This is a genomic window from Psychrobacter sp. 16-MNA-CIBAN-0192 (assembly GCF_040309565.1).
Classification (GTDB): domain Bacteria; phylum Pseudomonadota; class Gammaproteobacteria; order Pseudomonadales; family Moraxellaceae; genus Psychrobacter.
The window spans coordinates 1-57,671 of record NZ_JBEOOX010000008.1 but is presented as its reverse complement, the minus strand read 5'-3'; the positions used below and the strand labels follow the sequence as shown (position 1 = coordinate 57,671).

Genomic DNA, 57,671 nt, shown 5'->3' with positions numbered 1-57,671 from the left:
AAAATCATCGCGCAGCTTTGTGGTTTCGTTATTATCTATTGCCATCTCAAGCGTACGCGCGACGGCATCAGGCTGCTCATATATTTCTTTGAGCATATAATGTCTAAATTCGCCTTTATCGGCATTGTGCTGCTCAGCATCAATTTCATGAATTTTACGGGTTACTTCAATCCCATCAGCATAAACGGTAATGCTGTTGCGCGTTAATTTAGCAATATCACCTTCTTCTAGGTACATAAAGCGGTTGGTTACTGGTAATAATGCCAATTGGTCTGAGGCAATAAAGTTCTCGCCAATACCTACGCCAATTACTAATGGTGAGCCTAGGCGAACGGTTATTAACTCTTCTGGGCTATCCACATGGATAATGCCTAAGGCAAATGCGCCATGCAGCATCGGAATGACAGCGCGCACGGCTTCTAATAAATCAGGTGTGCTTTGATACAAATCATTGATTAAATGAGCGACCACTTCAGTATCAGTTTGTGAAGTAAATTCATAACCTTTAGCAATCAATGCTTCTTTTAACTCGGCATAGTTTTCAACAATACCGTTATGAACCACGGCAATTTTGCCAGATACATGTGGGTGCGCATTACGCTGCGCAGGCTCGCCATGCGTTGCCCAGCGCGTATGAGCAATACCGATATGACCATCAAAAAATTCTGGGTTTATTGCAACCGCATCGACCAATGCTTGAACTTTACCCACTTGGCGCTCACGATGGAGCTCGCCATCACGAATCACGGTCAGACCCGCAGAATCATAACCGCGATATTCAAGGCGCTTTAGCCCTTCAAGTAAGATATTGGCAATATTACGCTCAGCAACGGCGCCGACTATTCCACACATGGTTAATCCTTAATATAAATAAAGTTTATAAATAGCTTATAAAATGTAGGTTATCAAAAGAGGTTATATAATAAATGCGTCAGTACCGATCAAAAAAGACAGACGCATTAATAAGTCAAAGGAGCTCAGGTGACGCGGACTATAAATACCATTAAGCAGCCCCACAAAAAATTGCCGCGCTGCTTAGTATTACTGCTCAGTATTTATTAAGAACGGACGGTTCGCTATGCCTGTCTATTTTTGAGTTTTGGTCGGGCGCACATGGTTGCTTTTAGCGGTTTGTCTGGCGCGTCCAAAAGCGAGAGAGTGCGCATCAACATCTTTGGTGATGACTGAGCCTGCCGCAACCGTTGCCGTATCGCCAATGGTTACCGGCGCAACTAAACTGGAGTTTGAGCCAATAAAAGCATTATCTTTAACGATGGTTTGTGCTTTATTAACCCCATCATAATTACAAGTAATCGTTCCTGCACCAACATTGACGTCAGCACCAATAGTGGCATCACCGATATAGCTCAGATGATTAACCTTACTACCATGCCCAATCGTTGACTTTTTAATCTCAACAAAATTACCTACTTTAATATTATCAGCAAGTACGGTATCCGGGCGTAAATGAGCAAATGGTCCGATATCAACGCCTGCGCCAACCGTCGAGCTATCAATCACGCAATACGGTTTGATATAACAGGCATTGCCAATATGAGAATTTTTAATCACACAACCGGCTTCGATATACACGTTATCGCCAAGAGTACAGTCACCCTCGAACACGACATTAACATCAATAAAGACATCTTGACCCGCGCTTAAGCTGCCGCGAATATCGACGCGCGTCGGATCAGCAAATTGTACGCCCGCTACCTGCAAGTCTGCGACCAGTTTTGTCTGCCATGAACGCTCTAGGCTTGCCAGCTGCTGACGGTTATTAACACCCTCAATCTCAAAGGCATGCTCAGGCTCGATAGCCGCAATAGTAATGCCGTCAGCCACTGCCATTTTGACAATATCAGTCAAATAATATTCTTGCTGGGCATTATCATTAGATAATGTAGGCAAGTATTTATGCAATAACGCATTATCAACGCAATAGATACCGCTATTAATTTCGGTAATTTGTTGCTCAGCACTGCTGGCATCTTTTTGCTCAACAATGGCTTCAATTTCACCATTGGCATTGCGTTTAATACGACCTAAACCGAACGGGTTGCTAACCGTTAAGGTCAGCATTGACATACCTTCGGTATTAGCACTTTGTAACGCGGCTAGTGTCTGACTATTGACCAATGGAACATCGCCGTACAAGATCAAACTTTGACCTTGCTTTGGTAATTGCGCCAGCGCAACTTTTACCGCATGACCCGTACCCAACTGTTCAGTCTGGGCGACCCAAGTGATGGGCAGATGTGCATACTGTTGCCCTATCGTTGCTTGCACTTGATCGCCGCCAAAACCATAAACGACAATGGTATCGTCGACCGTTAATTGCTGACAAGTATCTAGAACATGACCTAAAAGCGGTTTACCTGCCAAAGTCTGTAGCACCTTTGGTTTAGCAGATTGCATACGGGTGCCTTTACCAGCAGCAAGAATAATTACGGATAATGATGAGGTCATAACAGCTCTATAATTAGGGAAATATAATTATTAACAGCTTTAAATCTGAAAAGTCGACTCACTGTTAATTCGTAATAGTAATATAATATGGTTTGGTAATTATAACGCAAATGTTGACAAAAAGCAGAATCAATCGTTGAGTGACAATGGAATAATAATTGGCTCGCCAACTGTAAAATAACTTATCACGGCATACATCATAATTATCCACACTGCCGCTGCCATCATACCGGCGATGATATCATCAAGCATAATACCCAAACCGCCTGCGACTTTTTTATCTGCCCAGCCAATCGGTGGCGGCTTGATAATGTCAAAAAAGCGAAATAGAATAAAAGCGAGAGCAATGGCGAATATAGATAATGGCTGGGAGATGTATTGCCAAAAATCAATTGCCCCAATGCTCATATAAGATAACGGCAATAGGGTAATCCACATGCCCGCCCATTCATCCCACACAATATGCGGATTGTCATGACCGCCCATCAGGGCTGAGGTACGCTCACATATCCAAATACCAATCATACAAGATAAAATCGTTAGGATTAAAAAAGGGATAAAGCCTAGACTCATCAGTGGTATGCCGACAATCAACCCACCAACCGTGCCCCATGTGCCCGGAGCCCGGCGCGGTAAACCACTACCCAAACCAATACCCAGCCAATAAACTAAACGGTCAATGGCGTTGGCTTGCGCTGGTAATGGCGGGCAATCATTGGCTTTACGGATATCGGGCTTGATCAAATTATCAGTCATAATTAGCCTGTAAAATGTTGATAACCCGTGAGTGTGGGTAAGGTGGTGAACGGGGCAGGGTTTTGCGCGGTTACGGCATGATTTTGATAAAATAAAATAGGATGTGAAGTCATCATATCGTCAGTCCCGTTATTAGTCCCACTTCCACAAGCAATCACTTCGCCAATACAAGTAACTTGGGTATAAACAGACGGCAGCTCAATATGAGCTGGCAAGGTAAATGCCAATTCATAATCATCGCCGCCAGTTAGCTGACACAATAAACGCTCAGGTAAATCAACGCGAGATAACGGTTTGCTGGTTGGCAAGTGCTCAAGGTTGAGACGCATACTGACGCCACTTTGCTGGCAGATATGCCCCAAATCTTGGTACAGACCATCTGAGATATCAATCATCGCTGTTGCGCCACTATTTGCTAATGCTGCGCCCAACTGAATACGAGGTGTTGGCATATGTAACCGATGTGCCAGCTCAGTACCAATCGCATTATCCAGATGCTGCAACGCATAAGCGGCATCGCCAATTGTGCCCGACACATAAACTTTATCGCCGATTTGCGCACCTGAACGGTATACCGCGGGCGTGTTTGCAGCTAATAAGCCTTGCGCACTGACACTCAGTATTAACGACTCATTGCGCGTGGTATCACCGCCGATAAGGGTCACGCCAAATAATTGGCAGGCATGAAATAAACCCTTGGCAAATTCGGTGAGCCACTGCTCATTAGCGAGGCGCTCAGGCAATGCCAATGCCAGTAAAATACTATGCGGCACCGCGCCCATTGCTGCCAAATCTGAGACATTAACTGCGACCGCTTTATAACCAATGGCAAATGCCAGTTTATTAATTTCAACCCAATCAGCACTAAAATGCCGACCTTGCACCAAGGTATCAATACAGCTGACCAAGCGTGCGCCTAATGGTAGCGCCATCACCGCCGCATCATCGCCAATACCTTTTTCAATACTGTGCTGATGACCATTGGCGAGGGCGCTATCGACTTGCAGCTTTAAGAATATGTGCTCAATCAGCTCAAATTCAGTCATGGCTAGTCGTTGCTTTGTTGAACATTGTTTTCTTGAATGCTATTTTCTTGAGCATCGCTATCTTGATTACTCGTACCTTTCGCTGCCGCTACCAATTCTTTTATATTGGCATTAGCTTTATTCGGACGATCACGTTTTATCGCCGCATTATTGGCACTAATACGTGGTTTAGTCGATGCCGTTAGCTCGTTATCAAGAGCGTCATTAGCTGTACTATCAGAGATATTGACAGACGTAGTTACTTTAGCAGCGGCAGACTTTGTTGCCGATTTTTGCGAAGTACGTAGGTTAGCTTTGGTATCTGCTTCGACTTCAACCGCACGTAGCTCAATTGCCATTCTATCAAGTACCGCATTAATCAGTTTGTGCGCATCGGTTGCACCAAAGTGATTATTCAACTTCATTGCTTCATCAAGAACGACTTTATAAGGAATCTCTAGACGGTTTTGTAGCTCATACGCGCCAATTAGCAAAATAGCATGCTCAACGGTATCTAACTTATCAACCTCACGATCCAAATGCTGGGCAATCAGCATATCTAGCGCTTCAACTTGCTCTGGAATATCACGCATCATTTCATGATAATAGCCAATATGTACCGTATGCATGGCGTTAGAGGCGCGCGTACGAGCAGCAATATCATTGGGCGCATTATCTTTCCAGCCAAGCTTACCAGTCGTATCAAAACGGCGGTCAGTGACCAACCATTCGTACAAACCTTGCATGGCAAAGCGGCGTGCTTTACGGACAGCGGTGTGACTGGTCTTATAAGAAGACTCACTCATATCGAAGATTTGTTCACCCGCACTGCTGCTTGCAATACCAACAGCATTGGTAGTATCAGAGGTGGTTTGTGCGGTTTTCGCCGCGCTAATGGCGCGCTTGAGTTGGTCAGTCATAGGGGGTCAATACCTGAGTGTCGAAATAATGTTTTTAAATAGTGTTTTAACAAAAGCTGTTAAGGGTAATGCCAGTAATTGCACTATAGATAAAAGCAAAAGAGCATATGAAAATTAAACGGTTAATAAATCCTACTAACCGTTTAGCTCCTAGCTATCTAATAATGCGTAAGCGCTGCCAACATTCGTGACAACGCTTATCTAAAGTTTAAAAGAGTTTGTTTATATAAACAAAGCTTATTCAAATCATATTAACTTAAATAAAATGGCACTAATCAAAATTTAATTAAGCAATATCACTGCTGTCATCGATATCTAATTGCGACAATACCGCAATCATTTCTAGCACAACCATCGCCGCTTCCGAGCCTTTATTACCGGCTTTAGTACCTGCGCGTTCAATCGCTTGTTCAATACTATCGGTAGTTAATACGCCATTCGCTACAGGAATGTTATAGTCAGTCGCGACATTGCTTAAACCTTTAGCAGACTCGCTTGCTACAAAATCAAAGTGCGGTGTGCTGCCACGGATAATCGCGCCTAGCGCCACAATTGCATCAAAACGGTCTGACTCAGCCGCGCGCTGGGCGACTAATGGCAACTCAAAGGCACCCGGTACACGAATAACGGTGATGTTGCTGCCCAATACGCCATGACGAAGTAGCGCATCGATGGCGCCATCAACCAAGGACTCAACGACAAAACCATTAAAACGCGCGACTACGATACCAATACGGGCATCGGCATTTTGATGAAGATTGCCATCGATATGGGTGACGGCACTGCGCTGCTGTTGTAAATTTGACATAAAGATACCTTTGATTCTAAGTAAACATTATCGATTAGAGTAAATAGTTATTTTTTGAATATTATAATAGATAACTGAGTGAAAATAAGTGCTTAGCGCTATGATAACATTTTTTCTAATGCTGTTTTTGTTTTACAAGCGCATCTGAATGCCTTGTGCTGCCATATAGTGTTTGGCTTCCATAATCGTGTGCTCGCCAAAGTGAAAAATACTGGCAGCCAGTACCGCATCCGCGCCACCTTGTAACACACCATCCGCTAAATGTTGCAAATTGCCGACGCCACCTGAGGCAATCACTGGTACATTCACTTGACTGGTAATTTGCTTCATTAGTGGCAAATCATAGCCTTTTTTGGTGCCGTCACCATCCATTGACGTGACCAGTAATTCACCTGCGCCAAGCGCTGCCATTTTGATTGCCCATTCGACCGCATCAATTCCAGTCGGCTTGCGACCGCCATGAGTAAAAATCTCCCAGCGCGGCATAATAATGCCATTCACAGTAATGTCAGCAACGCGCTTGGCATCAATAGCGACAACGATACATTGATTGCCAAATTTTTGCGCGGCTTCACCAACGAATTCTGGGGTAAAAACGGCTGCTGAATTAATCGCCACTTTATCCGCGCCAGCATTAAGCAAGTTACGGATATCATCGATTTTACGGACACCGCCGCCCACTGTTAACGGCACAAATACCGTTTCTGCCATGCGCTCAACCGTATGATAGGTGGTGTCGCGTGCGTCACTGGTTGCGGTAATGTCCAAAAAAGTAATCTCGTCAGCGCCTTGCTCGTTGTAGCGCCTTGCCACTTCGACCGGATCGCCAGCATCTTTAATATCGACAAATTGCACGCCTTTCACCACACGACCGTTATCGACATCCAAACAAGGGATGATACGCTTTGCTAACATAGGGGTTTTCACCTTATAATCAATTCATTCCATAGGCGCAAGTGTAGCAAAATCACCACCATATCAGGCAGCTTTTCGCCAAATTAACGCGCTTTTAGTCAAAGTTCTGGCATTCGCGCTGTATTTGTCGCCATTACCGTCACTATTACCGTTGAAACTTGTTCTGATTACTGTCTATATTTATTCTTATTTACCTTTCCATTTACCTTTTTAATTGTCATAAGTGAGATGTCATGTCTGTTTATACCCAGTTAACCGATGCCCAATTTGCCACCTTTTGCCAACGTTTTGGCGTCTCTTTTGCTCGTGCCACTCCGATTACCCAAGGTATCAAAAATTCTAACTGGTTTATTCAGACGACTGACGATAATGAGGGTGAGCACTCTTATGTGTTCACCTTATTTGAAGAGCGTCCGCCAAGTGATATCGAAAAAATGGCGGTCATTCTTAATCAATTGGTGGGCAAATTACCTGTAGCCGCACCAATGGCATTGGTTGACAGTAACAGTAGCGCTGAAAAAAGCTATGTGATTCATTATGACGATAAAGCCATTACCCTAGTGCCATGTTTGAGTGGCACGCATCCCAAGCAAACCACCGAAACCATGTGTGCGGATATGGGCGCGGCATTAGCCGTACTCCATGAAACCTTGCAAGCATTGCAGCCAAGCGAAGATTATGGCGTGGCGCTGTATCCGTGGAACGAGGTGCGTGACCGCGAAATTCAGTTTATGCCCAGCGATGTAGCCAAGCTCATGCGTGATATTTGGCAATCTTATAGCGATTTGCCGCTTGATACCTTGCCAAAAGGCTTATGTCATCTTGATATGTTCGCTGACAATACGCTATGGAATCTAGAACAAGGCAATGAACAGCTGACCGGATTGCTCGATTTTACCGAAGTCAGTGTCGAGCATTATGTAATGGATATTGCTATTACTATTAATGACTTTTGTACCACGTGGGGCGATGCTGAGCAGGGCGAATCGGTTGATTTTGACCGACGTAAAATGGCAGCATTTTTACAAGGTTATGAATCTAAACGCGCTTTGGGTAACGATGAAAAACAAGCATTACCAATTATGCTTGCAAAAGCGGCAGTGATATTTTGGTTATTGCGTCTCAACGTCATTCATTACAACCGTACCGAAGGGCGCACGGGTGATAATATTATGGTTAAGAATCCTGACCTTATGAAACGTCTGGCTGCTTATCATTGGTCACATGTTGAAAAAGCGTAATATTTATCCAATAAGCTAAACCTTTTTAATAAAACCAGCTTAATAAAATCAGCTCAATGGGTCATCAAATAACAGCAGCAAATGACAACAGTAATGTGGCATATTGTCGTTGCAGATGGCGAGCACTCTATCTCTAAAAGGAATTTACCATGACCGATCAAATCGATAATTGGCATAAGCTGGCGCGTTATGATACCAATATGCAAGGCGAGCTACACGCCAACCTGCTACGCAATAATGATATCAAAGTATCCGTGCAAACATTAAGTAGCCTGCCGGGTATGAATTCAGGCGCTGTATTATGGGTGCAAGATACCGATTTGGCACAAGCCCAGCGTATTTTGGCAAGCATTGATACTAATCTTAATGATGCTGACCTCATCGACAATAATACGATAGTCCTCGATGGCACAGTAAACCGTTCAACGAATGGCGTTTTAACGAATGACGACAATGGTAATACTATTAATAAAGGCGGTAATGCGTAAATGTGTCAACTTTTAGGAATGAACTGTAATACTCCAACCGATATTGGCTTTAGCTTTGCCGGATTTCGTCGTCGCGGCGGCATGACCGACAGCCACGAAGATGGCTTTGGCATTGCGTTTTTTGAGCGCAGCCATTGCCCATCTAGTAATGGCGATGGGGGCAATGAAGATGTTCAAAATGCCTCAACTGGTTTGCGTTTATTCCATGACAACCGCCCCAGCCATTTATCCCCCGTTGCCGATTTGGTCAATAACTATCCTATTAAAGCCATGAATGTCATCGCTCATATCCGTAAAGCAACGCAGGGTCAAAACTGTCTGGCGAACACCCATCCCTTTACCCGCGAAGTGTGGGGCGAGCAGTGGGTATTTGCGCATAATGGACAGATGAACAAAGGCTTTATCGAGCGCTGTCAGCGTTTGCAAGATAATGGCAATGCATCGCACTGTCAGCCTGTTGGCTCAACCGATTCTGAAATGGCGTTTTGTTATCTTATTAATCGCTTAAAAAGCAGCTTTAAAACTCGCCCTGATGACCAAACGTTATTTAATTTTTTAACCACGCAATGTCGATATTTGGCGGCAAATGGCTTGTTTAATTGCTTGATATCTAATGGCACATGGCAATTGGCATACGCCGGCAGCTTATTGTTTTATCTCACCCGCCAAGCGCCGTTTGGTGAAGCAAAACTGGCGGATGATGATTTAGCCATTAACTTTAGCGATGTGACTACGGATAACGATAAAGTGACCATCATCGTCACTGTGCCGCTCACTGAAAATGAAAAATGGCAGCAGCTTGCAGTCAATGAATGCCTGATTTTTCAAGATGGCGAAGTCCTTTATAAAGACAGCCCAAGCCAACGGAAGTTTTTGAGTATTGAGGAAGGCATTGCCATTGCACGAGCGGTTGGGGCGAGTGTTTAGAGTTAAATGACCTTTATAGAAGCTGCCCACAACAACGCTTAAACCTTTCTCCAGACCCACAGATACACGGCTGCTTTTGGCTCACGGTCATGGCAACTGTAGGGTCAAGGAAGTACCAGCGTTCATTTGTCGGACTAGCAAATTTATCGTTTGTTTTTACGAAAGTAGATAGTTCATGATGCGCTTGCAACCCATTTTCAGTATTATAGAACGCTTTAAATTCAACTTGCGCGTGGCGTTTTCCCAGCTTTGACGTATGCTTTACTATTTTTAATCCCGCCCAGTCGGTCTCTTTTGCCCATGATTCTATCGACTGGTTATCAAGCAACTCTTGCTGCGCAGGCAACGTCGTCTTGATAATATAGTCCGGCTTGACCAATACGAAGGCGCTATAACGGCTACGCATCAACCGTTCTGCGCTGTCTGGCTTGATGCCATCTGTTTTATCAATATTGTCATGAAATTCCTGACAGCAGTCTTTATAAGATAACAGTGTGGTTGCCGCGCCTTTTGGATTGATTTGGCAAGGGCAGGTTAGTTGCGTTTTTTTAGTCATAAGTAAGACTCGTTTTTTAAAGTAAAAAATGACGATGTTAGGCGATTAATGGCGCAAACTATTTATGTAAGCTATCTATTCAAATTATCTATTAAAGCAGGCAACACGCCAACCTTAAGCTGTGCCCACGGTGCAGGATCGCGCAGCTGCTCCCAAAACGGTGCAAAAGGCGGTGCAGCGTACACCAATAATCCTAATAGTACATACAACAATAGATACCACTGCTTATCTTTATGTTGATAAAACTTCATTGCGGTACCTGCTGAGCGCTTGAGCGTCATTCCTGATAAATTCACGCTATACATCTCATCAAGCGTCAGATGCACCATTGCCCCACCAAATAAAAATAGCCCATAAAACCAGCTAACCGCTAGCGAGTTATGCAAGCCATAATAGCTTAAATAGGTCAGCCCTAGCCCTAATATTGCCATATACGGCACCGAATGAATCACACCGCGATGCACCGTCATGCTAGTAAATAATCGGAATACCACATAGCGCATAAAACCATAACCGGCAAGCCATAAAGCAATAAGTGCAATCAAGCTCAGCTCACTGCGCCAGTGCATCACCAGCCCAAAGGCAAAGATAAACGAGGCGATATTAAAGCCAAGTTTAATTGGTGTGGAATTATCAGAATCCAAGTCGGGCAGCAAGCCGCCTATCGTGCCAAGGGCTACACACATTAAAAAACCGGCGTCGTTAATCAATCCGGCTTTATACACCGTCAAGCCAATTATGCCACTGACCGCAAATGCGCCATTTAAGTGAGTATTGAAATTTGCCATAAACCATTACCATCGTGAGCTTACTAACTGCTAAAAAAGGACTAAATAGGCGCTAAAAAAGCGCACTATGATACCATGAGCCACCGCGCTAAATTCATAGAGATTTACATCATAAAAATCACAAGACTCGTAGAGATTGTCATCATGACCGATACTGTTCGACCCACCCCATCATTAACCATGCCTAAAGCAGAACTTGATTTAAGCTTTGCTGCTATTGACTGGCAAGCGCCATGGATGGCACATATCAGCCAGTTAAGCTTTCTTAGTGAAAGGGTGCAAAAACTTAGTAAGTCATTAGAGGAAAGCAATCAGATAAAACCTTCGGATGACTATTTTTATACTGAGAATTTGGCGATGCTAAAGGTTGATGAGAAAGTTGATTCTGCATCTAGTTTCGGTGTAAGCAGCACCATTATTGCTGATTTATTAAATACAGCCATGTGCCAAAAAGCCGCCAGCACTCATCATCAATATCAGCCACAAACAAAACCAACAGCAGATAAACAAGCGCATAGCTTAAAATTTGTATCGCAAGATGATTTACTAGAAGGTATAGGTTATGAGCAATTCATCGGCACGACGGGTCAAATTCCTACCCGTGAAAATTTGCACGATTTATTTAATGGTAGTATTTGGCTCACCTTTCCTAAGACCAAAGCCTTACTGAATTATCATCATATGCTTGAAATAGCTGCGCAGAATAAAAGTGCTATTAATAGCCCCAAAAATCCTCGAGGACGCGTACGCGATACGATTACGGTATTTGATGAAAATGGTGCGATATTGGTGACGTGTGAGCCAGAGATTGGCAAAGCATTGATTGATTTTAATTGGCAGGCAAGTTTGGTTACGCCGCGTGCTGATTGGGATAATCCGCTTGCGCCACGTACTGATGCCAAGGCAGCAGTATATATCTTTGGTCACGCGTTGCTTGAGCAACTTGTTGAGCCACGTAAAACCTTGTGCGCGCATAGTGTGGTGCTAAACGTGTCGCCCGATTTCTTTGCTCAAGCCTTGCCAGAACGGATGGCGCAGATAGATACGCTGCTGGCAGAGCACATGCATCTGCTGCTATCGCAAGAAAATGTCACCCCGCGCCAACTTGCCCCTTTACCCATATTAGGCGTACCTCATTTTTGGGCAGATAATGCGAATTCTAATTTTTATGAGGACAGCCGCGTCTTTCGTAGTGGTCGTCGCACGCTTGTATAAGTATCCGAAGCTTTAAAGCGTAGGTTATTGCTTAGGTGCTAAACCTCTGTTTCGTTTACTGTTTTGCCACCATTCATTAAGCAGTTAGGGTTAACAACTGTGCGCTTATTTGCTATGGTAAAAGGGCGCTTGTATCGATTGAAATGGTTTTTTATGGCGCTTATTCGTGCGCTTATAAGTAACGTTGTACAAGGAAACCAATTTCAATAATAACGATTTTCCCTTCTCCAAGCTATTTAGCCACCTGTTATACCGATAGACCTAACCTAATCTATAGCATAAATAAGGAAGCTACCATGAGTGACATTCTTAATGTAAAAGATACCTTAACCGTCGCTGGCAAAGAATATGCCTACTATAGCCTCACTAAACTGGCCACAACTTATCCACATATTGCAGAACTGCCGTTTTGCATGAAAATCGTGTTAGAAAATCTGCTGCGTAATGAAGATGACGGACAGTCGGTCGGTAAAAACCATATCGAAGCGGTCGCCAATTGGGATTCTGGGGCAGAAGCGTCAAAAGAAATTGCTTTTATGCCAGCCCGTGTTGTGCTGCAGGATTTTACTGGGGTACCCTCTGTCGTCGATTTGGCAGCCATGCGTGATGCGGTGGTTGAGCTCGGCGGTCGTGCCGAGCAAATTAATCCCTTTATTCCGAGTGAGTTGGTCGTCGATCACTCAGTACAAGTTGATGCTTACGGTCGTGAAGACGCAATCGACTTGAACGAAAAAATTGAATTTAAGCGCAATAATGAGCGCTATGAGTTCCTACATTGGGGCAAGAATGCCTTTAAAAATTTCGTTGTGGTACCGCCAGCTACCGGCATTGTGCATCAGGTTAATTTAGAGTATTTGGCGCGTGTCGTAATGGCAGCAGAGGTAGATGGCGAGTTGACGGCTTATCCTGATACGGTATTTGGCACGGATAGTCATACGACTATGATCAATGGTATTGGCGTCCTTGGTTGGGGTGTAGGCGGTATCGAAGCGGAAGCGGCAATGCTTGGTCAGCCTTCCTCTATGCTGATTCCACAAGTGGTTGGTTTTGAGCTAAAAGGTAAACTCACTGAAGGCGTCACTGCCACCGACTTAGTATTACGCGTCGTTGAGATGCTACGCGCCCATGGCGTGGTTGGTAAGTTTGTCGAATTCTATGGTGAAGGTCTGCATAGTATGCCGCTAGCCGATCGAGCGACGATTGCCAATATGTCACCAGAATATGGTGCAACCTGTGGTATTTTCCCCATTGACCGAATGGCGATTGATTATCTACGTCTCTCTGGACGTGAAGAAAGCCAGATTGAGTTGGTTGAACAGTATGCCAAGGCGCAAGGCTTATGGCACGATGCAGATACCCCTGCTGCGACTTATTCAAGTAAGCTGGAGCTAGATTTATCATCAGTACAGCCCGCGCTTGCTGGTCCAAATTTGCCACAGCAGCGAATCAATCTGTCTGACATGCACGAAAAATTTGGTGAAACCTTGACGGCGATGACCAAAGACCGTAAAAAAGAAATCGAAGCCAAGGTTCGCTTTGATGAAGAAGGTGGTAAACAAGAACAAGCTAAAACGTTGGCAGCCAAGCCCAAGCCTTTTTGCGCTGAAGGCAGTACTTACTGTACGGTCAAAATTGAAGATGAAGAGTATAGATTGCGTGATGGCTCAGTCGTTATTGCCGCTATTACTTCTTGTACTAATACCTCAAATCCAGCAGTGATGATTGGCGCAGGTCTGGTCGCCAAAAAAGCTGCGGCGAAAGGTCTAACGGCTAAACCATGGGTCAAAACCTCCCTTGCTCCAGGTTCAAAAGTCGTCACTGATTACCTTGAAAAAGCCAAATTGATGGATGAGCTAGAGAAAATCGGCTTTTATTTAGTTGGTTACGGTTGTACGACTTGTATCGGTAACTCAGGACCACTATTAGAGGCAATCGAAGGTGCTATCGAAGAAGGTGATTTGGTTGCCGCTGCTGTACTGTCAGGTAACCGTAACTTTGAAGGTCGTATTCATTCGCATGTCAAAGCCAGCTACTTGGCGTCGCCACCGCTGGTAGTTGCTTATGCGCTGGCAGGTACGGTTGATATTGACTTGACCACGCATCCATTAGGTCAGGATCAAGACGGCAATGATGTTTATCTAAAAGATATCTGGCCAACGTCAGAAGAAATTAATGAGCTAATTGCTAATAATATCGATGCTGATATGTTCCGCAAAAACTATGGTGAAGTGTTTGATGGTAGTGCTGCATGGAACGCTATTAGCTCAGCTGATAGTCAACTGTATCCATGGAGCGAAGAGTCTACTTATATCAAAAACCCACCGTTCTTTGATGGTATGACGATGGAGCCAGAAGGTATTCCCGATATTGAAGGTGCGCGTATTCTAGGTCTATTCGGTGACTCAATCACTACCGACCATATTTCACCAGCTGGTAATATCGATGCGGACTCTCCTGCGGGCAAATACCTGCAAGAGCGCGGTGTCATGGAAGCCGATTTCAATAGCTATGGCTCACGCCGCGGTAATGACGCGGTAATGACGCGCGGTACCTTTGCCAATATCCGTATCAAAAATACTATGATGGCTGGTAAAGAGGGCGGTTATACTTATTACTTCAACGGTGATAGCGCCACGTTACAAGACGGTCAAGAAATGGCTATTTATGATGCGGCGATGAAATATAAAGAAGACAAGCGTCCGCTGGTGGTACTAGGGGGTAGTGAGTATGGCTCTGGCTCAAGTCGTGACTGGGCAGCGAAGGGTACTATTCTACTAGGTGTCAAAGCGGTATTGACCAGCTCATTTGAGCGTATTCACCGTTCAAACTTAGTCGGCATGGGTGTGTTGCCGTTAACCTTTAAAGACGGTGAGAATGCAGCGACCTATAATCTAGATGGTTCTGAGGTACTTAGTATCACTGGTTTAGATAACGGTGAGAGCAAGATGGCAAAAGTCACCGCTACACGTGCTGATGGTTCGTCTGAGAGCTTTGATGTCAACGTCATGCTACAGACGCCAAAAGAGCGCGAGTACGTGCGTCATGGTGGTGTATTGCACTATGTATTGCGTCAATTGGCTTGCGAGAATAAAAACGTAGCTTAATTATTTGTTAGATTGAGTATAAAAAAAGCCCAATCCCAGTCAAAGTAGGGGATTGGGCTTTTTATTGGCTGATATCAGGCTAGAATAAAAAATAAACGATCAAACGTTTGGAAGAAAACTCAGAAGGTAATTCAGTAAAAAAATAAACAATTATCTAGTATATGATTATTGGTTTCTATAACATGAGCAGTATGATTTTTAACATCATAAAGAGCGTCGTCGTGGCTATAAAGCAATGGTTCAGTGCACAGACACCCAAGCAGTTTTTTTATACCAGTGCCATCTATGCTATAGGGGCACCGATACTCGGTATCTTTATTGCTGAACCTTTTATGTCAGCGATGATGATGTTTTTTTTACTGTTGTCTTTATCGTTCACGTCTGCTTACTTAAAAGATGAAATACCGTGGAACTATAATAATTCGTTTTTTATTGGCATGATACCTTTCTTTGCATTGTTTATGTTTTATCTAGGCTCTCCTTTGTCTTATTCTGAGGTAATTGATAATAAAAACCAGCTTGAGCAAGTCAGCGGTATGGTTCCTTCTGAACCATCCATACGCCGCGTGGGAAAAAATCGTTCTTCAGCCTTATTTATTGACGGTATTAGGCTACATTGCCGTTATAGCGACATTAACGACTGTCCCAAAATATATGCGTACGCCAATCAAAACGCCACCGTCCTCTATCAAGCCGATACGTCGATTGGTAGTGTTGCCTATGATATTCGCGTCGGCAATCAGGTGATTTATGATTCTGAGACGCAACATGGCACTTTTAAGGCAGCACAAAACAAGGAACGGCGACAATGGTTTTTTATGTTTGTATTGTTTATTTTACCCGCCTATTGGTTTTATAAGCATAGCAAGCGTCTTACAGAGATCATGCCAAAAATGTCGCGGGCGAAAATAGCTGAGATAAGAAGGCAGCAACAGGAGGTGGCAGACGAGGACGGCTGTGCGATGGCGATTGGTATTTTTATATTTTTTACTGTTGCTTTATGCACGGGATTAACAGGTTTGTTCCATCTTGCACTGCATAAATTTGCTATGGCAGCAATATGTCTGTTCTTCTGCGTTCTCAGCAGTTATGTGATTGTCGTGCTGTCAAAACCAGCGAAATCGTTATAAGCTTATTTCTCTTAATATATCTATTTATGAGTTAATAATGACCCGACGCGACCTCATTACCTTTATTACCCTTGCCTTTATGTGGTCACTCTCTTTTATTTTTTATCGTATCGGTGTGCCTGAGTTTGGCTCATTGGCATTTGCTAGTTTGCGTGTGGTGTTTGCCGGGCTAACCATGCTTATTTTTGTCGTATTTAGCGCGCATAACAGACAAGGTATTCGTGAACAGTGGAAGATACTTACATTGGTAGGTCTATTTTCAGCGGCTATTCCCTTTACGCTGTTTGCATTTTCAGCGCAGACCATTAACGCTGGCGTACTCGCAGTGATTAATGCCTCTGTGCCGATGATGAGCGGCGTTATTGCCAGTATCTTTTTCAAAGATAAACTTTCAAACAAACAAATAATAGGTTTGATTATTGGTGTTGTGGGCGTGGCTATTTTAATGAGTGAGCGTTTATTTGGCGCTGACAGTCATGAGCTTGGAGAGAGTGCAGCGTTAAGCACGAAGCTATTACCTTTAGCGTATGCCTTGTTGGCGTGCGTCGGTTATGCACTTGGCGCCAATATTACCAAAAACTATTTAGAAAATATCTCACCGATTGCCATTACCGCAGGCTCGCTAATGATTGCCAGCATTGTGATGTTACCGATTGCTATTTATGAATTCCCTTATGGTAGAACTATCAGTACAACAGCATGGTTTTCCGTAATTTGCGTTGGAGTATTTTCGACGGCCATTGCTCTTATTTTTATGAATCAGTTGATTAAAAATATAGGCGCGGTTCGGGCAACCAGTATCACCCTTGTTATTCCTATTTTTGCCATTCTATTTGGCTATTTGCTGCTGGGAGAAGCGTTAGATAGTGGTGCTATTATTGGTTCAGTAGTGATATTAATGGGCACTTATTTATCGCTAAACTTATCTTTAAATGTATCTATGAAAAATTTAAAATAGCTAAAGTTGGATGGCATTTGCGTTAATAACTTGCTGCGAGAAATAAATAAGTAAATGACTACCTAATGTTATCAATCTCCCATGAAAAAAGCCCAATTGCTAAGATTGGGCTTTTTATTAATGATTAGTTTGTGATTATTAAGGGCTCTGTAGCACTTATTTAATGTTATCGCCCCAAGTAACAATTGGCTTAGCTAAACGATAATTGGCGGCGGCACCTTTGGCACCCGCAATAGCAGCAATAAAGGTTAATAAGGTACTGATTAACCAAAATAGACCAGTATATAACGCTGCTTTACGCGCCACATCTTCCGCTTGTTGTAATTTTTCATCAGCCGTTTGCTTCGCTTCCGCAATTGCTTTTTCAGTTTTTACTTTATATTCAGTAAATGATTTCTGTACTTCACTGCGTACTTCCATTGCTTGTGGCTCAGTCAATCCTTCTTGTTGCAAGCGGTTGATAAGTGTTGGACCTTTGATTTCATTTTCAATTGCTACCATGCGCTGTTTGGCATAGTCATCAATATGACGCCAGGTATTGATATCGGTAAAGTCCATATTGGCAACTTGACCTTTTGTTTTTTCAAACATACCTTTAATCACTTCACTGGTTGCAGCGATTTGTTGTTGATTTAAGTTTTGCGTGTTTTTAGCAACCATTGCTTGCAAATCTTCTTCGCTAATATCACCTGTCACGCGCTGATACATTTCCTGAGCTTTATTTTGTACGCCATCATTTTGTGCAGCAGATCCAGCAGCAGTAGCGCCCACAGTGGCAGTTGTTGCTGCCGTTTTAGCCACAGTACTAACCGTTGCACCCACAGCATTACCAGCTGAGGCTAAAATACCAGTGGCGCTACTGAGAGTAAAAAATGTGGTGAGTAAGACGATTAGCGCAGCAGTCAGCATGCCAGTTAAGGTCGCATCTTTTTGATCAATGTCGGTGCCATCACCAAATAATGCTTCAGGCGCAGAATATTTAATCGCGAAGTGACCGGCAACATAAGCACTGACCAATGCGGTAACTGCTGCATAAATACCAGCCGCAATGCTGGTGCCCTTTAAATCAAATGGTAATATTGAGCTTAAGACTAGAGCGAGGGCAATCATCGCCATGACAACCAGCAGTCCCATTATCAGACCGGCTAGCACGCCACGCCATGAGGGACGCCGTTGGGGAGCATAAGTATGTAACATAGTCGTTCCTTATAAGGTATTGTTTTAATAATTATTTTTTAGCGTTATATCTACCGTGATTAAATACTTATAAATAAAGTATATAAATCTACTTATTAATATAACGATTACAATAGAAGTATAAGTAACAAGGAAAGTGTTTAGTAACCTATTTACGTAGAAAAAAACTAGCATTGTGTATAAAGGCGTAACACTATGTCAAAAAAAGGCGCGGATGTAATTTTGCGTAAGTTTTACAGTCAATTTTGCCATGTATAGGCAGTTGGTAAAGTGTCTATTAGCACCACTTCTCTTAAGTAAGCACCATGAGAAATGAGTACTTAAAACAAATACCAAAAAGCAAACAACAAAAAGCCCAACCATATAAATATGATTGGGCTTTTTGTTGTTGTATTAAATAGTCTCATCTAATGCAAAGCAAAAGTGCTATTCAATGACGCCATATAGTGGCGTCCCCACGGGGGTTCGAACCCCGGTTACCGCCGTGAAAGGGCAGTGTCCTAGGCCACTAGACGATGGGGACGCATAGGGTTGTTATAAAACATCTATAACGATTACAACATCAGATTGCTTAAAAAGCGGTGCCTAGACTGATGCTCTACAATTAGCAAGTATTTTATCATAAACAGTAGAGACTTATCATAAATAGTATGGTGGAGCTAAACGGAGTCGAACCGTTGACCCCTTGCATGCCATGCAAGTGCTCTACCAACTGAGCTATAGCCCCTCGCTAAGAGTGAGCACATTTTAGGGAAGTAAGGGGGGGTTGTCAACAGCTATTTTAAATAAATCGCAATAAATATCTTAAAAACTGAATTTAATACGATTTTATCTGAGTTATCCGTATAAATTATCGTGGATTTTGCTGACTAGCAATTTCTTTAAGGGCTTTATCGGTTGTAAATTCTGCTTGTGTGCCATCAGCAAACAGAACGGCACAACATTCAGTCGGAACATATCTGCCACTATTTTGGATGACTGCCATGACGCCTTTAACACCAATAATGTCCGTATCTTTTAATCGAGCTACTTGATGGTTGGTATAACTACAGTAAGTGGTATATATCCACTTTAAATCTTCAAAGTCCTGTCCAGCAGACAGTGTAAGGTCGGTATGATAAAGCTCTTCGACGACTTTACGATAATAGTGCTGTGCTTCTTTTAACGTTGGAAATACAACGTCTTGGCTCTCTATTGTGACGGTTTTAGCTGCCATAGTTATGTCCACTTGAGATGTTTAGTAAAATATTAGTTTTAAAAAGGATGGGGCAGACTTTCACTGACCCGTCCTCTTTAAATTAAAACACTATTCAGCAGCCAAGAAATCTGGCAATTCAGCAGCTTGTTTCTCTAATTTTTTCAATTTCTTTTTACCCAAGCCGCCAAGCACTTCTACGCCATGACGTAAGCGATTGAGCGTCATATCCGCGCCAATAATTGCCATCGAATTCATCACTGGTGTCGATGAGGTGCTACCGGCAATCGCCACAAAGAACGGTGCCATAAAGTCACGCATCTTAATATCAAGGGCGGCTGACAGTCCTTTCATGGTGGCAAAGATATTTTCTTCTGACCAAGTTGGTAAGGTCTCTAGCTGCCAAATAGACAGTTGTAGCATTTCGATGATTTGCTCATCTGATAGAGACTTGTGGCTAAAGCTTTCAGCGGTGATTTTCGGTAGGTTTTGGAAGTAGAATCCGCCCCAATTAACAGCGTCAGAAAGCAACTCGATACGGGGTTGAATGGCAGCAGCAATAGCCGTTAATTTGTCGCTATTATTCGCCCAGTCGAGGATTTTGTTTTTTAATTCTTCAGGGGTTAGGGCACGTAACCATTCTGCGTTTAGCCAATTGAGTTTTTCAATATCGAAAATAGGACCGCCAAGCGAGACACGCTGAATATCAAAGCTGGCAATCATTTGCTCTAAGGTGAATTGTTCGGCATCATCTGGCATCGAGTAGCCCATACGTCCAAGATAGTTGAGCAAGGCTTCTGGTAAGACACCCGCATCACGATAATAGGTGATTGAGGTTGGATTTTTACGTTTAGACAGTTTTGATTTGTCAGGGTTACGCAGTAATGGCATATGGCATAAAACCGGCATTTCCCAACCGAAGTACTCATATAATAATTGATGTTTAGGCGCCGAATTAAGCCATTCTTCACCGCGCAATACGTGGCTAATGTCCATCAAATGGTCATCGACGACATTGGCGAGATGATAGGTTGGTAAGCCGTCGGTTTTGAGCAGGACTTGCATATCTACTTGCGCCCATGGAATCTCAACCGTACCGCGCAGCATGTCTTCAATACGGCAGACGCCTTCGGTTGGTACGCGCATACGAATGACAAAGGGCATGCCATCGGCAACCATTTTATCGGATTCTTCACGGGATAAATTGGCATAGCGCCCGTCATAGCGCGGGGTTTCGCCGTTTGCCATTTGGGCTGCGCGCATGGCGTCAAGCTCTTCTGAAGTACAAAAACAGCGGAAGGCATGACCGCTATCGAGCAATTGCTGGGCATGTTGCTTGTAGATATCCGCGCGCTCACTTTGGCGATAAGGCGCATGTGGACCACCAACGTCAGGACCTTCTGCCCAGTCGAGACCAACCCAGCGTAAGGCATCCAAAATCATTTTTTCAGATTGCTCGGTTGAGCGCACTTGGTCAGTATCTTCAATACGCAAAATAAACTCGCCGCCGTGGGCTTTGGCAAATGCTAAGTTAAACAGAGCAATATAAGCGGTGCCGACATGGGGAAAGCCAGTTGGAGAAGGGGCAATGCGGGTGCGGACAGGGCGACTGTTAGACGTTTGGGCAGGCGCAATAGAGGTGGCTTGGGTCATAGAAATCTCAAAATATTAGGGTCTTGGAGCGAATAGACGTTAAAAAAGAAGGTAAAATGGCGTAAAATGTAGCGCTATTATAACAGGGATGACGACTATTTTTGTCGAAAACCCCAGTTGGCGCTTGACTACAGATATATCCTTGCGATAATAACGCATGACAAGTCATAACTTGTTTATTTTCATCTGATTTTTCACTATTACTGACCACATTGGTCGTCATTTATTGAGTTATTTGTGTCCTCATCTGATTGTAAAGATTTGCCTTTATCCGCTGACGCCTCATTAGCGTGCCTTGATGTGCCTCAAACTGAATCTAACCCAGCCGTAGATGCTGCACTCGACTTTAGCCATGATGCAGTATTGCTAGAGGAAACCGTGGCAGCGGTGCTTGGTATCAAGTCGCTACCTAAGCGTAAAGAGAGTAGCAAAGAAAGTAATGAAAATGATCAGCCAAAAGCCAGTGGCATCTATGTAGATGCAACCTTTGGGCGCGGTGGGCATAGTCGTTTATTACTCTCTCAGCTTGCGGATGACGCGAAGCTTATTGTCTTTGATAAAGACCCGACCGCGATTAGCGTCGCGCGCGAATTGGCAGCGACAGACCACCGAGTAACCGTGGTTCATGAAAGTTTTGCCACCCTAACTGACAGCTTGGCGGCAATGGGTATCTCCCAAGTCGATGGCTTGATGGCAGATTTGGGCGTATCGTCACCACAAATCGATGATGGCAGTCGCGGCTTTAGCTTTATGCGTGATGGCGCGATTGATATGCGTATGGATACCAGTCGCGGCGAGTCGGTTGCCCAGTGGCTGAGCTATGTTGATGAAGAGACGCTTGCCAATGTGCTGTATGACTTTGGCGAAGAGCGTCACAGTCGCCGTATTGCGCGTGCCATTAAAGCGATGGACAGTTTTAATTCTACTTTAGCCTTGGCTGAAGTGATTAAAGTGGCGCATCCAAAATGGCAAAAAGGCAAACATCCAGCAACCCAAAGCTTTCAGGCGATGCGTATCTTTATTAACAATGAGTTGGGTGATGTCGATAGCTTTCTAGAACAAAGTATCCCTATTATTAAAGCCGGTGGTCAACTGGCGGTAATTAGTTTTCATTCATTAGAAGACCGTCGTATTAAGCAGTTTTTGCAACGCCACAGTAAAGGGCAATATCCGGAAGATGAAAATCTGCCGATGGCCCCCAATCGCCCGCGTTATTTTGGCAAGCCCAAGCGTATCGCGCCAAGTGCTACTGAAGTCAAACATAATCCAAGAGCTAGAAGTGCGTGGTTACGGGCAGCAGTGCGTACGGATACCGCGTATCAAGAAGATACTAAGTAAATATAAACTTTTAACTGGCTATGTTATTTTAAAATAGCTACGCGTCTGTTAAAAAGCCGTAAATATTAGCTGCTACGCTAACAGGTTGCTTTTTATAGGACGTTTTGCATTTAATGGTTGTTATCTTGCGTGGTTCATTATCTTGCGTACAAGCTTGTTTTGCATAAGTGGATATTAGTAGGCAGGTTTTAGTGGGTGCTAGCAGCTGACGTTATTCCGCGTGAGCTGTATTCGTTTTTTTATCATTGAGTTTATTTTTTGAGACCGTCATGGCAATAACTGGCAGATCCACAACCCGTCATCGTGCTAAATCCATGCCTAATACTGATATTGGCGAATTGTTCGTGCAGCGTTTTAGTATCGTGCGAGTCTATGTGGCAATATTGCTGTTGTTAGCAGCGGCTATTGTATGGAGCGGTATCAAAACTGCCGAATCGATTCAGCAATATCATCAGGATTATAAAGCTTTACAAGATATGAAAAAACAAGAGCGCACGCTACAAATTGAGCATCAGCGCCTGTTGATTGAGCAGCAAACCTTTAGCGCCACCCCGCAAATTGCCAGCCGTGCGGTTGCCGAACTGGGGATGTATACCCCAACTTTTAAAGACAAGCTTATTATCCAGCCGGGGGCTGCCGTTGCCATACCTGAAGCGGTAAGCACAGCTAGCGTGGAGGCAGAATAATGAGTGACAATAAAAACACTACTGACCCTAAAGTCGTTAAAAAGCCGAGAGCTGCTGCTACTAAAAAATCAGCCAGTGGTAAAGTGACCCCGCCTATTCGTCGTAGCAGTACCGGTAATAGTACTGGCAAAAGTGGCATCAAAAAAACCGCCGATAAAGCTGCTGGCAAGCGTCCAGTGCGCAAAACCACGGCAAAAATAAGTGCTGCTAAAGCCAGTACCAGAAGTCGCTCGACCAAAGTCACCAATCGTCTTAAAAAGAGTGACAGCCAAGGCGCTTATACCAGTATCAAAAATCGTAAAAGTAAAAAAGTTATCTTTAGTAAAGCCTCAGGTGCCTCAACGCGAGGCGGTTTTGAATATGATAAGAATCGCTTTCGTACCATTTGGGTTCTGTCGTTTATTATTTTAGCAATGCTGATTGGACGTGCTTTCTACTTACAAGTGGCGAATGCGCAGTTTTATCAAGACAAAGGTAATGAGCTCATTACCAGTGAACGCACCCAAAAATCGTATCGCGGTATGATTACCGATCGTAATAATTTGCCGTTGGCAGTGAGTGCGCCTTTAGCGACTGTCTCCTTTAGTCCATTTGATTATGCGCGTGAATATTACGAGGTAAAACGGGTTAAGGTGAGTAATCCTGAGCAGCCAAAATTGCAAGCACGCATGCAAAAGCGCTTGGATGACATGGATTTAACGATTCTTGCGGCAGCTGCCAATATACCAGTAAAAGACTTGCAAAAAGTCACCAAAATTGATGACAGTCTCGATGTGACCGATGAGGCGCTGGTGAAAAAAGCACTGCCTTCTGGTGCTGGCTCGCATTATCTACCGCTATTAAATAAAGTCACGCCTGAAATTGCCCAAAGTGTCAGCTCATTAGATTTCCCCGGCGTTTATGAGAAAAACTTTTTCCAGCGCTTTTATCCGCAGCCGCAGCCAAACTCGCAGTTATTGGGTTTTATGGGGCAAAATGCCAATGATCCAGAAGGCGGTTATGAAGGGCGTGCTGGTATTGAACGTCAGTATGAAACTGAGCTTGCCGGTAAAGATGGCAAAGTTTTAATTTTAAAAGATGCCAAGCAAAATAGCTTAAAAGAACTCAAACAATTAGAACCAGAAATCGCTGGGCAAAATGTAGCGCTGACCATTGACTCACGCTTGCAGTATTTGATGTATAAAGAGCTTGAGAGAGTCGGGCGCTTGCGTCAAGCCCTGTGGTCAACGGGGATGATTGTCGATGTGCAAACGGGTGAGGTGCTTGCCTTGTCCACATGGCCGTCTTTTAACTCAAACAATCTAAATGAGATGACCGGTGAAAACCAGCGCAATCGGGCCCTACTTGATGTCTTTGAGCCGGGTTCGGTGATGAAGCCATTTACGGTTGCGGCGGCGCTAGATTCAGGTAAATATACGCCTACCTCGTTAATTGATACCAATCCTGGCTCTATTCATGTCAAAGGCTATACCATTCGTGACCATGAAAATCTAGGCTCGATTAACATGGCAACGCTGCTACAAAAATCAAGTAACGTCGCCTCAACCAAGATTGCTTTATCCTTGCCACCTGATGCCATTACCAATATGCAAAGGCAGTTTGGCTTTGGCACAAAAACGCCACTTCAATTCCCCGGTGAAAGCAACGGCTTGCTGGTCACCCCAAAAGCAAAAGAGCTGTCACGCCGCGCTACCATCAGTTATGGCTATGGTTTAGAGGTGACGTTAGCACAAGTGGCACAGGCATATGCAGCATTAGCAGCAGGCGGTGTGATGCATCCGCTCACTTTGATTAAACATGACAAGCCGCTGCCCAGTAAGCGGATCATGGCGCACGAGCAAGCGATGTCAATTGTGCAGATGCTAGAATCAGTGACCGCGCCCGGTGGTACAGCGGTGGCTGCGGCTATTGATGGTTATCGCGTGGCGGGTAAAACAGGTACATCACGCCGTATCAATCCTGAAGGTGGCTATTATACTGACCAATATCGCAACGTTTTTGCTGGTATTGCCCCAGCGTCTAATCCAAGATTGGTTGGTGTGGTGTTGGTTGAAGATCCGCGCGGACAGTTTTACGCAGGCTTTACCTCGGCTCCTGTTTTTCATAATGTGATGAAAGAGGCGCTGCGTTTATATAATGTGCCGCTCGATAAGCCGTTACAGACTAAGTAAACCGCTGCAAAATAAGTCAGGCAACGTTGTTGTTTTACTTTAGTGTTTGCTGATTTTAATGCTCCATTACCCTTAATATATTTAGGATGTAAATTGCCCATGCCAACATTGCCACGCGATATTACTTTGCAGCAAATACTAGACCAGATTCCTTATAATGAGGTTAAGGGTAATTATCGCGTTGAAGGTAGTTATTGTGTTGAAAGCAATCTACAAGGGCAATGGTTGGCATTGCTCCAAGCAGTTTCCAATCTAGAGTCATTGGCTCACTTACCTTTTCAAAATATCAAATTAGACAGCCGCGCAGTCGCTACAAATGATGTGTTTGTATTGTTAGCCAGTCAGACGAAAGACTGCCAAAAGAGCCGTGACTATCTCTATCAAGCGACAAAAAAAGCGGCTTTTATTTTATCAGAAGTTGATCCTCAAGCTCTGTTCACTACTGAATCGCCTGCTTGTCCGGTTATTTATGTACCCGATATTCGTGATTTTTTGGGTAGTTTAGCGCAGGCATGTTTGCAATATCGCCAGCCAGTCACCTTGCCAATTGTAGTTGCGGTGACGGGCACCAATGGCAAAACTACCATCAGTCAGCTGGTCGCGCAATTGGCGCAATTAACGGGTATTAGCAGCGCGGTGATGGGTACGGCAGGTAATGGCAAACTTGGCGCGCTGATACAAGCCAGTCATACTACGGGTGACGCATTAGCAGTGCAGCAATTTTTATATCAAATGGGCGAGGAAAGTGCGGATTTATTGGCATTAGAGGCAAGCTCGCATGGTCTTGATCAGCAACGTTTGCAAGGAGTGCCGGTCAGCGTTGCTATTTATACCAATCTCAGCCGCGACCACTTAGATTATCATCCCACAATGGCAGATTATGTGGCAGCAAAAGCCAGATTATTTGATAGTACTCATTTTCCTACCTTAACCCATGCCATTATCAATATCGATGATGAGTATGCAAAAGTAATGCTAGATATGGCGCATGCCAGTGGCTTGACAGTCTGGACCTATAGTTTAGATGCAACATCGACAGCGACTTTTGTAGCATCGCGTATTGCACCAAGCTTGCAAGGGGTTGAAATTACCTTACAGAGCACGTTTGGTGATATTGATATTACAAGTCCTTTACTCGGACGCTTTAACGTTGCCAATCTACTTGCCGCGATTGCAGCGGCAGTGGCATTGGGCATTGATATTGAGCGTATGGCAGATTTAATACCACAATTGCAAGGCGCAGTTGGACGTATGCAACGCGTACCGTCAAAAGATGGCTGCTTTATCGTCGATTACGCGCATACACCTGATGCCTTGGTGCAAGTATTGGACAGTCTGCGTACTCATTGCCAAGGCAAGTTATGGGCGGTATTCGGCTGCGGTGGTGACCGCGATACCGGTAAGCGTCCATTGATGGCGCAAGCAGGATTGGCAGGTGCAGATCAAGTGATATTGACTGCGGATAACCCGCGCACCGAAAATCCAAACGTCATTTTACAAGACATGCAAGTAGGTATGACTGCTGAGCAATATCAGCGCACGCATATTGAGCCTGACCGCCAACGGGCAATTACATACGCAGTCAATCATGCCAGCGCCAACGATATTGTGGTAATTGCTGGCAAAGGTCATGAAACCTATCAAGAAATTAACGGGGTCCGTCATGATTTTGATGACAGCGTGATTCTGCAACAGGCATTGCAACGCACCTTGCAACAAGCTAAGCAGGTATAAAAATATTTAGCGTGATAAAAATATAACCATCATAGTGAATGGTATTGTCAATACGACAAGAAATAAGACAAGGTAATCGTTATGACCGCTGACAAAAATAACCATGTAGCGTCGCAAGGACTGTATGTCTGGCAAGCAGACAATCTGCTGGCAGCAACAGCAGCACTTGATGGGTACTGGCAGCTCGGTGACAGGCAGCTAGAGAACAGTCAGGCTACTGTAGCAGTTAATATCTCCAGCACCCGCATTGCCACGGATACCCGCAACATCCAAGCTGGTGATATTTTTTTAGCCATTATTGGTGATAATTTTGATGGTCACGATTACCTTGATATTGCAATTACTCAAGGGGCAAGCGCTGTTATTGTGTCGCGTCCACTGGTAACTGCCATTGCTAATAATATTCCGCAATTGGTGGTAACAGATACTCGTTTGGCATTAGGACAATTGGCAGCGTATCGTCGTCAGCAGCATCCAGATTTGACGATTATTGCTATCACTGGTTCAAGCGGTAAAACAACCGCTAAAGAGATGCTAGGCAGCATTTTTAGTCGCCTAGCACCGACTCTAATTACCCGTGGTAATTTAAATAATGACTTTGGCGTGCCGATGATGATGCTTGAGCTGACCGATCAGCATCGTTATGCCATTTTAGAGCTTGGCGCGAATCATATTGGTGAGATTGCCTATACCACAGAGCTTGTACATCCTGATGTGGCGTGTATTTTAAATATTGGCACCGCGCATTTAGGGGAGTTTGGTAGCCGTGACGGTATTTACCAAACCAAAGCAGAAATTTTTCATACCTTAACGGATAAGCAAGTTGCCATCGTGCCTGATACTGATGATTATGCCGAGCAGTTGCGAAAAATTGCGAATGTCCATACATCGCAGGTACTTGGTTTTGGCAGCACCGATGTGACCGCCAGTAACCTTAACGTCCATGCTGAAGGCAGTGAGTTTACCTTGCATCTTGGTAGTCAATCAGGTGAAGTCAGCTCACCGCTGGCAGGTGAGCATAATGTGAGTAATGCTTTAGCAGCCGCAGCGTGTGCCTATGCGCTCAATATTGATATTCAAGATATTGTTACTGGCTTGAACCTTGCTCGTCCAGCAAAAGGACGCTTAAACAGTCAAATGCTCGGCAGGCATCGCCTGATTGATGATACTTATAATGCCAACCCGCATTCTGTCCGCGCTGCTGCGCACGTATTAGCCGCGCAAACAGGCATCCAAATTATGGTGCTGGGCGATATTGGTGAGCTTGGCGCGGCGGCTGTTAGCGAACATCATGACCTTGGGCATGCGATTGCGGACACGGGCATTGATATGCTGCTGTGTGTTGGCGAGTATGCTGCGCACACTGTTGCTGGTGCCAATACAGATGGAAATACCAATGCCGTTGGCGGTATTGAGGCACACGTATTTACCGATAAAGCCAGTTTGTTAGATTTTTTACAGCCGTATTTACAGGCGCAGCAAGCACAGCCTTGTACTGTGTTGTTCAAAGGCTCTCGTTCCATGCAAATGGAATCTCTTATTGATGCGCTAGTAAAGGAGTAGACCGTGTTAGTTTGGTTGTTTGGATGGCTTGGGCAATTTTATTCTCCGTTTTATGCGGTCTCTTCGTTAACGCTGCGTGCGTTACTGGCGGTGATTACGGCACTTGCCTTTAGCCTGTTTTTTGGTGGGCGCGTGATTCGCCATTTACGTACCCTAAAATATGGTCAAGCGATCCGTAATGATGGACCGCAATCGCATTTGATTAAAACGGGTACGCCAACCATGGGCGGGGTTTTGATTTTAACCGCTATCGGGGTCTCAACCTTATTATGGGCGCGGCTTAATAATCCTTACATTTGGATTTTGCTGGTCGTTATGGTTATTTTTGGCTTGGTCGGCTGGGCAGATGATTGGCTAAAAATTAAGTATAAAAATCCGACTGGTTTAATCGCTCGTAAAAAATACTTTTGGCTGTCCATGGGCGCATTATTCGTCGGGGTATCTTTATATTATATCGCCACGCAACAAGCCGACATCAACACCACGCGTGAGATGCAGGATGTGTTATTACCTATCTTTAAGAATTTAACGATTCCATTCTCCGCGGTGCCATTCGGTATTGGTTTTATTATCTTTACCTACTTTGTGATTAATGGTGCGTCCAATGCGGTCAATTTAACCGACGGTTTAGATGGTTTAGCAATTTTACCGGTTGTGTTGGTAGCCGCAGGTTTAGGCGCGATGGCATATGTATCAGGCGACGTTCGATTTGCCGATTATTTGCATGTACCGTATATTGCTTATAACTCTGAGGTGATTATCGTCTGCGGGGCGATGATTGGCGCCGGACTTGGGTTTTTATGGTTTAATGCCCATCCTGCACAAGTCTTTATGGGGGATGTGGGCGCGCTATCATTGGGTGCTATGCTGGGTACAATTGCGGTGATGACGCGGCAGGAGATTGCTTTTGCGATTATGGGTGGTTTGTTTGTCGCTGAAGCATTATCGGTGATTATACAGGTAGGTTCATACAAGCTGCGCAAAAAACGCGTCTTTCGTATGGCACCATTGCATCATCACTTTGAAGAAATCGGCTGGAAAGAGACGCAGGTGGTCGCACGCTTTTGGATTATCGCCATTGTATTGGTGGTGCTGGGTCTGATGACCTTAAAACTGCGCTAGACATTTTTGTTAGCATAAAAAAAGCCACTTCTTCAGCGTAAGCAGTGGCTTTTTTGTCGCTTACTGTTCAAATTTTGGTAAGATGCTCAGCATATTTGACCGATTTTGAGATGCTTGTGTCCTTATTTATTTGCCCTATTTGTCAATCGCCCCTCCAGCCTGCTGCCGATACGTGGCGCTGTGATGGCAGCTTGCAGCCAAAACAAACGATACATCCTTTTGATGTGGCGCGCCAAGGTTACGTTAATTTATTACCTGTTCAACAAAAAAAATCTAAGGAGCCGGGCGATAGCCAGCAATCTATTATTGCCCGCCAGCGCTTTTTAACTGCAGGTTATTATCAACCGTTAAAAGACCTAATTTGTGAGCAAATGACGCAGTTATTGGGGCAAAATAAAACTGGCACTGATAATGAGAGGGCAGAAATAAACTGGCTAGATATCGGCTGCGGTGAAGGTTATTACACCCAAGCCATGGCGCAGCAAGGAATTATCGACAACTTAATAGCCGCCGATATCAGTAAACCGGCATTGGTAGAGCTTGCAAAATCCAGTAAGATAAAGGATAGGTTGTGGTATCAACAAGGCGCTAATCAAGAAAATTCTAATAAGAAAACAGCTATTTATCCACTGGTAACCAGTGCCGCGCATTTGCCATTAAGTGCTGGCAGTATGCACGGTATTAGCAGTATTTTTAGCCCTATTTTGCCAGAAATATTCGCGGATATGCTAAGAGAAGAGGGTTGTTTAATCATTGCTAAACCTGATGTTGGGCATTTAATGAGCTTGCGCGAGGCATTATTTGATAGCGTACGTGAACACGATTCTGATAAATTCTTACCGACCTTAGCGCCATATTTCACGCTAGTAGCAACCCATCAAGTGACAAGCGCGCTAAGCTTGCCAGCTGACGCCTTGGCAGACTTATTAACCATGACGCCTTATGCCTATCGTGCCCGCGTAGAGAATCGCCAAGCGCTGTTAGCCAATGCAGCAACCGCACCTTTTGCTACTGAAGCAAAATTTGTGATTTATATTTTACAAAAACGTACCGCGAATACGCTAGATACTGATATTCGGAATTAAAGAACCGGTCCTATCGTTGCCACGATATTGTTCCAGATACGATAAAATAATGGCCATTGTTCGACTTGTTCGCGCTTAACTTCGACCGAGTCGGCGATATATTGATATTGGCGCGCCATAATATCAGCGGCTAATGCCTTATCGCTCATGACCACGTTATTTTCATAGTTGAGATCAAAGCTGCGTAAGTCCAAATTGGTTGAGCCAATCAAGCTGATTTCACCATCAACGGTCAAAGTTTTGGCATGTAATAAGCCCGGCTTATACTCATAAATTTTGACCCCAGCTTCTAATAATTCCCAATAATAACTGCGACTGGTGGCAGCGACGACGAATGAATCGTTATTTTTTGGGAAAATCATCGTCACGTCCACACCGCGATAAGCGGTAGCACATAAGATGCTAACCAGTGAATAATCGGGTACAAAATAGGGCGTTGAAATCATCAAGGTATGCTGAGCTTGACTGATGAGCGCGCCCAAAAATTGTGGAGAGGCACCGCGCTGCTGAATTGGACCATCAGCAAAAACCTGCGCGGCAAAGCCATTTTCTTTTGGCTGTGTGTCATAAGAAAAACTGCTCAGTGGCGTGTCGGGATTTTCCATTAACCAGTCACTGGCAAATAGCATCTGATTTTGCGCAACTACTGGACCTTCAACACGCAGCATAATATCGACCCAAGGTGCATACTTTGGCTTTGGGGTAAATTCAGGATCCGCGCAATTGCGACTGCCGCTATAGCCAATTTTACCGTCAATGACCGTGATTTTACGGTGATTACGCAAATCAATACGGCTAAACAGTAATACTTTAATAAAATTACTAATCGGTAGCGCCACGCTAACTTGTACGCCCGCAGCCTTCATCTCTTTCCATAGCTTCGAATTCACCATCTTCCGTGACCCCATGCCATCAACCATGGCGCGGCAAGTAACGCCGCGTTTTGCTGCCCGAATCAGCGCTTGCGCGGTATCTGTGCCCATGCCATCGAGCAGCCAAATATAATACAGTACATGAATATGATCGGTTGCGGCATCAAAATCGGCAATCATACGGGCGCGGGTCTCATCGGCATCTGCCATCAGCTCAGCACGGTTGCCAAGCGTCGTATGATAGCCTGTAACATTGGCACCATAAGCAAATGCAGCATGATATTCAGGCTTGACCCCTAGACGTAATGCCGCATCACTGCCCAATACATCAGGCGCTTGCTGGTGCAGTTTATCAATAATGGCGCGATTTTTACGCTCAAAATCCCGACCCAAATGGATTTCTCCGAACAGCCAATAGATAACCACGCCGGCATAGGGCAGTAAAAACAATACAACCAGCCATACCAGTCGGGCAGGTGAGGTCATGTCGTGACGCGATAATACCCGCAGCGAGATGATAATCAGTAGAATCAAATGAAGAATCAGAAGAATGTTAACGACATTTATCGTCATAGGGGTCACCCGTTTATTATTATGTATAAAGTCAAACTATGGGCATTAACCGTTAAGCATTTGGCATATTCATTACTTGAGTATAGCGCGCAGGATTAAATTTTATCGTAACCACGAGCATACCAATAAGCGTGATCAGCAACATGACCCAAACCGCCTGAAAACTGCCCGTCCATTCACGCAGCACGCCTGCAATATAAGGAATAATGGCGGTAATAATGAAGCCAATCCCTTGTACAAATGCGGTCAACGCGCCAGCAAGCCTTGGCTCAGATAAATGATCAAGCGTCACCGTCAAAGTTAAAGAAAAACACGCCCCAAGCCCACAGCCAATCATTGCTACCCATAGGATAAGAAGGGCATTTGGCATAAGTAACAGTCCAATAAACCCGAGTACCTGAATACCCACTGCAAAAAACATCCAAGGACGCCGATCTAAACGTTTTGCTGACAGTACGGGCGCGCCTAATGCTCCGACCACCTGTAAAATGGTCATAATACCAATCAGCTCGCCACTATCCTGCGCGCTCCAGCCCATACCGCGTGCATAGCTTGGTAGCCACGCAATCATACATGCGTAACCCGCGTTTGCTAGACCAAAATAGCTGGCAAGTAACCACGCGCGCTGCTTGCTAAAAAAGTTAATTTTAACAGCGTCGGTAGTGCTATCTAACGCCTCACTGGCTTTTAACCACCATAGAATCAGCGTAATTACTGGAACAATCAGCCATACGCCCAAGCCTGCTTGCCAATGTCCATAATGCTCAGCCACCAGCGGACTTATCATGGCAGCCATACCGCCACCAGTCATCAACGCTGCTGAATAAATACCCATCGCTAGTGGCACGCGCCGAGGATACCAGCGTTTTACCACGCCCGGAGCCATTGCCTGTACCACCGCAATCCCGATACCGCCAAGCAAAGTACTGGCAATCAATGCCCAACCTGTGCTCAATCCCAATCGCCAAAAGCCTGAGGCGGCAATCGCCAGCAAGCCCCCTTTAATCCAAGCGCTTTCACTTAACTGCTTACCAATCCAGGGCAGTAATAATGGAAATATTCCCATACACAGCATCGGCAACACCACCAGTAACGACGCTGTCTGCAAGCTGATGCCGGTACTCGTACGAATCTCCGCCAGTAACGGACCTGTAGACGTGAGCGTCGGGCGTAACGTCAGCGCTAGGGCAGCAATCACCACCATCGGCCAGTATATCGCTACTATTGACGGGCGGGTTTGAGAAGGCAGGTACTCATGACTCATCACAGATACTCAGTATTTATAAATAATAGATGGCTTTTGAGCAGATAAACGCGCATGAATAGTGGCATTCATCGCTATAAAAATTTGTGCCAGTCTACTCTTTTTATACTCATTTGTAAGCGTCAAGCTGTGCAGCAAACGTAACGGCTTGAGTGTTAATAAAACACCCTTAACAAAGTAAAAACGCTGCCTTATAAAAGCTAAGATAGGTCACAAAAAACATAGTATAACTGCGACTATAATAAAACATATAATGCACAAGGGAATCGATGCATCCGTGCTACAGTAAAACACGCCACCCTAATAACAAGAATAAAAACAGCAGAAATAAAAACTGGCTCTAGAATAAGAAGAATATACGCATGCTATTCCTTTCATAAGTGAACATTACTTAATTTATTTACTCATGAAAGGGATAGCATACTTGTTACAGTTATGGAATACTAATAAAACCCATGTAACGGCAAACTACAGATTGTAGTACCGTCTTAATCTCATAAAACTACTGTTATGACTTTATTGTCATGCCGTCAGCCTTATGAGATTATCATGATGAACCCCAAGTTACCCACCAAGCTTGAATGATATAAGCTTTTATTTGAAAGGATGCTCAAGAATGTTTAAAACCAAAACCCCACAACAAGAAACGTTTATTCATATCGTACACAGCCCGCGCCTAAAACCGCTTAAGCGCCAGCCTGCGGTTAAATGCACGGTAGCTCGCGGACCGATTGACAAAGCCTATTTGGCAGAATTGGCAGGTTCAGATGAATACATCTCGATTGCTTTTTGCTATAAAAACTATAATGACGAAGCCAAGCCACGCTTGAGTGAAAACGAAAGCTGTGCAGTAATTAGTGTTGAAAAAGCCAAAGAGCTGCTACACACTCAAGTGTTGGCAGAAGAAGCATTAACTTCAGTGAGTATTATTCTATTTAGCGCCGTCTCGCAAACCTTTGGTGGTTTCTTAACCGATGGCGAAACCAACAAGCGCTATGTCTTATCAAAAGGTATCGAGTACGCGAACCTAACTTCTATATAAATCCTATCAGTGTCCTTAGATTGAATACAGCCTAGTAATGATAAGCTGATTGATTTTAAAAAATGACGCCTCGGGTAACGAGGCGTCATTTTTTAATGGGTAAAATAGCAGCTATTGTGCTTAGCTACTGATTGATGGCAGCTGAGGCACGCTCACTATTTGGCAGTTACTTGCTGGTAAACAGTAGGGTTCTAGTACCATTCACTGTCGGCTGGTTGATGGTGACCTTACTACTTAAAATATCGCCACGAGCATTGATTTTGTAGCATTCTGACGAGTTGCCTTCAGGGTCGTAGCGCAGCAGAAGATTGCTTGAGGTATTGATACAGAACCACGCGGTATTATTGCTCTCTCGTATGAGCGACCAGTCCTGATTGTACTCTCCTATTTTTTGACGGCGGCTACTGTCACTATAAACGGTTTCCATGATCAGTTTGCTACTGTCGCCCACTGCTGCGGTTTTAGGAATGGTGGTGGTTTGGTTTGAGAGTGAGTATTTACCCTTACTATCCGTAAAGCCGTGAAATATTAAAGGATTTAGGCTGAAATAGTTAATGGCAACCGATTGATCAGTGACCTGATTATTCATCTTATTAAGCGTATTAATCTCTGCGCCTTGTACCGATTTATTATTAAATACCATATTACCTTTTGGTGTGACTTTGAGGTCTGCTGAGGCTATCTGGTTGTCTACTACCGCCGTTAGCGTCGTGCTACGCGCTTTGGTATAAATGTTAAGTAGGGCAGTCTCAACGGGATAGTGCGTCACTATATTATTGCCACTTTCTGTGGTGCCACCATGCATGCCGCTAGCACAAGCACTTAAGCCCAGTCCTGTAACTAAAATAATGCCTAATTTTTTCATGATCTGCTCCTGAATATATTTTAGGAAGTTGTGGGTTATTCACTGGCTATTAATGCTTAAATTAGTGCGTAAAGCGTTATTGACCCCCTAACTATAGTCGAATTCTTAGGCGATGGCATCCACCATAAACGCTAGACCTCACTATCATTACATCAAGATAACAACCAGATACTTTCTAAGCGTAAAACCGCAAAGCATGATGTTTATGCGACTGTCTATAGGTATAAAAGTGTTATAAAAATAGTCGTCGCCTCTACATTTTTTAACAAAGTTATTGAATGCGGTATTTAGATTTTGGTGTAGCTTTATTAAAGCGTCTGGATAGATGCGACTAGTGCTTAATGTTTGATGCTTAATGTTTGAATTGTCAACCCACTACTATCAAGGATGATAAGATGCATAAAATTGGCAGCGCTTTATTGATGACCGCAGGTTTATCATTCACCCCACTTACACAAGCCATAGCCGCCGAGCGTCCCAGCATTTCTGTGCTCATTCCGGGGAAGCATAATGATAACGGCTTTATGGAAGCCGCCTATCGTGGCTATGAAAAGATTAAGACAGAATTGGATGTCGATGCAACATACGTTTCCAACATATCTGCGACCTCCGATCAAAAGCTACTAACCGATGCCATGCGAGAATTGGCTCAAAAAAGCCCTGATATGATTATTGCTCATGGCGGTCAATGCAACGGTCCGGCGGAAATCGTTAGTAAAGAGTTTCCTAATATTAAATTTGTTGTGATTCAAGGTCAGGTACAAGGCGATAATCTTTCTAGCTACGTCGTACGCCAAGAAGACTCTGCTTGGTTGGCAGGCGCGCTGGCTGGTCTCACCACTAAATCTAACATCGTTGGTCACATCTCCGGTGCATGGCCAAAGCCTGGTTTGATGGGTCGTGCGGCTTTCTATGACGGGCTTAAATATGTCAATCCTAAAGCCACCTTCCTGACTTGGTTTACCGGTGATTTAGATAACAACGATATCAATGCGGAGGCGGCTTCAGCAGAAATATATAAAGGTGCTGACGTCATTTACACCATGCTTAATGCTGGGCGTCAAGGGGTGACTGAAGAGATAAAAACTCATAACGGCAAGGTACGACATATCGGGAATGTATCGGATTGGACCAAAGTAAATGATACCTTCATTGGCTCAGCGGTGGCAGATGCTAGCGTGGCGATTCTTACTGCCGCTCAAGACTTAACCACGGGTAAATGGCGTCCTAATCAAATTCATGAGATTGGACTGAGTGAGCAGGATGTGGTGAGACTAGCTGTCGCTAATGATGTATCACCAGCAGTGAAAAATAAATTAGACACTTTGGCTAAGAAAATCGTTAATGGTGATATTAAGATTTCTACCAACTATAACGGCAAAGAGTTTAATCCAGCGACCGGAAATTTTATAGCGCAGTCATTTAAAGAGACTCTAAAAAAATACCAATAAGGCATTTAATAGCAAAAATACTATACAGGCTAGGGACAAGGTAGCCTTTACAGCATAGACGTGAATCATTGCTGTTTACGGTATTTATTTGGTCGAGAATGATATTTTAGTGGTATGAAATTTTTGACAGCCGTAATTAGCAAGTAGAGACTTGACGTCTTACTATGACAGGCATTCATTATTGTTTAGAGTATAGGAAAAAAGATAGGATAAAGAGGATAACAGAATTCATATATAAGATTGGCGGTGAAGGAGGAAGTCTAACTAATTACTTAAGTGTTTGATATTAATAATATTAATTTTATTTGAATTATTATTAGACCAACAAATAGACCAACACTACTCAAGTATTAGATGCAAGCCGTTATTAGAAATTTAATCGTAACTTAATGTTACTACGTGGCTATTTAATTTTAAGCATACAATATCACTAAAAAATACTTTTTGGTTTATACTTCTACCTTACCTCTCAAATTTTTCAATACGATAAATTAAAACAACATGTAAAACTAGTAGAGATATTAGCAATGTATATGCACTCATTCAGAATCGATGGATAAGTAATACGAATTTTATTTATTTGTTCAAACCTGTATTGAGTCTGGCACCTCATAATTATTATTGGTGATTCTGCTCATTAAAAGATGATCTAATAATACAGTTATAGTCAGTTCACAATAAAAGAAATACAGCCCATATCATGAAACAGTTTAGGCAGATTATTCTCCATCCAGCCTTGGCGTAGAAACTTTGCTTGTGCCCACTTCTTTTCAATGAGATTTAGATCAGGGCTGTAGGGTGGCAGCCATAGAATACGATGGTCATTTCTGTTTAGTAGTTTTTGAATGCGTTTATTTTTATGAAAGCGTGCATTATCCATGACAATCACGCATTTGGTTTTAAGGCTTGGGATTAGCGTGTGTTTGCACCAGTCGTAGAATATATTACTGTTAATATTCTGCTCAAAGTAATCAAGCGCAAACAGCATTTTCTCATAGAGAGCACCGATGACATTAGTACGCTTTTTTGCTTGCCAGTTGTAGCTGTCAATACAGGGTTTGCCTATCGGTGCATAGCCATAAGGACGAATGGTTTCAGCCTCGAAGCCACTTTCATCCATATACACTATGGGATAACCTTGCTGTGTAAAGCTATCAAGCTTACTCTGATATATCGATCTTTTTATCGGACAGGCTTTTGGATGCTCTAAGGTCTTTTTTTTGGCTAATACCTATACGTTTTAAAGCAGTGTGCATGCCGGTCTTACTACAGTCAAAGCGCCTAGCTCGCTCGTACAGATAGTCGTCTGGATATTGTTCAACGTCTTTTAAGAGTGCTTCATTAGGTATTTTAGTTGGTGATTTATCCCGAGTTTGTTTGATACTTGGGTTTTTCAGCCAGCGCTGTAATGCAGTTTTGCTCACATTATAGAAAGTACAAGCCTGACGGATACTCATGTCTTTGTTTTTGACACTTTTAATCACTTGTGCTCGAAAATCTGCTGAATAGGTCATGTGTTCTTCTGGCATTTCATCTGTTTTAAAACGATTGTATCTTATTTATAAAGAACTGACTATAGTATCGTTCTCATTGTGTCTACACAAGGAATGATTTTATTATATACAGGGTCGAAGTTAATTCCCCAATTTTCAGCAGCATTAACTCTTTGAAGGTTTAAAATGAAGTTAGGGTTAGTGTAAATACTTCTTGCCTGAACAACAGACATTCTTCTGAGTTGTATTGAATTATTTCCTATATAGTCAGTAATAGGGTTCATGTCCGTAAACAGTGATCTGAAATCAGTAGATTGTTGCAGTTGTAGAAATGCCTGCACATATTGTGTTCTATGCTGTATAGCAGCTTCAAAGCCATTTTTATTAGCAATAAAAATACTATCGTTAATAACATAAAAATCAAAACTTTTTTCTATATGCTGTTTTAAATGTTGATGTAGAACGTCTAACAGCATACACGGTAGTACCGTTATCAACAAATTTAACTACATAGCCTTTTGATCCTTTTAAGGCTGCCGCTCCTTCAATTGGATTCTCAGTTTCTAAACGGTCAACTTGAGTTTGAAGCAAAGGAAAGTTTGTACTATTTTTGTTGAGATCTAAACAACTATTCTCGTTATTTTGTGAGATATGTGAGTAAGGTGAACACTCAGTGATTCTAGTCATTTCATTATTAACAAATGATATTATTTCATTATTTAAATCACCATCTGTTTGAACATAATTGGTCACAAATCTAATATCTCTAGTACTGTCTTTAAATACCCAGAGATAGGGTGTAGACGTACTAAAATTAAATTCTCTTAATAACTGAAAGTCGGCATTCATCTTTTTTCCTTTGCGATATAAAAATTCTGAACAGTTTGCACTTTACAATCACCGTTAGGTAAATTGCCTTTCTTTATAATTCTGACTTCTTTTACATTGTTATTTATGTTTACTTTAGCATCATAAATTTTCCACCCAAACATCAAGAGTAGCGGATTCATGATTATCTGCCCTGACTTATAGGTTATAGCAAACATCCAAAATAAAAAAACAGCAAAACCAAGAAGCTTTTCAGGAGTATTATAACTTAGCCCCATGAATGCAACGACATATGGGAATACATAATTAATGATGTCACTAGGAATAGCCTTGGGTGACTCAATTTGAGCATCAATTGGAACAGATATCTTATTGAGTAAACTATTAGATAAAACTACTGAAATAAATGTGATCAATAGGAACAAGGTTGATAGTATTGGGTTCATGAAAGGAACAAAGTTACATGAAGATGGATTAAAGAAATTACAGCATGAGCTTTGCCACCAAGATACTGGTATATCCTGAACTGCAAGAATTAGTGCTAATGGTAAGTATGAGCCGATGAAAACTATAAAAGCTGGAAGAACTCTAAACTGCATATCGATATTCCATCTATAGTTGTTCTACAAAATACATTTGACCAGAATTTATACTATATGTATACATTGTGGCTTTTATACTGTCATTAACGACAAAGAAAAAAACTATACATTACAGACCAATAATTCAAAAAACCCATTTTTTGATCCTTAATAAAAAATTTCTATATATTTGACCTAGAATATCTATCAGTAATAGTTCATTATTTTTTACAACTTAATGTTACCAAATGTGCAGCTTATTCTATTATCTGAAATATATCCATAAACAAAAGCAATATCACTTTGCCATCTAGAGTACTAACCGCTACAATCTGACGTCATATTACCTACTCAATGACATAGATTGAATCGCCTTATGAATAAGCAACAGCTCGCTAAAAAAATATGGCAATCTGCCAATAAAATGCGCTCGAAGATTGAAGCGAATGAATATAAAGACTATATCATTGGCTTTGTGTTCTACAAGTTTCTATCAGATAAAGAAGAGCAGTTTTTAAGAGCGAATGATTTTACAGATCAAGACATTGTGGGCTTGAGTGAAGAAGATACTGAGACAGTAGACTTTATCAAAAACGGTATCGGCTACTTTATCGCTTATCCTCACCTGTTTTCAACATGGATAAACAAGGGTAGTGACTTTGATATTTCTAATGTGCGCGATGCCTTGTCAGCGTTTTCACGTAACATTCAGCATAAAAAGGTATTTGAAGGTATCTTTGATACCCTACAAACGGGTCTAAGTAAGCTTGGCGAAAATGCTAAATCTCAGAGCAATGCCGCCAGCAGCTTGATCTATTTAATTAAAGATATCCCAATGGAGGGCAAGCAAGACTACGATGTGCTCGGCTTTATCTATGAGTATTTGTTAGGGATGTTTGCTGCCAATGCAGGCAAAAAAGCGGGTGAGTTTTATACACCGCATGAAGTGTCGCTTCTCATGTCTGAGATTATGGCGTACCACTTAAAAGATCGTGAGAAGATCGAAATTTATGACCCAACCAGTGGCTCAGGCTCACTACTGATCAATATCGGTCAATCTGTAGCTCGTCATATTGACGACAAAAACAACATCAAATACTACGCTCAAGAGCTCAAGCAAAATACTTATAACCTTACTCGTATGAATCTTATCATGCGTGGTGTGTTACCTGCCAATATCGTCACCCGTAATGCCGATACGCTAGAGGATGACTGGCCATACTTTGACGAGACTGATCCTGTGAATAGCTATCAGCCGTTATACGTCGATGCTGTGGTGTCCAACCCGCCTTACTCACAAGAATGGCAACCCAAAAATAAAGAGTCCGATCCGCGTTATGCTCGCTTTGGACTTGCGCCAAAGGGCAAGGCAGATTTTGCTTTTTTATTGCATGATTTATATCATTTAAAGCCTGACGGCATCATGACCATTGTACTGCCACATGGTGTGCTGTTCCGTGGTGGTGATGAAGAGACTATTCGTAAAAACCTGATTGAGCATAATCATATCGATGCCATTATCGGACTGCCTGCCAATATCTTCTTTGGTACAGGCATCCCAACAATCATCATAGTGTTGAAACAAAAACGATCCAATACAGATATATTAATCGTTGATGCCTCAAAAGGCTTTATCAAAGCGGGAAAAGACAATCAGCTACGCGCGTCCGACATCAAGAAAATCACTGATGCGGTCATCAATCGAGAGAATATCGACAAGTATGCGCGTGTTGTCAGTCAAAAAGACATACGCGACCAAAACTATAATCTTAATATACCGCGTTATGTTGACTCATCTGACGATGCGCAAACTTGGGACATATACGCCACGATGCTTGGCGGTATTCCTCAGCATGAAATTGATCATCTGCAACGCTACTGGCAAGCATACCCTAGCTTAAGAGAGACTTTATTTACGCAAATAAAGGATATGCCTTACTGTCAATTGACAACAACGGACATTGAGCAGCGTATTTATCAAAACCAAGATGTTAAGGCATTCTTTGAGCGCTATCGAGCGGCCTTTGCTGGTTTTTCTGACTATCTGTATCAGCAGCTGATTGATCATGCCATCACGCTGAAAATTTCTAGACAAGAGAACCTACTGGCAAATGATATATTTACGCGCTTGCAAGGGTTTGAGTTGATTGATAAATATACTGCTTATCAGTCGCTTGATGATTTATGGCAACCCATCATGATAGATCTTGAGATCATCCAGACCGAAGGCTTTGCTGCTACCAAAAAAGTTGTGCCAAATATAGTGACAAAAAAAGTGAAAGGGAAGGAAGAAGAGGTACAAGAAGGCTGGGTAGGGCACATCTTACCGTTTGATCTGGTGCAAAGACAGCTACTCGCTGATGAATTACAGCAACTGCAAGATAAAGAAAGCCGCTTGAGTGTAGTGGGCGGTGAGCTTGCTGCGCTTATCGATGAGCTGGATGAAGAGCAAAAAGAAAACCTTCTCAATGAGAGCGGTAGCAGCTTTTCGGTCAGTGACGTCAATAAAGCGCTTGATACAACCTATGCAGATATCGAAACCCCTGAGATTACAGCATTAAATGATTACCTAGACTTTTTAGATACCACGCCCAAGCCCAAAAAACCTGCCAAACTTGATTATGTTGCCAATGAGTTAGCAGTTAACTGGGATAACATTGAGGCCAATAAAGGCGGTGATTATGGAGCGTCTAAAGTCAGAGCCTATATTAAGATCTTACAAGCCACTCATGAGTTTGTAGACGATAGCGATGAGGCAACACTGGTGCAGATCGGCGATCTACTAGACGAAGAAAAAACGCTCAAGCTTGAAATTAAACACGACAGCGATGCCTTGCATCAAAAGACCAAAGAGACGATAGAGGCGCTGGACGATACTACCGTGAATGAGTTACTGAACTATAAATGGATCGTACCGCTGTATCAAGCCATGATGCAGCTGGCAGACGATGTGGTTAGTGACTTAACGCGACAAACGCAAGCGCTGGCGGATAAGTACGCGGATACTTATATGGACACCACAAAGCAGCTCGCAGCGGCTGAAGATAATCTAGCAAGTATGCTTGATCAGCTAACAGGTGATACATTTGATATGACAGGCTTGCAGACGTTACAGACGTTACTAAAGCAATAGAGTGTTAAATGCTCATATATAGGTAAAAAACGGTAGAATTTACCCATGTTTTAATAACATAGGTAAAAAACGGTAGAATTTACCTATGTTATTAAAACATGGGTAAATAAAGCGCTTATTTACCCATATCGAATAATATTAAAAAGTAGTATTGCACTTTTTAAACTAAGAGAATAATCATGGACACTAAGTTTTTGCTGTATACCACTGCTAGTGGCAATGTTGACGTCAATGTCTATCTTGAAGATGAAACGCTGTGGCTATCTCAGAAGGAGCTTGCGACGCTGTTCGATGTGACGACGGCTACCATTAACTATCATTTAAAAGGCATTTTTGAAAGTAATGAGTTAGATCAAAATTCAGTTATTAGAAAATTTCTAATAACTGCCCGTGATGGTAAGCAGTACAACACTTTGCACTATAATCTTGATGCCATTATCTCCGTTGGTTATCGAGTCAATTCAGCTCAAGCCACGCAGTTTCGTATTTGGGCGACTCAGATTTTAAAAGAGTTTATAAAAAAAGGCTTTGTGCTCGATGATGAGCGCCTAAAGCAAGGTAAGATGGTTTTTGGTCAAGATTATTTTCGTGAGTTACTAGAACGTGTACGCTCAATTCGTGCCAGCGAGCGTAGAGTATGGCAGCAAGTCACAGATATTTTTAGAGAGTGTAGTATCGATTACGATAAAAACTCACCTATTACTCGTCAGTTCTATGCTCATATACAAAATAAATTTCACTATGCCATCACAGGACAGACAGCTGCTGAAATCGTCTATACCAGTGCTGACAAAACGGCTGAGAATATGGGGCTGACGACATGGAAATCTTGCCCTGAGGGTAGAGTGTTACTAAGCGATACTTTTACGGCAAAGAATTATCTGACAGAAAAACAAATCCGTCAGTTGGAGCGTGCGGTTACCAGTTACTTTGACTATATAGAGAGCCTTATCGAGCGTGGTGATAAAGATCAATTTACGATGGAGAAACTGGCAAATAGCGTCAATCGTTTTTTGAGCTTTAACGAGTATCAAGTGCTTGACGGCTATGGCACAGTGTCAGCCGAACAAGCCAAGGCAAAGGCGCGAGTAGAGTATGCCGAGTTTAATAAAGCTCAAAAAATAGACTCTGATTTTGATAAAGAGATTAAGCAGTTATCGGAGCGCTTAGATGATAAGTAAACAACAAACGCCAAAAATCCGCCTTACAGGTTTTAGTGAGGATTGGGTTGAACAGAAACTAGGTGATGTCCTCAAAATAAAAAGTGGTTTATCACAGAAAGAAATTGAAGTTGCAGATGGTATTTATCCGATTCTGGCTACAGGTGGTGAAATTGGCAGAACTAACACAGCTTTATACAGCAAAGAGAGTGTGTTAATTGGAAGAAAAGGGACGATTGATAAACCTTATTACATGACAACACCTTTTTGGACTGTAGACACTTTATTTTATAGTGAACTTTCAGAGCGTGTTTCAGGGCTATTTATTTTCACACTGTTTCAAAAAATTCAATGGCGAAAACTGGATACTTCTACGGGTGTTCCAAGCCTTACCAGTTCAACCATACACAACATAATTGCAAATTTTCCGACTAAAACTGAACAAACCGCCATCGGCAAACTTTTCCAAAATGTTGATCAAACCATTGCGCTACAACGCCGTAAGCATGAGCAAACGCAAATGCTTAAAAAATCACTGCTTAGTAAAATGTTCCCACAAAAAGGACATAGCCAGCCTGAAATTCGTTTAAATGGTTTTAGTGGGGATTGGGTTGAGAGTAAATTTTTCGATAATATTGAAAGCATTATTGACTTCAGAGGAAGAACACCCAAAAAAATTGGCTTAGAATGGAGTGAAAAAGGATATTTAGCTTTGTCTGCCTTAAATGTCAAAAACGGATACATAGATTTTAATTTAGACAAGCATTTTGGTAACGAAGAGCTATATCAGAAATGGATGGGTGGCAAAGAATTGGTGGTAGGACAAGTCTTGTTTACTACTGAAGCGCCTATGGGTAACGTTGCTCAAGTTCCTGATAATAGAGGATATATTCTAAGTCAAAGAACAATAGCTTTCAATATAAGGAAAGAACTACTAACTGATGACTTTCTTGCAATTCTACTAAGATCTCCTGTCACTTTTAATATGCTCGAATCTATGAGCAGTGGTGGTACAGCGAAAGGAGTGAGTCAAAAGTCTTTAACAAATTTACAGGTAGTAACGCCTCAACAATTAGAAGAACAGACCGCCATTGGTCAATTCTTTAAACGACTTGACGATACGATTAGCATTCAAGCCAAGCAGCTCAAAACCTTAGACAATCTTAAACAAGCCTTATTGGCAAAAATGTTTGTATAACCTCACCCATTAAGGCTTGCCCATGACCTTTGCATCTGAAGATAAATTTGAAGAAGCGCTTATCTATGCTCTAAAACAAAACCGCTGGGAAGATCAAGTTATTGATAGCCCAACTGAGCAAGACCTGATCGATAACTGGGCGTGTATCTTATTTGAGAATAATCGCGGTATCGATCGTCTCAATAACGTACCGTTGACTGATAGCGAGATGCAGCAGCTCATTGAGCAGATTAACACCCTAAAGACCCCTTTGAAGCTTAACGGTTTTATCAATGGTAAGACTGTTTCAATTACTCGTGATAACCCAGATGATACCTTGCACCTTGGTAAAGAGATCAGCCTAAAGATATATGATCGTCATGAGATTGCTGCAGGGCAGAGCCGCTATCAGATCGTCAAACAGCCCCAGTTCCCAACCAAATCGCCTGTGTTTCGTGACCGCCGTGGCGATCTCATGCTACTTATCAACGGCATGCCCGTCTTTCATATTGAGCTTAAGCGTAGCGGTGTGCCTGTCAGTCAAGCGTGTCTTCAAATCGAAAAATACGCTGAAGCAGGTATCTTTACTGGACTGTTTGCATTGGTGCAGATATTTGTCGCTATGAACCCTAAAGATACGATCTACTTTGCCAATCCTGATGGCAACTTTAATGATGATTATTATTTTAGTTGTGCCGATTTTAACAATGAACCGTACACCAGCTACAAGAATATCGCTGAGACCTTGCTATCTATTCCTATGGCGCATCAGATGATCGGCTTTTATACCGTAGCGGACAAGGCAGATGGCGTATTAAAAGTAATGCGTAGCTATCAATATAATGCTGCTAGTGCTATCTCTGACAAGGTATCTACTACCAAATGGGAAGATGCTAATACTCAGCTTGGTGGCTATATCTGGCATACCACAGGCTCAGGCAAGACCATGACCAGCTTTAAATCAGCACAGCTGATCGCTAGCTCACAAGACGCGGACAAAGTTATTTTCTTGATGGATCGTATTGAGCTTGGTACGCAGTCATTCATTCAGTATCAAAGCTTTGCTGATGACATTGATGACGTAAAAGACACGGATGATACCTATGCGCTGATTAGCAAAATAAAAAGTAGCGACCCAAAAGATACCTTAATAGTCACTTCAATCCAAAAGATGAGTAATATCGAAGCAGACAGCAACGGTATGAACACTCATGACCTGAGTGTCATGCAGGACAAGCGCTTGGTATTTATCGTTGATGAAGCGCATCGCTCAACCTTTGGTGATATGCTCAAAATCATAAAGCAAACTTTCCCGAATGCGATACTCTTTGGTTTTACAGGTACGCCTATTCATGACGAAAACCAGCGCAAAATGAACACCACCGCTGATATTTTCGGGGATGAATTACATCGTTATAGCATCGCTGATGGTATCCGTGACAAGAACGTCTTAGGTTTTGATCTGTATCGTGTAGCAACCTTTAAGGATAAAGAAGTCCGTCAAGCTGTCGCTTTGCAGCAAGCAAAAGCTAGCACAGAGACAGAAGCCTTGGCAGATGAAAAAAAGCGCAAAAAGTATTATGAGTTTATGAATAATGTTGCCATGGCGGGGCATAAGCAAGCTGATGGTGCATATATAAAAGGTATTGAGGATTATTTGCCAAAAGAGCAATATTTAACGGATGAGCACCAAAACATGGTAGTTGAAGATATTCTAGATAACTTCCCAACACTTAGTCGAGGCGGTAAGTTTCATGCCATATTTGCCACCAGTAGCATTGTTGAAGCCATTACTTATTACCGCCTATTAAAAGCACAAATCCAAGCACAAGGTTTAGATCTAAAAGTCAGCGCCTTGTTTGATGCCAATGAAGGCAACGAGTCAACCTCGATATTCAAAGAAAAAGGCATGGTAGAGATTATTACTGACTATAACAGCCAATTTGATAAAGACTTTAAGATAGCTAGCCATAGCAAGTTTAAAAAAGACCTTGCAAATCGTTTGTCACATAAAGAGCCGTATCGGTTTATCGAGCGTACGCCAGATCAGCAGCTGGACATACTGATTGTCGTTGAGCAGATGCTAACAGGGTTTGATTCTAAGTGGGTTAATACCTTATATATTGATAAGCTCATACGCTACGAGAATATCATTCAAGCGTTCTCGCGCACTAATCGCTTATTTGGTCATGAAAAACCATTTGGTACGATTCGCTACTATCGCAAGCCTTATACCATGGAGCGTAATATTGATGCGGCTATTAAGCTTTATTCTGGCGACAAGCCTATTGGGCTGTTTGTCGGAAAACTTGAAAGCAATCTGGCTAAGATGAATAGTGTCTTTGCTGAGATACAAGCAGTATTTAATGCAGCAGGAATAGCAAACTTTGAGACGCTGCCCAGTACCGAGGCAAGCCAAGCCAAGTTTGCTAAGCTGTTTAAACAGCTAAACGGCCATCTAGAAGCAGCAGAGATTCAGGGCTTTACTTGGGATAAGCTGAGCTATGACTTTGAGGATACCAGTATCACGCTGAGCTTCGATGAACAAACTTATCTAATCTTAGCTATGCGTTATAAAGAGCTGTTTCAAGGTGGTTCATCGGGCAGCTCAGGTGATGTACCTTTTGATATCTCAGGGCATCTAACTCAGATCAACACTGATAGAATCGATACGGAGTATCTAAATGAGCGCTTTGATAAATATATCGAATCGCTCGAATTAGGCGATGCAGAGCAAGCGCTAATTGAGTTACACAAAACTTTTCCGACGCTAAGTGTTGATGAGCAAAAATACGCTAATATATTCTTGCGTGATGTGCAGCGAGGTAAGATAAAGGTTGAAGCTGGCACTACCTTTAAAGACTATATTATTAAATATCAGGTACAGGCTCAGCATGACAGTATCAAACAGTTTTCAGATCATTTAGGACTGGAAGAATCGAAGCTAAGGACGCTTTTAGACAGCGCTGTAGCTGAGGCCAATATTAACGAGTTTGGACGCTTTGATGAGCTAAAAAACACCGTTGATAAAGACAAAGCTAAAGCCTACTTTGAAACACTTGAAGGCAGCAGCATTCCTATGTTTAAAGTCAACATGAAAGTCGATTCTGCATTGAGAGCGTTTGTTTTGAGTGAGGGTCAACCTGAGTAGAGGGTTTTTATATCCTTAAAATGGTCTTAATGCAAAACTATATTGACCTTTGAGTTCCGCTAATGATGAGTAGTCAGGTGGTATTTGAATTTTTTGAATGAAGATTGTTTTAGTTATGAATAGCGTTGGCTCTACATAGAGCATGCATTACATTTTTTAAAAATAATATCTGAATCAATTGAGGTATAAATGAGCCAACCTAAGGCTGTAGTCCAAGCAAGTATAATCCATCAAATCATTAAAGAAGCTCATCAGAACTCTGTAAAACCTCCATTGATTAGGCAGAAGCTTCATGCTGATACTGTACAAGTGTACAAGTTAATTGAATTTTTTGATGAGCAGTTAGAAAAAAATGGACTAGCCCATTCGCATGTTGAGACTTTTGATAGCCCTGATACTTTAGGAGAAGTACTATCTGATTATCTATGTATCGTAAATCTGAAGCATTCAAACTTTACAAAACCTACTAATGCAATTTTTCCTAATATACTTGCTTGGGAATTATTAGCATCTGTACCATCTGTACCATCTGTACCATCTGTACCATCTGTACCATCTGAACCTGATGAAGATGAATCAATATTAAGGCAAGAGTCGTCAGAACAAACAAGGTATAGACGTATCACTAGTCATCTTACAAAGGCCTTGCATCATCATGTGTATGCAGAACCTATGACTACTGGTGATCATCTACCGATGATTTTTTATACACTAGATGGTGTTGAATATCTTGATATTGCTCTATTAAGTTTGACAGACGCAATTACTATAAACGAAGAAACAGGGGAGATCATAGATACCAATCATATTGACGCTTCCAACTTAAAGATTGCTTGTCGGATCAATATCACAAAATTTCAAGAGCACAAATACAAAAATTCAGATAGTACCTATCAAGCTGAGAATTACATACAGTGGATTCAAAAAGGAACTAGCAGTAAGATTCCTGAATACATTCAAGATTTTTTACCGATACGAATTAGGCTCGATGACACAGTAGCAACGACTAAACTAATGAAAAGCTTGATTAACTATCTTAAGCAAAGTTCATTTAGCGAGAAAGCAAAAAAGGAAGTTCAGAGTGAGATTCTTACTATACTAAGTCATAAGGCCAAGCATAAAAACAGTGTTAATATTGTCGACGAAATAGACCCAATAATAGCTACTAAAAGCAAAGTGTCTAATCTGACTATAGAAGTTAAAGATAGTTTCAAGGTTTTTAGAGAGAATAATGGTTATGCAGCATCTGATGAAAATAACAGTAATGTTTTTGCTCCAGCAGTAGATCCACTCAAAAATTATGAAACGTTTTCGTTTCATCTTGGTGAAGAAGAAGTTATTAGAGTTAGCGGTAGTCGTAGTTTACTTGGTGAAGAAATCAAGCTTAAAGAAAACGATAATGGTGAAGCAGTTATTGAAATAACAGTTAGCTCAGAGAATTTACCAGCAATTAGAAAAATATTTAAATAGAGGTTCAAATGAACCAACTACGTGAGAAAGTCCTAACGTTAGTGAAACGAAGTCAGAACGTTAAGTTCTCTGGCAAGCGTATCACTGGTAGTTTTACATTTGAAAAACAGGAAGATATCGCGCTCATTCAAAAATTTGAAGCTGGACATTTTGTGAGTATTGCAAAGTTCACCACTAATGATGATTGCTATGAGGTAGATCAAAGTATAAGTTACACTTTAACTATTATTAATACTGGCGATCAATATGCTTCATATGAAAGCTATATCGAACATGCTCTTGAAGATGAGAGTCATGACACTAGCCCTGATGAGATAATTGTCTATGAAGATAAATATGACTTTAAAGACAGTAGTGATAATACTTTACTACCTACCTTAGAGTTGATTTTTAAATTTATTAACTGCTTGAAAAAGCAATATTATTGTAAAGACAAACAAATTGTTATTTTTGCGCAGACTCACTGTGAAATTCCAACAAGGCCTAGAGATGCTAATCGTTACTTAGATACCGCTAAGCTTTATTTAAGCTCAGTAAATACGTCTAAACCTAGCAGCTCAGAATCTGGCAATCTGTGTACTATAATTGAAAAATTTACTAGCTGGTTAAACGCAGATATTAATAACGATGATGATGAAGTTAAAAAGTCACTTCTAGTTCACGAAACTGAAAGAAATACTATTGTTGCAAGTATAATTCTTGATAGTCTAGTCGGTGTGGAGAAAAAGGATCGGATATTCTCATTACTCCAAAATTTAGAAAGTACGTATCAGTCTGTACTTTCTAAATATGCTCTTTACCTAGATGATTTTAAATTTTCGAAGTTTAATGACAAAATCACTGAGCATTCTGAAAAGTTTCTTGAAAAAGCCAACGATATAATCACAAACCTACAAACTCAGATTTTAGCTATACCTGTAACCATTGCACTTATTTCAATGGCAAAATTTAGTGCAAAAATTAATAGCCTTGTAATTGGCTCATTTCTCGTGTACTCCGTTATGGTGTTTTACTCAACGCTTCAACAGGGATACAATCTCTGGCACCTGAGATGTCAAATTAATAGGTTTGTAGCAGAGAATAAGATACCTGATGCACTGATCAATAAATGGAAGGCTGAAATTACTCCTGTTAATGTCAAAATAATTACCCATGCTGTATATTTGTGCTTAGTATTCATTCTCATTATTTTTGTGACTGTGAACTGCTTGGATTATTTTTACAACTGGAAGATGATCACACCATTAGAGCAGTTACTATCAAGCCCTAATCCTCCGTCAAAATAAAATAATTAATAGTGTTTAATTTGCTAGAAAATTAAATATATCAATATAGACCGTCAGAGCTTAATGGTATATTGATTGTCACTTTTATTAACTGATTACATTTCTCACTATGCCGAACCACTACCAAAGCCTTGTCCTCAGCCTAACTCAGCAGCCAGCCGAACAAGAATGGCTTGAGTTTAAACATAATTTCCACAGCTCTGATGAGATTGGTAAGCGTATATCTGCGCTTGCCAATAGCGCTTGCTTGGCTGGCAAGAAGTTTGGCTACTTGGTGTTTGGGATAGAGGACGGTACGCATCACATTGTGGGTACAAGCTTTAGCCCGAAAACAAAAAAGGCTAAAGGCAACGAAGACTTAGAGCATTGGCTGGTTAGCCGTTTAAGCCCTAAGATTCATTTCACCATTCATGAGCTACAAATTGATGGTAAAGCGGTAGTACTGTTCGAGATTCCTGCAGCCACCGATACACCCATTAGCTTTCTGCATGAGCCCTATATTCGTATCGGTAGCCTGACTAAACTACTTAAGCACTATCCCGATCAAAGCCGTAAGCTGTGGCAAAATCGAGCAGCTGATTGGAGTGCCGAGATTTGCCATGAGGCAACACTTGAAGACCTTGATCCTCACGCCATTGCTATTGCCAGACAAGTCTTTGCTGATAAAAACAAACGTTTGGCTGAAGACATTGAAGAATGGGATGACATTACCTTCTTGAATAAAGCCAAAATTATCATTCGTGGTCAGATCACCAACACAGCGATTATTTTATTGGGACGTTATGAATCCACGTATTTTTTAAGCCCAGCGCAAGCACATATCACTTGGATTCTAAAGGGCGTTGATGGCATTGAAAAAGACTATCAACATTTTGAACCGCCATTTTTGTTAGCCTTGGATGAGGTGTATAACAAAATCCGCAATCTAAATTATCGTTATATGACATCAGGTACGCTGTTTCCTGAAGAAGTGCAGCAGTACGATCCTTATATCATCCGTGAAGCATTAAGTAATGCCATTGGTCATCAAGACTATCGTTTAGGTGGACGTATTACGGTAGTTGAAAAAGAGGACTCAACGCTCATTTTCCAAAACAGCGGCGAGTTTATCCCTAAGACTATTGAGAATGTCTTGCTGCAAAATGCGCCTGAAACGAGTTACCGCAATCCGTTTTTAGTCAATGCCATGGTCAATCTGAATATGATGGATACAATTGGTAGTGGCATCAAAAAAATGTATCAGATTCAGTATAAACGTTTTTTCCCTTTGCCAGACTATGACTTAACCCATGAAAGGGTATGCGTAAAATTCACAGGTAAAGTGCTTGATCAAGAGTATGCTAAGCAGCTAGCGACATTTGATAATCTCGCATTACACGATATTATTGCGCTCGACAAAGTACAAAAAGGACAAGCGATCACTGAGGATGAAGCTGAGGCACTACGCAAAAAGTCACTGATTGAAGGACGTAAAAACAGCTATATCATTGCCGCTGATATTGCTCGGCATACTGAGCAGCAGGCGGAGTATATGCAAATGCGTGGTTTGGATGATGCTTATTATGAAACTGCTGTTTTAGAATTTCTGAAACAATTTGGTCAAGCTCAACGTTCAGATTTCAACAAGTTTCTATCTAACAAGCTTCCTGATGTCCTAACTGATGAACAAAAATTTCACAAAATAAAAAATTTACTCCAAAAAATGAAGAGAAAAAAGCTCATCTATTTTGAAGGTAATGTTTGGAAGTTGGTCTAGATTTAGACGAACTTAGACGAACTTAGACGAACTTAGACGAACAAAAAAAATAAGCTACACTACGTGGCTTATTTATTCGTTATTGTTTAGTGAAACCGCGCGGCTATCTTTCCCTCAATCCATTGAGCGACTTCGCTCTCAACCCATGCTACACGTCCCTTTGATAGCTTGACTTGAATGGGGAAGGTAGGGTCATAACGATTTGATCTTTTATCAAGCATATCGTAAATTGTTGTGCTGCTAAGCCCCGTATAGTGTACGACTTGCTTAAGTGGTAACATGCGCGGTATTTGTAAAGCGCTATGAGCTGATACGTTTTGTTGAGTGCCTGTGTTTAACTGTTCCATGATTAGCTCCTTGTGTGTGATTGAGAGCATTTCCTCTCATACAGTTAGGGAGTCCCATATTTTTTTACCCCATCCTATTCAGTCCGAACTGATTTCCGTTAGTTAGCCCATAAAAAATGAGCGAATTCAATCTGCTCCTTCTTATGTTGCCTATCAGCCTTAATAGGTTTAACTAACAGCTGTCACACTTTGCCGTAACCCCTGCGCAATACTGCGCACATCATGAATCGTTTGTGACCCATTCTGAGTACCAAGCTTCTTGCCGTTGCTGTTACTGTGGTCTTGATTCATTTCCATTGGATAAAACTCCTCAACCACATCCGCCATGTCATCCGTATCAACCTCAAAGCAGGAATTCACATAACCCTGTTTGGCTGCCACCTCTAACGCTGCTTGATCAAAGCCGTGTGCGCTCAGCTCACGATCAATCGCTTGTGCATTCTGCACCGCATCTTTTAGAGTCACACCTTCTCGTAGCGTTAGATCGACAAAGTAAATCGGCGTGCGATAACTTTGCGTCGTGCTTTTACCTCTCAAAGTCAATTGCAATGGTAAACACGACAGCTTATTGCCTGATACCGCAGCAAAGTAACTGAGCCGTGCTGCTAGGGTGCGAATGCTATTAAAGCCGGTGGTACGAAAGATAAAGGTGCCCAGCTCATCGTCTTCACTGAGGTTCACATACAGTCTGCCATACGGCTTACAAGCACCGCCTTGCGCCAGTGGGCAGCGATCCGGTGATGGGCAGGGCAACTGCTCAACGCCTTTGTTGGTACGACGCTGACAGTGCTCCCCGTCGCCCACGCACAGTGGCCGTCCGGTTTGTCGATCAAATAAAGTATATTCCGCACGTAGATTTAATTCAGGATCGTTGAACAACAGTCGTACGGGTATATGCCTGAGCTTGCCATTGTTATTTTCACGAAGCTTTTCATCTAAGGGATGATTGACCCAGCCGTCTTTATTCTGCACTTGGCTGGTGATGGTGAATTGATCGTCTTTAGCTGGCAGACGCTTGCCGTCTTTTTGAATGACACGACCAATGCTGATACGACCCAATACGGGCGGGGTGATGGTGAGACCTTTAATCATGATGCTATTCCTTATCGGTTTAATTGGATTGAATAAATGACGATTAGCCATAAAAAAAGCCCACCGGTTAAGGTGGGCGGTTATGCGCTTGTTTTGTTTACTGGTTTTATTGACTAGAGTGATTGGTTGAGGATTGAATGGGTTAAGTAAATAGTCGCTCACTTAGTGGTCATTTAGAATCACAAAGCGCCGACTGCCTTCCCTTGTCTTACTAAACTGCTCAAGCAACTCAGGATGCGCTTTTAGCAGGGCTTTGCTATCAAGACTGACACTGTCTTTGCTGCGCTTCCAGGATATTGCACCGGTATCAAAGACGGCTACTTCATTGTCTTTAATCAGACTTTGCAGTTGATGCTTGATCTGGTCATGGCGCTCTTCTAATTCCTTCATATCGTCACGGTAGCTCAGTAATTGCGCAAACAACTTGTTTGCCCCGTCATCCTCGGTTAAATCAATCTTGCTTGCGGCTTTAGGTTTCGGATACAGCTGCTGTAATGCCCGTGCTGCCGATTCACTATGATCAGGGGTTGGTGGGGTGTCGGTCTCAACGTACTGCCAGAACAGCCGCTCATGCCACAGAATGCTATTAATCAGCTGCTCGTCGCGCTCAACCTTATAAATATTCGCTTCATGGCCACACAGCAACACACAGATATGGGCGGCTTGCTTACCGGTCACGGCCAATTGATGTTGCACTTGGCAGGTGACATACAACGGCACACCATGCTTCCACAGTTTCGCCCATGCTCCCCTGCGGTTTTACATTCTAATATCTGTACCTCGTCACTCCCTACAATCGCATAATCCAAATTGGCCAGCATAAAGTGCTGCTCAGGATCAGGATGCTGCAAGATGGCATTAACACGACGGACTTTATTACCAGTGTGCTGTTGATAGTACTTGGCTACCATTGGCTCTAAGGTGTTGCCCCAGTACAACTGAGAATACCCTTCAATGCTCTCATCGATGTTCGAGTTCATGCGTCCGGTCTTAATCATCCACAGCTCAAGCATCGATAGATAAGGATGGATACCGCAAGCGGCAGCGGCATCACTGCTGCCAATACCTTGCTGACGTACCTCAAGCCATTTTTCATGGCTGAGCTGCTTGGTATTGATCAGACGCTTAGCGGTGGTAGATTGAGTAGCAGACGGTTTAACCGTTTTATAAATGGCCGTAGACTTAGTGACAACAGGCGTTTTAACCTTCACGGTTGCACGCTTGGTTTGTCTGAGCTGCGCGATATGGTTTAAAGCAATTGGGTTCATGATAAAGTCCTTAATAAATGGGGGTTAGATTTGTTATTGATATCGTTAAATGAAATAAACGGCATAAAAAAACCACGCTCAAAGGCGTGGTTTTGTTTGAGTAGATAAGACAGTTAAGCCAGCATCAGCAACGACTCTTCTAAGCCCTTTTGCTTGAGCTTAGCGCCAGCGCCAAACCAGGCTGAGTTTAGGCGGTTGTCGTTATTCATGGCTCGACGTTCATGATCGACATATTCTGTAATACTACACAGCAGACCGTAAACCGTATCACGGGCTGCATCTAAGTCAGCACCGCGACCTTGACCGTTAAACATACTCATGACCTGATTCATTGCTTTGGCATTGGGTACGGCTTCTTTCTCTTTCTTCGCACTGTTAAACAGGATCAGGTTGTTGTCCTGATCGTTAAATACCCGACTGAGATAGTTGGCTGCTTCTGCTTGAGTGACACGACGCTCGGATAATTGCTTCATCTCGTATGAGTGCTCATCCCATTGCTTCACCGATACCCCCAATTGCTGTTTCACCTTGTCGGCATCAAACTGAGTGGAGTGCGGTACTTTCACCACCCCGCCACTGCCATTAGCCAAGCTAATAGCTAGGGTGTTATTACACACCACACGAATAGAAGTAAACTGTGCGGTGGTCGCCAGCGTGCCATCACAGGCCGTTGCCAGTAACAGATAGCCGTTACTGACATCGCGACCCTTGTACGGGCCAATGCCCACAGCTTACGACCGCCTTTTAACACCCCAGCAGTCTCTAATTCAAAGTCGGATTGTTCGGTAAGATCACGATAGAATTCTAAAATCTCACGCGGTTGCACTTCTTGATAGCGTTGACTAACTACGGATAGCGGCTCCAAGTTATCACTGCGGTACAAGACCTTCTGCTCAGCAAAGGGCAGAATCAAGTTATGCCCCTTGTCATTGTTCGCCATATAACTGACATCAGACGATTCAATACGCCAATCAAGCCCCGCTTGCTTAGCCCAAACTTCTAACGGCTGCTTGGGTGACAGCTCATTGCCTAAGTCATGCCAAGGGGTGTCGCCAACGTAGGCCATACTTTCGACTAAATGTGCCATGATGATTTTCCTTTTATAGTGTTGATTGCGTTAAATACGTTGATAAATAAAGTGAGTTAAGTAGTGAACTAATTGAAATCGGTAAAAACGTGATCGCAGTGGCTACAGCGATACTTTCTGTTGACCCGCATCGGCAACGCATTCGTGGGTTGCCTCATCTCGATAACGACCGCTAAGGCAATGCCTGCTACCGCGCCAATAGCCGGATGTAACTTTAAGCTCTTACATAAACTGACGCCAAGACTGACCAGCATGGCAGGAGACAGTAAACTTACTGTGTGATGATGACTGGTATCGTCACTCACCTCATAGACAGCAGAGGCGTGACAATAAGGACAAAGGGGTTTCATAAGGGCTCCTATTTATTTTGGGCATAAAAAAGGCCTGCACGAGGCAGACCTGACTATGTTGGATATAGCATGGTGGTAATAGCAAAGGCGCTATCTCATGACTGTAATATAGGTTTGAGATTATTTTGCTATGGGTGGTAAGCCACGACGCTTAGAGTTTCGGAACTGCCCTCGATCAAAGGTACGCATGTTAGGTAGCTTTGCCTTCAGTCGTTGTTCATACTTATCTGTTTTGGTGGTTAAGTAAATCGATGTTCTAATAGCATTTTGGACTTCATGCTCGTTATTACGATGAATCATGCCCACTGAACCGCCCCGACTTTATCGGAGAGTGATTTACTTGAGTCAGGCAGCAATACCTGACAGGATTAAACTATCATA

General features: G+C 42.7%; 46 protein-coding genes, 2 tRNA genes and 2 pseudogenes (1 of these 50 running past the window's edge). 23 read left to right on the top strand and 27 right to left on the bottom strand.

The features are described from left to right. The 7 genes from glmS to hisF form a co-directional block, all read right to left on the bottom strand. Positions 1-852, bottom strand: partial view of a glutamine--fructose-6-phosphate transaminase (isomerizing) gene (gene glmS / locus AAEY78_RS08170; RefSeq protein WP_352338851.1) — the 5' portion only. The gene continues 993 nt to the left of window position 1, outside the view; only the first 852 of its 1,845 coding nucleotides appear in the window; it begins with the start codon at positions 850-852; its stop codon lies off the left edge, out of view. Positions 853-1,086: 234 nt separating this feature from the next. Beyond that, positions 1,087-2,469, bottom strand: a complete 1,383-nt coding sequence (gene glmU, locus AAEY78_RS08165; protein WP_352338849.1) for a bifunctional UDP-N-acetylglucosamine diphosphorylase/glucosamine-1-phosphate N-acetyltransferase GlmU — start codon at positions 2,467-2,469, stop codon at positions 1,087-1,089. Positions 2,470-2,598: 129 nt separating this feature from the next. Then, positions 2,599-3,225 (bottom strand): phosphatidylglycerophosphatase A family protein, encoded by a 627-nt coding sequence (locus AAEY78_RS08160; RefSeq protein ID WP_352338847.1) that lies wholly within the window; start codon positions 3,223-3,225, stop codon positions 2,599-2,601. Positions 3,226-3,227: 2 nt separating this feature from the next. Beyond that, complete coding sequence (gene thiL, locus AAEY78_RS08155) at positions 3,228-4,271, bottom strand: thiamine-phosphate kinase (RefSeq protein ID WP_352338845.1); 1,044 nt, start codon at positions 4,269-4,271, stop codon at positions 3,228-3,230. Between the two features lie 2 nt (positions 4,272-4,273). Continuing rightward, positions 4,274-5,170 carry a transcription antitermination factor NusB gene (nusB, locus tag AAEY78_RS08150; protein ID WP_352338843.1) on the bottom strand — a complete coding sequence of 299 codons (897 nt, stop codon included), beginning with the start codon at positions 5,168-5,170 and terminating at the stop codon, positions 4,274-4,276. A 286-nt stretch (positions 5,171-5,456) separates the two neighbouring features. Then, entirely contained in the window at positions 5,457-5,978 is a 522-nt protein-coding gene (gene ribH, locus AAEY78_RS08145) for a 6,7-dimethyl-8-ribityllumazine synthase (RefSeq protein ID WP_352338842.1), read from the bottom strand. A gap of 132 nt (positions 5,979-6,110) precedes the next feature. Further along, positions 6,111-6,893, bottom strand: a complete 783-nt coding sequence (gene hisF / locus AAEY78_RS08140; RefSeq protein ID WP_352338840.1) for an imidazole glycerol phosphate synthase subunit HisF — start codon at positions 6,891-6,893, stop codon at positions 6,111-6,113. Between the two features lie 233 nt (positions 6,894-7,126). On the opposite strand from hisF, the gene AAEY78_RS08135 reads away from it, so the two are divergent. The 3 genes from AAEY78_RS08135 to AAEY78_RS08125 all read left to right on the top strand — a co-directional run bounded on the left by AAEY78_RS08135 (position 7,127) and on the right by AAEY78_RS08125 (position 9,549). Continuing rightward, positions 7,127-8,134 (top strand): homoserine kinase, encoded by a 1,008-nt coding sequence (locus AAEY78_RS08135; protein ID WP_352338839.1) that lies wholly within the window; start codon positions 7,127-7,129, stop codon positions 8,132-8,134. Positions 8,135-8,283: 149 nt separating this feature from the next. Beyond that, on the top strand, positions 8,284-8,622 hold the full coding sequence (locus tag AAEY78_RS08130) for a putative signal transducing protein (RefSeq protein ID WP_352338837.1): 339 nt from the start codon (positions 8,284-8,286) through the stop codon (positions 8,620-8,622). Further along, complete coding sequence (locus tag AAEY78_RS08125; RefSeq protein ID WP_352338836.1) at positions 8,623-9,549, top strand: class II glutamine amidotransferase; 927 nt, start codon at positions 8,623-8,625, stop codon at positions 9,547-9,549. It abuts the gene before it with no gap. Between the two features lie 13 nt (positions 9,550-9,562). Here the strand turns inward: AAEY78_RS08125 and AAEY78_RS08120 are convergent, their stop codons facing one another. Both AAEY78_RS08120 and AAEY78_RS08115 read right to left on the bottom strand, forming a co-directional pair. Next, a complete protein-coding gene (locus AAEY78_RS08120) occupies positions 9,563-10,105 on the bottom strand; it encodes a YchJ family protein (RefSeq protein ID WP_352338834.1) in 543 nt (180 codons plus the stop codon). Positions 10,106-10,176: 71 nt separating this feature from the next. After that, entirely contained in the window at positions 10,177-10,893 is a 717-nt protein-coding gene (locus AAEY78_RS08115; protein ID WP_352338833.1) for a metal-dependent hydrolase, read from the bottom strand. Positions 10,894-11,037: 144 nt separating this feature from the next. Between AAEY78_RS08115 and AAEY78_RS08110 the strand changes: the two genes are divergently transcribed. The 4 genes from AAEY78_RS08110 to AAEY78_RS08095 all read left to right on the top strand — a co-directional run bounded on the left by AAEY78_RS08110 (position 11,038) and on the right by AAEY78_RS08095 (position 17,300). Next, entirely contained in the window at positions 11,038-12,108 is a 1,071-nt protein-coding gene (locus tag AAEY78_RS08110) for a DUF3025 domain-containing protein (RefSeq protein ID WP_352338831.1), read from the top strand. A gap of 296 nt (positions 12,109-12,404) precedes the next feature. Then, a complete protein-coding gene (acnA, locus tag AAEY78_RS08105) occupies positions 12,405-15,212 on the top strand; it encodes an aconitate hydratase AcnA (RefSeq protein ID WP_352338829.1) in 2,808 nt (935 codons plus the stop codon). Between the two features lie 221 nt (positions 15,213-15,433). Then, entirely contained in the window at positions 15,434-16,342 is a 909-nt protein-coding gene (locus AAEY78_RS08100; RefSeq protein WP_352338827.1) for a hypothetical protein, read from the top strand. A 37-nt stretch (positions 16,343-16,379) separates the two neighbouring features. Beyond that, positions 16,380-17,300, top strand: a complete 921-nt coding sequence (locus AAEY78_RS08095; protein ID WP_352338825.1) for a DMT family transporter — start codon at positions 16,380-16,382, stop codon at positions 17,298-17,300. Positions 17,301-17,456: 156 nt separating this feature from the next. On the opposite strand, the gene AAEY78_RS08090 is transcribed toward AAEY78_RS08095, so the two are convergent. The 5 genes from AAEY78_RS08090 to gltX all read right to left on the bottom strand — a co-directional run bounded on the left by AAEY78_RS08090 (position 17,457) and on the right by gltX (position 21,345). Next, entirely contained in the window at positions 17,457-18,497 is a 1,041-nt protein-coding gene (locus AAEY78_RS08090; protein WP_352338823.1) for a hypothetical protein, read from the bottom strand. Positions 18,498-18,944: 447 nt separating this feature from the next. Further along, a tRNA-Glu gene (locus tag AAEY78_RS08085) sits at positions 18,945-19,020 on the bottom strand. A gap of 128 nt (positions 19,021-19,148) precedes the next feature. Then, a tRNA-Ala gene (locus AAEY78_RS08080) sits at positions 19,149-19,224 on the bottom strand. A gap of 123 nt (positions 19,225-19,347) precedes the next feature. Then, positions 19,348-19,713 (bottom strand): hypothetical protein, encoded by a 366-nt coding sequence (locus tag AAEY78_RS08075; RefSeq protein ID WP_352338821.1) that lies wholly within the window; start codon positions 19,711-19,713, stop codon positions 19,348-19,350. Between the two features lie 90 nt (positions 19,714-19,803). Then, positions 19,804-21,345 (bottom strand): glutamate--tRNA ligase, encoded by a 1,542-nt coding sequence (gltX, locus tag AAEY78_RS08070; protein ID WP_352338819.1) that lies wholly within the window; start codon positions 21,343-21,345, stop codon positions 19,804-19,806. Positions 21,346-21,645: 300 nt separating this feature from the next. Here gltX and rsmH point away from each other — a divergent pair, with 300 nt between their 5' ends. The 7 genes from rsmH (at position 21,646) to AAEY78_RS08035 (ending at position 31,044) form a co-directional block, all read left to right on the top strand. Next, positions 21,646-22,683: a 16S rRNA (cytosine(1402)-N(4))-methyltransferase RsmH gene (gene rsmH / locus AAEY78_RS08065; RefSeq protein WP_352338904.1), complete on the top strand. Its 1,038-nt coding sequence runs from the start codon at positions 21,646-21,648 to the stop codon at positions 22,681-22,683. A 269-nt stretch (positions 22,684-22,952) separates the two neighbouring features. After that, on the top strand, positions 22,953-23,369 hold the full coding sequence (locus tag AAEY78_RS08060; protein ID WP_352338817.1) for a cell division protein FtsL: 417 nt from the start codon (positions 22,953-22,955) through the stop codon (positions 23,367-23,369). After that, the gene (locus tag AAEY78_RS08055; protein WP_352338815.1) at positions 23,369-25,540 is read left to right on the top strand and encodes a penicillin-binding transpeptidase domain-containing protein; all 2,172 of its coding nucleotides are present in this window, start codon (positions 23,369-23,371) and stop codon (positions 25,538-25,540) included. The genes AAEY78_RS08060 and AAEY78_RS08055 overlap by 1 nt, the downstream gene beginning before the upstream one ends. Before the next feature lie 99 nt (positions 25,541-25,639). Then, complete coding sequence (locus AAEY78_RS08050; protein ID WP_352338813.1) at positions 25,640-27,274, top strand: UDP-N-acetylmuramoyl-L-alanyl-D-glutamate--2,6-diaminopimelate ligase; 1,635 nt, start codon at positions 25,640-25,642, stop codon at positions 27,272-27,274. Between the two features lie 81 nt (positions 27,275-27,355). Beyond that, positions 27,356-28,837, top strand: coding sequence for a UDP-N-acetylmuramoyl-tripeptide--D-alanyl-D-alanine ligase (locus tag AAEY78_RS08045; protein ID WP_352338811.1), 1,482 nt, complete (start codon positions 27,356-27,358; stop codon positions 28,835-28,837). Positions 28,838-28,840: 3 nt separating this feature from the next. After that, the gene (gene mraY / locus AAEY78_RS08040) at positions 28,841-29,959 is read left to right on the top strand and encodes a phospho-N-acetylmuramoyl-pentapeptide-transferase (RefSeq protein ID WP_352338809.1); all 1,119 of its coding nucleotides are present in this window, start codon (positions 28,841-28,843) and stop codon (positions 29,957-29,959) included. Positions 29,960-30,069: 110 nt separating this feature from the next. Then, positions 30,070-31,044, top strand: a complete 975-nt coding sequence (locus AAEY78_RS08035; protein WP_352338807.1) for a putative RNA methyltransferase — start codon at positions 30,070-30,072, stop codon at positions 31,042-31,044. Here AAEY78_RS08035 and cls read toward each other — a convergent pair. After that, positions 31,041-32,489 (bottom strand): cardiolipin synthase, encoded by a 1,449-nt coding sequence (cls, locus tag AAEY78_RS08030; protein WP_352338805.1) that lies wholly within the window; start codon positions 32,487-32,489, stop codon positions 31,041-31,043. The two genes, AAEY78_RS08035 and cls, sit on opposite strands and share 4 nt — an antisense overlap. A 52-nt stretch (positions 32,490-32,541) precedes the next feature. Next, positions 32,542-33,753: a CynX/NimT family MFS transporter gene (locus AAEY78_RS08025; protein WP_352338804.1), complete on the bottom strand. Its 1,212-nt coding sequence runs from the start codon at positions 33,751-33,753 to the stop codon at positions 32,542-32,544. Between the two features lie 616 nt (positions 33,754-34,369). Here AAEY78_RS08025 and AAEY78_RS08020 point away from each other — a divergent pair. Then, a complete protein-coding gene (locus AAEY78_RS08020) occupies positions 34,370-34,795 on the top strand; it encodes a hypothetical protein (protein ID WP_352338802.1) in 426 nt (141 codons plus the stop codon). A 166-nt stretch (positions 34,796-34,961) separates the two neighbouring features. On the opposite strand, the gene AAEY78_RS08015 is transcribed toward AAEY78_RS08020, so the two are convergent. After that, positions 34,962-35,660 carry a hypothetical protein gene (locus AAEY78_RS08015; protein WP_352338800.1) on the bottom strand — a complete coding sequence of 233 codons (699 nt, stop codon included), beginning with the start codon at positions 35,658-35,660 and terminating at the stop codon, positions 34,962-34,964. Positions 35,661-36,055: 395 nt separating this feature from the next. On the opposite strand from AAEY78_RS08015, the gene AAEY78_RS08010 reads away from it, so the two are divergent. Further along, the gene (locus AAEY78_RS08010) at positions 36,056-37,111 is read left to right on the top strand and encodes a BMP family protein (RefSeq protein ID WP_352338798.1); all 1,056 of its coding nucleotides are present in this window, start codon (positions 36,056-36,058) and stop codon (positions 37,109-37,111) included. A 667-nt stretch (positions 37,112-37,778) separates the two neighbouring features. Here AAEY78_RS08010 and AAEY78_RS08005 read toward each other — a convergent pair. The 5 genes from AAEY78_RS08005 to AAEY78_RS07985 are packed head-to-tail and all read right to left on the bottom strand — an operon-like array spanning position 37,779 to position 40,031. Then, the gene (locus AAEY78_RS08005; RefSeq protein ID WP_352338903.1) at positions 37,779-38,285 is read right to left on the bottom strand and encodes an IS630 family transposase; all 507 of its coding nucleotides are present in this window, start codon (positions 38,283-38,285) and stop codon (positions 37,779-37,781) included. Further along, positions 38,272-38,640: an IS630 transposase-related protein gene (locus tag AAEY78_RS08000; protein ID WP_352338796.1), complete on the bottom strand. Its 369-nt coding sequence runs from the start codon at positions 38,638-38,640 to the stop codon at positions 38,272-38,274. The genes AAEY78_RS08005 and AAEY78_RS08000 overlap by 14 nt, the downstream gene beginning before the upstream one ends. A 44-nt stretch (positions 38,641-38,684) precedes the next feature. Then, positions 38,685-39,080 (bottom strand): Kiwa anti-phage protein KwaB-like domain-containing protein, encoded by a 396-nt coding sequence (locus AAEY78_RS07995; RefSeq protein ID WP_352338795.1) that lies wholly within the window; start codon positions 39,078-39,080, stop codon positions 38,685-38,687. Next, complete coding sequence (locus AAEY78_RS07990; protein ID WP_352338793.1) at positions 39,025-39,453, bottom strand: hypothetical protein; 429 nt, start codon at positions 39,451-39,453, stop codon at positions 39,025-39,027. Before AAEY78_RS07990 ends, AAEY78_RS07995 begins: the two co-directional genes overlap by 56 nt. Next, entirely contained in the window at positions 39,450-40,031 is a 582-nt protein-coding gene (locus AAEY78_RS07985; RefSeq protein ID WP_352338792.1) for a KwaA family protein, read from the bottom strand. The genes AAEY78_RS07990 and AAEY78_RS07985 overlap by 4 nt, the downstream gene beginning before the upstream one ends. A 358-nt stretch (positions 40,032-40,389) precedes the next feature. On the opposite strand from AAEY78_RS07985, the gene AAEY78_RS07980 reads away from it, so the two are divergent. From AAEY78_RS07980 to AAEY78_RS07950, 7 genes are all read left to right on the top strand, one after another. After that, a complete protein-coding gene (locus tag AAEY78_RS07980; RefSeq protein WP_352338790.1) occupies positions 40,390-43,146 on the top strand; it encodes a type I restriction-modification system subunit M in 2,757 nt (918 codons plus the stop codon). A gap of 179 nt (positions 43,147-43,325) precedes the next feature. After that, the gene (locus AAEY78_RS07975) at positions 43,326-44,327 is read left to right on the top strand and encodes a virulence RhuM family protein (protein WP_352338788.1); all 1,002 of its coding nucleotides are present in this window, start codon (positions 43,326-43,328) and stop codon (positions 44,325-44,327) included. Continuing rightward, complete coding sequence (locus tag AAEY78_RS07970; RefSeq protein WP_352338786.1) at positions 44,317-45,504, top strand: restriction endonuclease subunit S; 1,188 nt, start codon at positions 44,317-44,319, stop codon at positions 45,502-45,504. Before AAEY78_RS07975 ends, AAEY78_RS07970 begins: the two co-directional genes overlap by 11 nt. Positions 45,505-45,526: 22 nt before the next feature. Continuing rightward, a complete protein-coding gene (locus tag AAEY78_RS07965; protein ID WP_352338784.1) occupies positions 45,527-48,634 on the top strand; it encodes a type I restriction endonuclease subunit R in 3,108 nt (1,035 codons plus the stop codon). A 189-nt stretch (positions 48,635-48,823) separates the two neighbouring features. Then, on the top strand, positions 48,824-50,104 hold the full coding sequence (locus AAEY78_RS07960; RefSeq protein WP_352338782.1) for a nucleoid-associated protein: 1,281 nt from the start codon (positions 48,824-48,826) through the stop codon (positions 50,102-50,104). 8 nt (positions 50,105-50,112) lie between these two features. Then, positions 50,113-51,390, top strand: coding sequence for a hypothetical protein (locus AAEY78_RS07955; RefSeq protein ID WP_352338780.1), 1,278 nt, complete (start codon positions 50,113-50,115; stop codon positions 51,388-51,390). Between the two features lie 109 nt (positions 51,391-51,499). After that, complete coding sequence (locus tag AAEY78_RS07950; RefSeq protein WP_352338778.1) at positions 51,500-53,146, top strand: RNA/DNA-binding domain-containing protein; 1,647 nt, start codon at positions 51,500-51,502, stop codon at positions 53,144-53,146. Between the two features lie 86 nt (positions 53,147-53,232). On the opposite strand, the gene AAEY78_RS07945 is transcribed toward AAEY78_RS07950, so the two are convergent. The 5 genes and pseudogenes from AAEY78_RS07945 to AAEY78_RS07925 form a co-directional block, all read right to left on the bottom strand. After that, complete coding sequence (locus AAEY78_RS07945) at positions 53,233-53,493, bottom strand: helix-turn-helix transcriptional regulator (RefSeq protein ID WP_352338776.1); 261 nt, start codon at positions 53,491-53,493, stop codon at positions 53,233-53,235. Between the two features lie 168 nt (positions 53,494-53,661). Then, a complete protein-coding gene (locus AAEY78_RS07940; RefSeq protein WP_352338774.1) occupies positions 53,662-54,585 on the bottom strand; it encodes a recombination directionality factor in 924 nt (307 codons plus the stop codon). Between the two features lie 162 nt (positions 54,586-54,747). Then, positions 54,748-55,853: pseudogene (locus AAEY78_RS07935) on the bottom strand (YqaJ viral recombinase family nuclease). 113 nt (positions 55,854-55,966) lie between these two features. Continuing rightward, positions 55,967-56,940, bottom strand: a pseudogene (locus AAEY78_RS07930) (DUF932 domain-containing protein). A gap of 68 nt (positions 56,941-57,008) precedes the next feature. Beyond that, a complete protein-coding gene (locus AAEY78_RS07925) occupies positions 57,009-57,290 on the bottom strand; it encodes a hypothetical protein (RefSeq protein ID WP_352338772.1) in 282 nt (93 codons plus the stop codon). Between the last annotated feature and the right edge of the window lie 381 nt (positions 57,291-57,671).

Coding starts and splice junctions, on each gene's coding strand:
- AAEY78_RS08020 (WP_352338802.1), top strand. CDS start 34,370: ATGTTTAAAACCAAAACCCCACAACAAGAAACGTTTATTCATATCGTA.
- AAEY78_RS08015 (WP_352338800.1), bottom strand. CDS start 35,660: ATGAAAAAATTAGGCATTATTTTAGTTACAGGACTGGGCTTAAGTGCT.
- AAEY78_RS08050 (WP_352338813.1), top strand. CDS start 25,640: ATGCCAACATTGCCACGCGATATTACTTTGCAGCAAATACTAGACCAG.
- AAEY78_RS08160 (WP_352338847.1), bottom strand. CDS start 3,225: ATGACTGATAATTTGATCAAGCCCGATATCCGTAAAGCCAATGATTGC.
- AAEY78_RS08090 (WP_352338823.1), bottom strand. CDS start 18,497: ATGTTACATACTTATGCTCCCCAACGGCGTCCCTCATGGCGTGGCGTG.
- hisF (WP_352338840.1), bottom strand. CDS start 6,893: ATGTTAGCAAAGCGTATCATCCCTTGTTTGGATGTCGATAACGGTCGT.
- AAEY78_RS08120 (WP_352338834.1), bottom strand. CDS start 10,105: ATGACTAAAAAAACGCAACTAACCTGCCCTTGCCAAATCAATCCAAAA.
- AAEY78_RS08035 (WP_352338807.1), top strand. CDS start 30,070: ATGCTTGTGTCCTTATTTATTTGCCCTATTTGTCAATCGCCCCTCCAG.
- AAEY78_RS07975 (WP_352338788.1), top strand. CDS start 43,326: ATGGACACTAAGTTTTTGCTGTATACCACTGCTAGTGGCAATGTTGAC.
- AAEY78_RS07950 (WP_352338778.1), top strand. CDS start 51,500: ATGCCGAACCACTACCAAAGCCTTGTCCTCAGCCTAACTCAGCAGCCA.
- AAEY78_RS07980 (WP_352338790.1), top strand. CDS start 40,390: ATGAATAAGCAACAGCTCGCTAAAAAAATATGGCAATCTGCCAATAAA.
- AAEY78_RS07940 (WP_352338774.1), bottom strand. CDS start 54,585: ATGATTAAAGGTCTCACCATCACCCCGCCCGTATTGGGTCGTATCAGC.
- AAEY78_RS07960 (WP_352338782.1), top strand. CDS start 48,824: ATGAGCCAACCTAAGGCTGTAGTCCAAGCAAGTATAATCCATCAAATC.
- gltX (WP_352338819.1), bottom strand. CDS start 21,345: ATGACCCAAGCCACCTCTATTGCGCCTGCCCAAACGTCTAACAGTCGC.
- AAEY78_RS07945 (WP_352338776.1), bottom strand. CDS start 53,493: ATGGAACAGTTAAACACAGGCACTCAACAAAACGTATCAGCTCATAGC.
- AAEY78_RS08025 (WP_352338804.1), bottom strand. CDS start 33,753: ATGAGTCATGAGTACCTGCCTTCTCAAACCCGCCCGTCAATAGTAGCG.
- AAEY78_RS08000 (WP_352338796.1), bottom strand. CDS start 38,640: ATGCCAGAAGAACACATGACCTATTCAGCAGATTTTCGAGCACAAGTG.
- AAEY78_RS08075 (WP_352338821.1), bottom strand. CDS start 19,713: ATGGCAGCTAAAACCGTCACAATAGAGAGCCAAGACGTTGTATTTCCA.
- AAEY78_RS07965 (WP_352338784.1), top strand. CDS start 45,527: ATGACCTTTGCATCTGAAGATAAATTTGAAGAAGCGCTTATCTATGCT.
- nusB (WP_352338843.1), bottom strand. CDS start 5,170: ATGACTGACCAACTCAAGCGCGCCATTAGCGCGGCGAAAACCGCACAA.
- cls (WP_352338805.1), bottom strand. CDS start 32,489: ATGACGATAAATGTCGTTAACATTCTTCTGATTCTTCATTTGATTCTA.
- glmU (WP_352338849.1), bottom strand. CDS start 2,469: ATGACCTCATCATTATCCGTAATTATTCTTGCTGCTGGTAAAGGCACC.
- ribH (WP_352338842.1), bottom strand. CDS start 5,978: ATGTCAAATTTACAACAGCAGCGCAGTGCCGTCACCCATATCGATGGC.
- AAEY78_RS07985 (WP_352338792.1), bottom strand. CDS start 40,031: ATGCAGTTTAGAGTTCTTCCAGCTTTTATAGTTTTCATCGGCTCATAC.
- AAEY78_RS08010 (WP_352338798.1), top strand. CDS start 36,056: ATGCATAAAATTGGCAGCGCTTTATTGATGACCGCAGGTTTATCATTC.
- AAEY78_RS08060 (WP_352338817.1), top strand. CDS start 22,953: ATGGCAATAACTGGCAGATCCACAACCCGTCATCGTGCTAAATCCATG.
- AAEY78_RS08110 (WP_352338831.1), top strand. CDS start 11,038: ATGACCGATACTGTTCGACCCACCCCATCATTAACCATGCCTAAAGCA.
- AAEY78_RS08125 (WP_352338836.1), top strand. CDS start 8,623: ATGTGTCAACTTTTAGGAATGAACTGTAATACTCCAACCGATATTGGC.
- AAEY78_RS08135 (WP_352338839.1), top strand. CDS start 7,127: ATGTCTGTTTATACCCAGTTAACCGATGCCCAATTTGCCACCTTTTGC.
- AAEY78_RS08115 (WP_352338833.1), bottom strand. CDS start 10,893: ATGGCAAATTTCAATACTCACTTAAATGGCGCATTTGCGGTCAGTGGC.
- AAEY78_RS08095 (WP_352338825.1), top strand. CDS start 16,380: ATGACCCGACGCGACCTCATTACCTTTATTACCCTTGCCTTTATGTGG.
- AAEY78_RS08045 (WP_352338811.1), top strand. CDS start 27,356: ATGACCGCTGACAAAAATAACCATGTAGCGTCGCAAGGACTGTATGTC.
- AAEY78_RS07995 (WP_352338795.1), bottom strand. CDS start 39,080: ATGCTGTTAGACGTTCTACATCAACATTTAAAACAGCATATAGAAAAA.
- AAEY78_RS08055 (WP_352338815.1), top strand. CDS start 23,369: ATGAGTGACAATAAAAACACTACTGACCCTAAAGTCGTTAAAAAGCCG.
- AAEY78_RS07925 (WP_352338772.1), bottom strand. CDS start 57,290: ATGAAACCCCTTTGTCCTTATTGTCACGCCTCTGCTGTCTATGAGGTG.
- AAEY78_RS07970 (WP_352338786.1), top strand. CDS start 44,317: ATGATAAGTAAACAACAAACGCCAAAAATCCGCCTTACAGGTTTTAGT.
- AAEY78_RS08130 (WP_352338837.1), top strand. CDS start 8,284: ATGACCGATCAAATCGATAATTGGCATAAGCTGGCGCGTTATGATACC.
- AAEY78_RS07990 (WP_352338793.1), bottom strand. CDS start 39,453: ATGAATGCCGACTTTCAGTTATTAAGAGAATTTAATTTTAGTACGTCT.
- acnA (WP_352338829.1), top strand. CDS start 12,405: ATGAGTGACATTCTTAATGTAAAAGATACCTTAACCGTCGCTGGCAAA.
- AAEY78_RS07955 (WP_352338780.1), top strand. CDS start 50,113: ATGAACCAACTACGTGAGAAAGTCCTAACGTTAGTGAAACGAAGTCAG.
- thiL (WP_352338845.1), bottom strand. CDS start 4,271: ATGACTGAATTTGAGCTGATTGAGCACATATTCTTAAAGCTGCAAGTC.